Source organism: Microbulbifer maximicatervae (SeqCode) (assembly GCF_052467815.1).
On sequence record NZ_CP174326.1, the window covers coordinates 1,476,714 to 1,534,384 of the forward strand.

Consider the following 57,671-nt stretch of genomic DNA (forward strand, 5'->3'; position numbering starts at 1 on the left):
GACGAACTCGGCGAGCACGGAAGGAACTTCATCCGGTTGCTGGCGGAAAACAACCGCCTGCAGCTGCTGCCGGAAATTTCCGAACTGTTCGAAGAGCTGAAAGCGCAAGCGGAAGCCACCCTCGAGGTGGAAGTTGTTTCCGCGCACGCCTTGAGCGATGCACAGGCGCAAGCACTGGGCCAAAAGCTCAGCGCGAAGTTTGAACGCGAAATACATCTGCACAGCTCGGTGGACGAGAGCCTGCTGGGCGGCGCGATCATCCGCGCCGGTGATACAGTCATCGACGGTACCGTACGCGGCCGTCTGGCCAAGCTCGCCGAGGCGATGAACTCCTAAATTACTCTCCCCGTTGGCGTTAGCCGGCGGGGACTTGAGGAACAGAGCATGCAGCAACTGAATCCCTCTGAGATCAGTGAAATCATCAAGAGCCGCATCGAAAATCTCGATGTGAGCACTGAAGCCCAAAATGAGGGCACCATTGTTTCCGTATCCGACGGCATCATCCGCATCCACGGCCTGGCCGATGTGATGTACGGCGAGATGATCGAGTTCGAAGGCGGCGTTTACGGTATGGCGCTGAACCTGGAGCGCGACTCCGTTGGTGCTGTAATCCTGGGCGACTACAAGGCGCTGGCTGAAGGCCAGAAGTGCCGTTGTACCGGCCGCATCCTGGAAACCCCCGTTGGCCCGGAATTGCTCGGCCGCGTTGTAGACGCGCTGGGTAACCCGATCGACGGCAAAGGCCCGCTGAACAACAAGCTGACCGATGCGGTAGAAAAAGTAGCGCCTGGCGTTATTGCCCGTCAGTCCGTTGACCAGCCTGTACAAACCGGTTTGAAAGCGGTTGATACCATGATCCCGATTGGCCGTGGCCAGCGTGAGCTGATCATCGGTGACCGTCAGATCGGTAAGACTGCTGTGGCGATCGACGCCATCATCAACCAGAAAGGTACCGGCGTTAAGTGTGTCTACGTTGCCGTGGGCCAGAAGCAGTCCTCTATTGCCAACGTAGTGCGCAAGCTCGAAGAGCACGGCGCTATGGATCACACCATCGTAGTAGCCGCTGGCGCCGCCGATCCGGCAGCGATGCAGTTCCTGGCTCCCTACGTCGGTTGTACCATGGGTGAGTACTTCCGCGACCGCGGTGAAGACGCCCTGATCGTATACGATGACCTGACCAAGCAGGCTTGGGCCTACCGTCAGATCTCCCTGTTGCTGAAGCGTCCGCCTGGACGTGAAGCCTACCCCGGTGACGTTTTCTACTTGCACTCCCGTCTGCTGGAGCGCGCAGCGCGTGTAAACGCCGACTACGTAGAGAAGTTCACCAACGGTGAAGTGAAAGGCAAGACCGGCTCTCTGACCGCCCTGCCGATCATCGAAACCCAGGCCGGTGACGTATCTGCGTTCGTACCGACCAACGTGATTTCCATTACCGACGGCCAGATCTTCCTCGAGACCGATCTGTTCAACTCCGGTATCCGCCCAGCGATCAACCCGGGTATCTCTGTATCCCGTGTAGGTGGTGCAGCGCAGACCAAGGTGATCAAGAAGCTGTCCGGTGGTATCCGTACCGCTCTGGCTCAGTACCGCGAACTGGCGGCATTCTCCCAGTTTGCCTCTGACCTGGACGAAGCTACCAAAGCTCAGCTGGATCACGGTGAGCGCGTAACCGAGCTGATGAAGCAGAAACAGTACTCTCCGCTGTCTATCGCGGACATGGCTGTTTCCGTTTACGCCGCCGACAAGGGTTACCTGAAAGAAGTAGAAGTTGCCAAGGTTCTCGATTTCGAAGCCGCCCTGCTCGCTTATATGAACAGCGAACACGCAGAGCTGATGGAGAAAGTGAACAGCACTGGTAACTACAACGACGAAATCGACGCAGCTTTCAAAGCCGCTATCGAGAAGTTCGTCGCTACTAGCAGCTGGTAAGAACTCCCTGGAGAGCGCGAAAGAGCGGCGTGTCCGCTCTTTCGGAATCTAACTTCCAGCGAACAAGGTAAATCACTATGGCAGGCGGAAAAGAAGTACGCACAAAAATTGCCAGCATCAAGAGCACGCAGAAAATTACTGCCGCAATGGAAATGGTTGCAGCCAGTAAGATGCGTAGGGCTCAGGATCGCATGGCACTGGGGCGTCCCTACGCCCAGCGCATACGCGCAGTGATCGGCCACGTCGCCAACGCTTCGGCCGAGTACCAGCATATTTACCTGCAAGAGCGCGAGGCCAAGCGGGTCGGTTTTATCCTGGTATCCACTGACCGCGGACTCTGTGGTGGCTTGAACGTCAATATGTTCAAAGCCGCTATTCGCGAGATGCAGGCGTGGTCCGAGCAGGGTGTCGACGTCGAAGTCTGCGCGGTAGGTAACAAGGCGGCCAGTTTCTTTAATGCCATCGGCAGCAAGGTTGTCGCAGCGGTACGCGATCTGGGCGATGCGCCCCAGGCCAACCAGCTGATTGGCTCAGTTAAGGTAATGCTGGACCGTTACGCAGAAGGCGATATCGATCGCCTGTTCCTGGTATCCAATGAGTTTATCAACACCATGTCCCAGAAGCCGCAGGTTGAGCAATTGCTGCCGCTGCCGAAGGACGAAGATGAAAAACTCATGCACGAGTGGGACTACCTCTACGAGCCGGATCCGGTTGAATTGCTGGATGGATTGCTGGCTCGCTACATCGAGTCCCAGGTATACCAGGCAGTAGTTGAAAACAAAGCCTGTGAACAGGCAGCGCGTATGATCGCGATGAAGAGCGCCACCGATAACGCCGGTGAGCTGATCGATCAGTTGCAGCTTGTCTACAACAAGGCGCGCCAGGCGGCCATTACCCAGGAACTGTCCGAAATTGTCGGCGGTGCGGCGGCGGTTTAATCCGCTGCCAGTAATGGTCAGCCTAGAAAGAATTTAAAGCTGAGGATCCGGAAATGAGTAACGGGCAAATTGTGCAAGTGATCGGAGCGGTCATCGACGTGGAATTCCCACGCGATTCTGTTCCGAATGTATACGACGCACTGGTGGTTGAGGACAAGAACCTCACCATGGAAGTGCAGCAGCAGTTGGGTGACGGCGTGGTACGCGCTATTGCCATGGGTTCATCCGAAGGTGTCAGCCGCGGTCTGTCCGTGCGCAATACCGGCGCTCCGGTTTCTGTACCGGTTGGCCTGGAAACCCTCGGTCGCATCATGGACGTACTCGGCAACCCGATTGACGAGTGTGGCCCTATCGGTGAGAAAGAGCGCTCCTCTATCCACCGCGCTGCGCCGACCTACGAAGAGCAGTCCAGCTCTACCGAACTGCTGGAAACCGGCATTAAGGTAATCGACCTAGTTTGCCCGTTCGCCAAGGGTGGTAAGGTTGGTCTGTTCGGTGGTGCCGGTGTAGGTAAAACCGTAAACATGATGGAACTGATCAACAACATCGCAACCGAGCACTCCGGTCTGTCCGTGTTCGCAGGTGTTGGTGAGCGTACCCGTGAAGGTAACGACTTCTACTACGAGATGGCTGAATCCAAAGTTGTAGACTTGGAAAACAAAGCCAACTCCAAAGTGGCGATGGTTTACGGTCAGATGAATGAGCCGCCCGGCAACCGTCTGCGTGTAGCCCTGACCGGCCTGACCATGGCGGAGAAATTCCGTGATGAAGGCAAAGACGTACTGCTGTTCGTCGACAACATCTACCGCTACACCCTGGCCGGTACCGAAGTATCCGCACTGTTGGGCCGTATGCCTTCTGCGGTAGGTTACCAGCCGACCCTGGCGGAAGAGATGGGCGTTCTGCAGGAGCGTATTACCTCCACCAAGACTGGTTCTATCACCTCTATCCAGGCGGTATACGTACCGGCGGATGACTTGACTGACCCGTCTCCGGCGACCACTTTCGCGCACTTGGACTCCACTGTAGTACTGAGCCGTGATATCGCCGCTAAAGGTATCTACCCGGCTGTTGACCCGCTGGACTCCACCTCTCGTCAGCTGGACCCACAGGTAATTGGTCAGGAGCACTACGAAGTGGCTCGCGGTGTACAGTCTGTACTGCAGCGCTACAAAGAGCTGAAGGACATCATCGCGATCCTGGGTATGGACGAGCTGTCTGAAGAAGACAAGCAGACCGTAGCCCGCGCCCGTAAGATCGAGCGTTTCCTGTCCCAGCCTTTCCACGTTGCGGAAATCTTCACCGGTGCACCAGGTAAATACGTTTCCCTGAAAGAAACCATCCGTGGCTTCCAGGGCATCCTGAACGGTGAATATGACCACATGCCGGAACAGGCCTTCTACATGGTGGGAACCATCGACGAAGCTGTGGAAAAAGCCAACAAAGCCAAGGGCTAATCGAGAGAGGCATATACTATGGCCATGACAGTACATTGTGACATTGTCAGCGCCGAGCAGTCTCTCTTCTCCGGACTGGTAGAGATGGTGATTGTGAGTGGTATCGAGGGTGAGCTGGGTCTCTCCTACGGTCACGCTCAGTTGCTCACCGCTCTGAAAGCCGGTCCGGTGCGCATCATCAAGCCCGGTGGTGAAGAGGAAGTACTGTTCGTCAGCGGTGGCTACGCCGAGGTACAACCTAATATGGTGACTATCCTCGCTGATGTAGCCGAACGTGAGATTGATGAAGACGCCGCGCAGAAGGCCCGCGAAGAAGCGGAACACGCCCTGCACAAGGCGCCGTCTGAGGTCGACTACGCGCGCATCTCAGCCCAGCTGGCCGAAGCCGAAGCGCGTCTGCGTACCCTGCAGGCAATTCGCAAGGCGGCCGGTAAGTAAACAGTTCTTACCTTCTCGTAAGGCCTGTTTCCAGGCGACAAAAAAGCAGCTTCGGCTGCTTTTTTTTATTCTTCTGGAAACTCCAATAGCCACTCGCCACTCGCCACTCGCCACTCGCCACTCGCCACTCGCCACTCGCCACTCGCCACTCGCCACTCGCCACCCTGCGCACACTTTCTAACGACTATAGTTACAAGTGATGGTTGTATATTTATGGATTAAAGAAGCTATCAGTTATGAAATGGATGTTAACTGTCGCATATTTGCTTTTTACGTTTGCCCTTCTGATAGCTAGCTCTAACACAGTAGCTACGGCCTCTATTAAAGCTAGTAACAAACCTACTACAGCTGAAAATCTAAAGTCCCCTAGAGCGTTACTAATTCACGGAAGTATCACCTCCCCTATATATGTAGATCCTGAAAATAATGTGCCTGAACACTTGGTGGAGTTTGGTTTCTTTCATTCCGGATGGACTGTCGATGAAATTGCTGAGGTATCGCAATTTACAACGTTTGTTGACGTCTATTACAATGAAATAGATATTATGAAGGCCGCAAGAAGTCATGGACTAAAGATATGGGTACAAATAGCTCCGATATTCTTTGATGGTTATCCGACCTATAGGAAGCGAGCGGATTATTTGGAACGGTGGGAACTAGCAAGGAAACGATTAGAGCCATTTAGTGATATTATTATAGCGTTTGATCCATTAGATGAACCTTTCCATCGCTCAAAATTAAATAACCAAACACTAAAGCTATATCTAGAAGAAATTGCTCAATTAGTGAAAGAAAGCTTTCCTAAAGCAAAAAGAGCAATTACATTTATGAATGAAACAGTTAGGAAGTCAAATTTCAAAAAAATAATTCCTAAAAAATATAATTTATTTGCTGTAAATTACTATGTAGGAGAGAGTTTTCAACAACAACTAGTAGAAAAGCTAATGGTTAAAACATCACATTTAGATGTTAAATATTATTTAATTCCAAGAGCATTTAAAACCTCGAATAGAGGTTTCGGTAGTATTTCTGAATCACAATTAATCAGCCAGGCAAAGCAAGCTTATGATTTTGCAATAGCAAACCCCAAGGTTATCGCCATTTATCCCTTTGTTTGGGAGAGCATTTTTGGCAAAGACGACTACTACCTTGGGGTTGACAATCTCGAGCGAGTACAAGAAGAGTATCGAAAAATAGGTCACGCGATATCAAACACCAGATAAACTATTTTTTATCACCCATTATGTAAGTGCTGTATATAGCTCTATCATCACCAAGAACCTGCAGGGCAAATAGTTTTTCTTCAAGTGTCTTTACAGACTTCATTCTAAAATCCATTAAATCAGTTGATTTTAAATCAATGACAATAAAATCTGCTTCTTTTCCTTTTTCAAAGTTTCCAACTTTGTCATCGATATCTAATGCTTTTGCAGATCCTAAGGTTGCAAGATAGAAAGCTTTTAGCGGAGAGAGTGTCTTTATATTGTTGTTATTTCCAATCGACTTTTGCAGCTGAACTACCTTATAGGCCTCATCCATAGTCTCTAACATAGAGAAACTGGTGCCGGCTCCCACATCGGTTCCCAGGCCCACGCTAACATTGATTTCTTCACCTCTATTAAGCGGGAATAATCCGCTCCCTAGAAACAGATTAGACGTTGGGCAAAAAGCAATAGCGCTGCCGACAGAAGCCATACTTTCCATCTCTTTGTCATCCAGGTAAATACCATGAGCAAACACTGAGTGGTCCCGATTTAATCCATATATGTTATAAACATCAAGATAACTATTTGCTTCTGGGAACAATGATTTTACCCAATTAATTTCATCCTTATTTTCGGAAACATGGGTATGCATATACACATCGGGATATTCATCTAGTAACTTAGCTGCCTGCTTAAGCTGCTCAGGAGTACTTGTCGGGGCAAATCTTGGAGTAATGGCATAGCTCAATCGATCCTTATTATGCCAACGTTCGATCAGTTTCTTGCTATCGGAATAGGCACTTTGCGGTGTATCTTGCAGGTATTCTGGCGCATTGCGATCCATCAGCACCTTACCTGCAATTAGTCGCATGTTCTCTCGTTGAGCAACTTCAAAGAGAGCATCTACAGACTCTGGGTGAACGGTACCAAATACAAGTGCTGATGTTGTGCCATTCTTTAGTAACTGACTAATAAAGAACTCTGCAACCTCCTTTGCATGTTCTTTATCGAAAAATTTCCTTTCAGTTGGAAAGGTGTATTCTTTAAGCCACTCTAATAATTGCTCACCATGAGCCGCAATCATTCCCGTCTGTGGATAGTGAATATGAGAATCGATAAAGCCGGGAAGTATTAACTTGCCGCGATAATCTACAATCTCTGCGCCTCTTTTTTTTACCGAAATTTCTTCTTCAGAAATTATCCCGGCAATTATTCCATCTTTGACAATTAATCCGCCATCCTCAATATACTCATAAGCTTTACTAGTCTTCGCCGGGTCGGAAGTAAAATGAAGTATGTCACCTTGAAATATAGTTGTCTCTGCATAAACAAAGTTGCTAGAGGCTGAGAGTAATAGAAATAATTTAGCTACATTGGACTTTATATTGCTGCTTAAGGATAAATATTCGACCACCAATTCACTCCGTTAAAATAATAAGCAAACCTACATATTTAGCATTTGAAAGATAATGTGACAAATTTATTTCGATTGTCTCTAGAAGAGCTGGAATACAAAACAACAAATTAACTTATATATTGAGTAATAACCTACTTAAAAATACAGAAATTTGATTTGTATATCTTGTATTTGTAAAAAACTTAATAAATTCCATCTAAACTTGTACTTAAATCTAGATTGAAGGCTCTCAATCCATGTTTAAACATCCAGATCACGTAACAGTAGTTGTTACGAAATTAGAGGAAAGTGTCAGCTTTTTTGAATTGCTGGGTTTTGAGCTTCTACTCAAAAACTTTCTAACTGGCGAGAAAGCGTCACGGTATCTCCAGGTGGATAATGTAGAAGCAGATCACTTTACGATGGTACTAAAGCAGTCATCTCCGAAATTTGAGATACAGCTACTTCACTACCGAAATCCAGTGGTTAAAACTAATCCATCACTAATTGACTTGGCAAGGCCCGGTTATAACCATCTGTGTTTAAAGGTAGATAATTTGAATGAAGCTTTAGAGTATTTATCGAAGCAAGGAATTAGTACAAGAAGCGGAATATTGGAGTATCAAGATAAAAAATTAGCTTTTCTCTTGGGACCAGAGAATATAACCGTTGAATTAGCCGAGTGAATTGTCCAAGCAAATAGGTAGTACTTCTACTCAAACTTGACATGTAAATCTCTCGAAGAAATGATACTAGCCTAGCTAAAATTTATGTCTCCATATAAATTCGAGATATTGACATGGCAAATGAAATCATCTTTTATACGAATCCTCAGTCGAGAGGCTGTATTGTTCGATGGATGTTAGAGGAGATATCAGTACCCTATCAAACCAAAGTACTTGAATATGGCGAAGACATGAAATCGCTAGAGTATCTTGCTTTGAATCCCATGGGGAAAGTTCCAACACTAGTGCACGACAACAAAATAATAACTGAAGCAGCAGCAATATGTGTCTACTTGGCTGATGTGTTTTCCGATTCAGGTTTGTCTCCGATAAATAACGAAGAGCGTGCCAATTATTACCGGTGGATGTTTTATTCGGCTGGACCTCTAGAGTCCGCCATTGTGAATAAATATATCTTTGATGAAGATGTGGCTAAAGATAAACAGCAAATGTTGGGTTACGGTAATTATAAACTTGCACTAGATACGCTATCTGGTGCAATAAAATCAAACCCGTATATTGTTGGAGAACGTTTTACAGCAGCAGATGTATATATTGGTGCACAGCTGGGGTGGGGGTTACAGTTTGGAACTATAGATGGACGTGAAGAGTATCAGGAGTATGTAAATCGTTTATCTCAACGTAAAGCATTTCAACGAGCTCAAGAACTTGATGCAGCTTTGGAAAAAGACATGAATATAAGCCCAGCTTAAATTTAAATATATTTTGTTTGAACTAAAAGGTCAGAAACTATATTCCTGACCTTTTTGATTTATCCCAAATACTAGTTTTCAACTAAAAATTCCGCTTTTTATTTGCCGGACAGCTCTGTTGAATCGAAAACGATCATTTCTGTCTATAGAAGTATTTTCATCCATCATATGCTCATAATCACTTTCAACTACTTTGAGATAATCTAGTGCTTCATCTTTATCCCCTTTCATTGCAATAAGGTATGAGCGAGACAAGCACATTCTTAATTTATGAGCATCTGTTAGATGTTCTTTAGGATGATTATCGTGGAGCTTCAAGCATTCCTCTAGGCTAGCTTCGGTGAATGGGTCGTATTCAGCTACTTCCTTAGGAATTGGTTTTTTACACTTATAGATTGAGCTTGAAAATACTTGCCCATACCAGTCGAAATAATCTTCAAGATATCCCATGGTTACTTTAATCCATGGTAAACGATCAAAGAAAAAATCCTGATTAATGAAAAATGATTCGCGCTCAATAAGCTTTGGCATAAACTCTGCTGAAACATGTTTATTTAGGTTCTGAGTTTTACATACATCAATGAAACAAATTTCAATTGGATTATCAGGCCAGGAAAACTCATTAAAATCACCGATATTCAGTTCAATCAATGATTGAAATGGAGAAATACTATTTTCTAGTATAGGAACAAAAGATTCACCAAACTTATAGGTTAGTGAATCACATTCCCAAACACGATCCGAACCATTTACAGGTTTAGGTAGAAAACCCAATTCATAACTACTAATAGGTTTACTATCCAATATATTTGAGTTTCTGTTGTTCGAAAAATCTGAGTTACTCATCAACCCATGTGCGAGAGAAACCACAGACGCTCCCATAAAGCTTCCGGCATCAACAATATACCCTTTTTGTTGGAAATTTTTTGACGCTAGTGAATATAGTAATTTACGCTCCGCAATCGAAACCATTCCTGGTGTTTCAAATACGCTCTGGGGAACTTCGGTTTTAGAAAATGAAATTTCTGGGTGTACATAACAACCCCTTGCAATTTCCGCATCATCAATTTCGTACATTATTTTGCTCCGGAAATAAAATTAATTACTTAGCGTAAGCTACACAAAAAACAACATTTGTCTTCATTTCATCCAGTGTAATATCAGGAATTTCCTCTCTTACTCTGGTCTCTATTTCCGGAGTTAAACGTTCTAAAACATTACTATGGGAAGGCTGTAGTTCCCAGGTTTCGATATTAAAAAACTTACGTGTTAATGCGCGCAATTCATCGACTCGAATGCGATTTAGATGTGTGTGTAAATAGTGATCATGTGGCAAATGGCGAACAATATTAATATGGTTCCAATCACAAAACTTAAGATGATCTGGATTCCCTTCATCTAAAACTGATGGATTATGAGGAGGCATATGGTGCCCACTCCAGCCATAAAAGTTGTGATGCAGAAATATAATTTTTCCTCCTTTCGATAACAACCCCGCAATATCCTCGAATACACCCTCAATTTCCAATAGGTGCTCAGTGACATTGTGTAGGCAAACCGTATCAAAGGTCTTTATACCAACGAGATCGCGGGTAGAGCACTGGCGTAAATCAATATCCGGGATCAAATCCATGATGTCCTGGCCGGACATTGGCGCGTTAACCCACTTTCTTATCCTTTTATTGCGAACTCTCCTGGAGTCTAAAGACATTGCAGGGTCTACACCGGTATAACTGTTTGCCCCAGCACAGAGGTAGCCCATGGCATAGCCGCCAAAACCACAACCGACATCTAAAACATTGCACCCTTGTACATATTTATGTAGTTTTCTTGGCCATGAACAGTAGCCGAGTTCAACGGCACTAGTGATGAGGTCAGAATCAAAATTCTTCAGTGCGTGGCGTATATTAGTGCAGTTGTGGAAAAATGCGATTTTAGCCTGTAATTCATGATTGTCCCAATCTTCTAAAGGCTCGATTTTCTTCAATTGTTTTGCTGCTTTTGAGCGGGAAAGTTTTGAAAATGCAGGGTGAGAACGGGAGGTGTCTAAAATTTCAATCGCTTCCCTGGCGTTATTTTCGATTCGTATCAGTTTGACTTGGTCAAAGACTTTTAGCGCTCGTTTATGTTCTGGACTGCACTTGATTGCTATTTTTATATCTTTTTCAGCTTGATCTATATCTCCTTTAGCTATATTTAGCATAGCGGAGATTATTCTCATACCTACATGGTGTGGATGTCTTGATATGAAGGTCAGCGCATATTTATCACAATTTAGAATCGAACCATTTTTTGATTCGGCATAGCAAAGAAAATAAGTAGCCGGATGAAAAGGGTTGAGATCGGCAATTGGACGCAATAACTCTCTTGCCAGGTCTATTTCTCCAGCTAATGCAGCTTGCTTCCCTTGTTCAAAATTATCCAGCTGATTGATTTCTAAAGTAGACATTTAATTTTCCAAGTAATGGTAACCAGGTTTTTTGGCGTGGATATTGACTTGCATGCTGCAAATAGGTGCAGTTGCGCTCGATTTAAATCAAATATAATAAGATTGCTTATTATTGAGTACATGCTCGCAGCTAGCATTGATTTTCTTAAATTATGAAAATATTCATAAATGTGAAAGTTGGAGCTGTCAAATAATAAATTTATTTTCTCTGGGAAAACTATTCAAGGTGCAATCTGTAAAAGTTGGCGCGGATGCTAACTCGTATAATCGGTAAAGCTGTAAAGCCTGTGTTATAAATTGGATTTTGTAAGATTCACGTTATCCAATTAAGCAGCAGACGATAACACCTCAACCCTGAATAAATTGATCTGCCAACGGCCTGGTTGGCAAAACTTGTGGAGGTGGCTCTTTGAAACTGATAATAGTCGGTGGCGATGGCTTTTGTGGATGGCCAACCTCATTACATCTGAGTAATTTAGGTCATGAAGTTATTATTATTGACAATTTTTCTAGAAGAAAAATTGATAGTGAACTCAATGTAAAGTCATTAACACCGATTCGAGAACTGAAAGAACGTATTGATACCTGGTTTGAGTTAACGGGAAAGGTTATTCGCTTTGTCGAGTTGGATGTTTCCCAGAAATTTAACGATCTTGTAAATCTAATAGAGGAGGAAAAACCAGATAGTATAGTTCATTTTGGTGAGCAGCGTGCTGCCCCCTATTCGATGAAAAGTAGCGCTACTAAAAATTATACTATCGCTAATAACATTTGTGGTACCCATAATATTCTCAATGCGATTGTAGCGACACAGCTTGATATCCACTTGGTTCACCTCGGTACAATGGGTGTATATGGTTACGGCCATGAGGAGCCCATACCAATACCTGAAGGTTACTTGGATGTAAAAATAGAGACAATTGATAATCGTCAAATTTCAGACTCTATCGTTTATCCGCCTAATCCAGGCTCCATTTACCATATGACCAAGACGATGGATTCGCAGATGTTTCAGTATTATGCGAAAAATGACAGGCTTCGTATTACCGATCTTCACCAGGGGATTGTTTGGGGAACACAGACTGAACTCTCTAGTCTGGATGAGCGCCTGATAAATCGTTTTGATTATGACGGGGACTACGGCACAGTCCTAAATAGATTTCTAATGCAAGCGACTGTCGGTTTTCCACTGACTGTTCATGGCACAGGTGGTCAAACTCGTGCATTTATCCATATCTCTGATACTTGTAAATGTATTGAGCAGGCACTTTTACATCCACCGGAGCTCGGTGAACGGCCACTGATTCTCAATCAGATGGCGGAAACACAAACGCTTTCCGATCTTGCACAATTAGTTCAATCACTGACAGACTGTGAAATAAGTTATCTGCCAAATCCGAGGAAGGAGGCAGAGAGAAATGATCTCAATGTAAAAAATGATTTACTTCGTTCATTTGGATGGCAGCCGATTCTTATTAAAGATAGCCTTCTGCAGGAAATTACAGATATAACAATGCAATATCAAGATCGGGCTGATCATTCAAAAATACCTTGCGTTTCCTATTGGACACAAGGTAATAAACTTGCCGATATTTCCTATCGGGAAAAAACTAGTGAAGTTACTGAAACCATTTCCTAGTGGGTAGCTTTAGCTATGTCTACGCGAATCCTTATTACTGGTGGATGTGGATTTATAGGGTCAAATTTAGTCAAATACCTCAATACATTGAGTTTATATGACGAAATTTTAGTTTTAGATAATGAGGTCACTGGCACTACCGCAGCATTAGCCGGCATACCTCATAAATTTATTAGAGGAGATGTTAGAAATCAGCGGGATGTGGATGAGGCAGTAAAACATGCTGATGCTGTTATACACTTAGCTGCAGATACACGTGTTATTAATTCAATAAATAATCCTGTCTATAACTTCGAAGTAAATGTACAAGGGACAGTCAATCTTCTGGAAGCAATGCGAAGATATGAGGTTAGACATCTAATTAATGCTTCTACAGGTGGGGCGATCATTGGGGAAGCTGATCCACCTGTACATGAACTAATGCCGGTGAACCCCGCATCGGCTTATGGTGCGTCTAAGGCTGCAGCAGAAGCTTACTGTTCTGCATATTCTCAGAGCTATGGACTATCAATAACTTGTTTACGATTTTCTAATGTTTATGGTCCGCTTTCCCTTCACAAGGGAAGTGTGATAGCAGCCTTTATAAAAAATATTCTGAAAGGACAGGTCTGTGATGTCTACGGAGATGGCTATCAGACTAGAGACTTTATTTTTGTAGGCGATCTCTGCCAGGGAATAATGAAGGCTCTGGAAAAGAGAGAAAATGGAGTATTTCAGCTAGGCAGCGGCCAGCCAACGTCAATTAACGAAGTAATTAGTTTACTAAGGGATGTCTCGGGCTGCCATGAAGACCTTGAAATAGTTAACCACCCTTTCAGAGCAGGTGAAGTACGTCATAACTATACCGATATTACTAAAGCAAAACAGTACTTGGGCTTTAGACCGGAAGTATCATTAAGGGACGGTATTCAAATTACATGGGATTACTTTGTCAATAAGGAGGATGCTCTGAAGCCCAGCCTCTCGCAGAGGGCCCTACAGAATGCAGATTGACAAATTTTCAGTAGATTCATTCCCTGATTTAAATACTTATGCAGGTTTTGAGTCGGACCAGAAGCTCAGAGTTTGTATAGCCACAGAAGAAATCCTAGGTCCGGTGAGAAATGGAGGGATTGCTTCAACCTACTATCACCTAGCGAAAGGACTGGCAGCACATGGGCACGAAGTACATGTGCTCTACTTAAAGGGTGAAACGGTTGAGAATGAAACACCTGAGTATTGGGTTGAGGAATTTTCCAATTTTGGTGTTTCACTGCACTACTTGGTGCACTCGGATGAAACAATTATCGGCCCCTCACAGAGTTGGCAGCGACGATATAGTGCGGCATACCGATGGTTAATTGAACAGAGACGTTTTGATGTTATCCACACTTCCGAATGGCGAGGTGGATTAATTTATGCGTTGATGGTTAAGAAATTGGGTTTGGCGTTTAAAGATACTTTATTTATTGTAAAGACATCGTCCCCGCACCTCTGGAATCGTCATTATCAAATGCAGCCATTGGTAAAAAGGGAGCTGTTACCAGCGAGTTTTGCTGAGCAGAAATGTGTTGAATTTGCCGATATGGTAATTGGTGGTAGCGCACACCTACTTTGCTTTATGCGCTATGTCGGCTATAAGCTGCCAACATCAACTTATGTTCAGCCAAATATTCTCGATTTTTCTGAAGTTCCTGTTGATGATAAACGCATTAATCGAAAGCCTGGTGATATAGTTCGCACTAACGAATTGACCTTCTTTGGTCGTTTGGAAATGCGGAAGGGATTGGAGCTCTTTTGTACGGCTCTGGATTTACTTGAGCGGACGGGGAATTGTCCTACCAGAGTTAATTTCCTAGGTAAATATGGTGAAGCCTTACCTAATCAAAACAATGAGAAGGTTGCGGACTATATTGAGCGAAAAGCATCTAGTTGGAGTTTTGAAGTCAATTGCATCACAGATTATAACCAGCCGGAAGCTCTCTCGTTTTTATGTTCGAGGGATATGATAGCGGTAATGCCCTCCCTGATTGAAAACTCCACCATGGCAGTATATGAAACACTGGAGAATAATATTCCTTTTATTGCAACGCGAGTAGGGGGAACTCCAGAGCTTATCGCAAAAGAAGACCATGAAAGTTGTCTTATCGCACCCTACGCATTTGAGCTTGCGAAAAGGCTAGAAGAGGTACTGAAGAGTGGGCATAGGATTGCGCATTCCAGTTTTGATAACAATTATAACCTTCAAGTTTGGTATGGTTTTCATGCCTACTTAGCAGATCTTTTTAAGCAGTATGGTGGCGCTGAAGCGATCACTAAGATTACAGGCTTTCCCACCTTAACAGTTTCTAATGAGATGGAGCTACCGACCCTAGAAGTAGTTGTTCTATTGCGGGATACTGAGAGTGTTATGGAATTTTCTGAGGCACTTTTAGTTGATAGACCCGACTCCATCAAATTTTTATTAATTGATCCCTATCTTGAAAATATTGCTGAGAGAGCTTCTAACTTTCTATTGGAAGCCGGTCTCAATTGTAGTTTGGTGGATTTCATTGGATTTCCAGCAGGGATTGCACTGGCAAAAAGTCTTTCTGAAAGTACTCTAGATGCTTGCATTCTCTGTGATGGTACATCCTCTCGATTAGGTGGAAAATTTTGTGGTGAGTTACGCAAAGCTCTTCAAATAAATCATGAATTCATAATCACTAGCTTTTTATCTCTACCTGAAAACAAGGTGGTAATGCCGATAGGTGGAGATATCGTGTCTGAGATCAGTTTTGGAAATGCAATAGGCACAAATATTATTTGTATCCCAAAACTGGTATCAAGCAAGGTGGGGTCAATACTCCCTTATGATATTCGCTACGGTTTGGTACAAGAATATATTTTAAGGGCGAACAAAGAATTTGGGTTTGAATTGATGGTTATTCCTGAGTGCCATCTTCGGAGTGATTACTATTTAGAGGAATTGGAAGAATCTCGAAATAACGCTAACTCAGTCTACCTTCGCTCAATGTCGTTGATTGAAAATGATAATATTGCCTATCGTAAACTAGCCCTTCTTCCTTCAGCTCAGCCTATTGGAGCTAAATTAAGACCAGCACTTTATCGGGATAAGAATCGTTTGGATGAGGAACCTGTGTGGCTTTTACATGCCGACCGGCCTCGTAAAATGAAAAACCGTAATCCGAGGGTGGTTGTTGGTTTGGACGAGAGAAATTCCCATTTGCTCTGTGTAGCCAAAGGTCCGGGAAATAGGCAATTAATAGTTAATGGCGAGCCCCAGTCAATTTCTTTGGAGCTACAAGATAATGAACTTACTTTACATAGATTCCCAATTCCAGATAAATGGGAAGAAGGAGAAAAATTTAATATTAAGTTTCTTTTAGAAGATCAAGAAATGACTTACACCCGTTTTATACGGGTTATAAAACTTTCTAAAAATGTATTTGCAGCTATCTCTGGAAGCCCAATACTTAATGAGGTAGCTGTTGAGGAGATATTTAACCAAAAATATACCTGGAGTTTCTTCTCTAAATCAGAAAATAACACACCTGAAAACATTCAAGGGGTAGATACTGAAGATACCACTTTATATGGGCAAGATCACGCAGAGGTAGGAGAATTTGTAGACAAGGATTATACAGTAGAAGGTAAGGATGAGCCTGAACATGATATTGCAAAAATTATCCATGAGCAGGGAAAAATCAATGAAACTGAATTTAAACCCAAGTTTAGTTTTCAGGCTGTGATTCAAAAATCTGGCACTACCTTGCAGCGCATATTCAAGGGATATACCGGCTCACCTATTAAAGGTTCAATTCCACCACGAGAACTATTTGCACTCGATCCACGGGTTCTTGAGGGATGGGCATGGGATAGAAGCAATATAGCTAAAAATTTAGTGATTGTCTTAGAGGTGAACGGAAATATTGTAGCTGAAACCACGGCGAATCGTTATGTGGAACGTTTCGGTACTCGAAACCCGAAACTAGCTTGGTATGGATTCCGGTTCTCTTTAACCCCAGAAATAAAGCAGGAAAACTCAGAAATTACCGTACGTGTTAAGGAAAATGGACTTGTCTTACGAAATGGCCGATTGCGTTATCTTAAACAAATGTTAGTCGCGATCTAAGGTGGCTTGAATAATGAAAGAGCTTCACGAGGATATACGCCTTGAAGCTGTTCAGAAATCTAAACGTATTTGTATCCTAACGGAGGATATGTTTGGTCCAATAAAAAATGGTGGTATTGGAACGGCTTACTTTCATTTGGCTATTTTTCTGCAGAGATCTGGTCACAAAGTCACCATCTGTTTCGTTAATGGTTTAGCAAAAAATCCTGTAAAAATGAAAATCACAAAAAAATTTTTTGCAAAACTCAATGTTGAATTTCATGGTGTTGCACCGCAAGCGCTAGCCAAAACGACAATGGCTCGTACTATGGCAATGCCCTATGCAGCCTATGAATGGCTCAAGCGAAATGATCGCTTTGATATTGTCCATGTTTCAGAATGGCGTGGAATGGGTTATATAGCGTTACTTGCCAAGAGTCTTGGTATTGCATTCCAAGATATACATTTTGCTGTTAAAGGTTCTTCCCCAACACTCTGGTCTGCTGAAGGTAATCAACAATTCCTTAAAGAGGAACGGCAATTGGGGTGGGTATTTATGGAGCGCAGAAGTGCCGAGATGGCAGATACTCTGATCTGTGGAAGTCAGCATTTAGTCTGCTGGATGGAAAATAATAAATACCGCCTGCCTGAGCGCAGCTACTATTGGCCAAATGTATTTTTGGATGATCTATTACCTGATAATGAAGCCATAAAAAATAGTAATTTAGAGACAAAAGAATGGGTGTTTTTTGGGCGGCTTGAGCCTCGCAAGGGGGTCATTCTTTTTGTGAATGCATTAAACACTCTTGCTAAAAGAGGGGTTAGATTACCATCGATTACTTTTTTGGGAGGACACTCTTATCGATTTGATGCGCGAAAATTCATAGAGGAAAACCAGAAGCATTGGAGTACAGAAGTCTCATTTATAAGTGATTGTAATGCTATACAGGCTGTAGAGTATTTGAGTGGAGAAGGACGTTTGGCTGTGATCCCAGCTTTGTTAGAAAATTCCCCGATTTCTGTCTACGAATGCCTTGCAACTAAAGTACCATTTATTGCTGCTGATACTGGTGGTACTCGAGAGTTACTTGATGACGAAAATGGAAAAAAAATCCTCTTCAAGCCAAATCATATTGCTTTAGCGAGAAAGTTAGAATTACATGCAAAGAAACTGCCTGCGCCGGGTATAAAACACCAGAGGCTTAAGAAGTCGTTAGATGTATGGAATAAATGGCATGGCCAAGAGCATTCAATTATTAAAAACGCCCGATCTTCCAATAGACATGATCCCTTAGTTTCTATATGCGTAACTCATTTTGAGCGTCCAGACTTTCTCTATCAAGCGTTAAAAAGCATTGAAGATCAGACTTATAAGAACATAGAAGTTATTGTGGTTGATGATGGTAGCCATTCACAAGAAGCGCTACACGCGCTGGAAATTATAGAAAGTCACTATCAGAAGAAGGGCTGGCAGTTTGTATACCAGGAAAACCGATATGTAGGGGCTGCTAGAAATACTGCAGCACAAAATGCAAGCGGAGATTATCTACTTTTTTTTGACGATGACAATGTCATGATGCCGGAAATGGTAGATAAGTTGGTTTGCGCGGCAACTTTTGCAGATATTGATTGCCTGACCTGTAGCTCTATCCGATTCAGCGGCAAGGGGGCACCTAATACTCCAGAAGGTAAGCTCGGAACTCAAATTCGTTTTATGGGGCCAGCTAGAGCTTGGGCAACGAAAGTAAATATAGTCGGTGATGCGACGTGTCTGATAAAAGCTACTAAGTTTAGAGATCACGGAGGTTATACAGAGAGATATAGAACAGGTAAGGATGATATTGAATTCTATAGCAAGCTAATTTTAGCAAAGGAAAGTGTATCCTATTATCCTGATCCTTTATATTACTATCGCACCGGTGACAATTCTATGAAATCCAGAAATCACCTTCAAGAAGAAGGAGATTTCAGGCAAATAAGTCCTTACCTTGAAGGGCTCGACTCGGAAGAGAAAAGTCTCCTACTACTAAGAAAACAGCAAAAAGAAGCGAAAAAAAATAAAGGGGGAAAATATAAGCCAGGGCTTTTAAAGCGAACGATTCGAAGGCTGCGTAAATTCGCTAGGGTGAAAGTTTGAAAGTAGTTAAGTACATTGAAATTGCTAGTGAAACACGCTTCCCCCTTATTTGTATCTTCCGTGATGAATTGGATATTCTCCCGGCTTTTCTCGACCACTACCGGTCTTTAGGTGTGACATGTTTCCACCTGGTGGATACGGGAAGTAGCGATAACTCGGTAAGCTATCTACTGAAGCAGAATGATGTCCAGCTATACGAAGTTGATTGTGGCTACCCCCAGGCTAACGCAGGTGTAGATTGGGTTAACCGAATTGCCCGGGACTACTGTCAGGGAAAATGGACTCTTGTGGTAGATGCTGATGAATTTCTCTGGTTACCTGAAATTTCAGGTAAAGCTTCACTGAAGGTTACGACTCAACTTATGCAGAGTGAATTAGCTTTTGCTCTATATACTCCACTAATAGATTTCTTTAGTGACAACCTTCAAGGGAATACATATGACATAAGAAATCTTTCTGAGTTAATCGAATCAACGCCTAACTATGTATCTTATAAAAGCTTTAAGAAAAAAAGCATATTAGCTTTTCCTTTTTTTGAAATTCGCTCCAAAGCCAGAGCGCAAATATCTGGTATTTCTGATTACTTTGTTAAATCCTATAAAATTCCGCTGGTTTATTGGCGGACGGGTTTTCAATATTTACGTTCAACCCACTCATGTACGCCGGTTCCTCTCAGTAAAAATTGCGCTCATCTTCTCCATTTCAAATTTCGGTCAGGCTTTCAGCAAAGGCTTAGTCGGGAACTGCAGAACCCTGACCGGATGAATGCTGATGTATATCGTATTTCCAAGGCCATCATTAAAAATCAGATAACTATCCCTCAATACACATCGGATCTGCGCAAGATAGATGGATTCGGGGAAAGCGATTGGCTAACAAAGATGGATTTTGATACTGATTGGCAGAATGAAAATAAGTCCAAAAGCCACTATTTCGAACTACTCACACAGCAAAAGATAGCCTCTGAGAGCTTTCTCGCCGATAACTTAAACCGTATAACCAAGTCTTTTAGTTGGCGACTGAGCCGGCCTTTACGCAGATTTCTGTTTCATCGAGGCATATTACGACACGATCACTATCCAGAAAGGCTCGACCAGGATCATCCATTAGTGGATCAGACGATTGCCATCTATGAGTCATTTTGGTGGTTGGTTACGGGAATCTTTAGACTGCCAGTCGCAATCTATCGCGCCATTCTCTGGCATAAGCTGGGAGGACGTCGCCGGACCAGGTAGGGCTTTATACAAAAAAGGCCGGGGAGGTTTGTCCCCGGCCTTTTGTTTGCATCTCAGTTTGTGCCTGAGGTTAGTGTACCCAGTGGTGGCGTTCCATCTTCTCCTGTACCGCTTCTGCCGTAGGAGCGGGCATAGCGCTGATAGGCAGGCGTTCGTGGAAGAATGCCAAGCGTTCGCTAGCCCCTACTTCGTTCATGGTTTCCGCCTCAAACACACGGCCATTAATTACCGTGTAGGTAATGTTCTCCGACAGGCGCAGGTTATCCAAGGGGTTGCCGTCAACCACGATCAGGTCAGCCAGCTTACCAGCCTCAATGCTGCCGATATCACCGTCCATACCCAGGTAGCGGGCACCATCGATGGTACCGGCGCGGAAGGCTTCCCAGGGAGTAAAGCCGCCCTGCTCCATCATCCACATTTCCCAGTGGGCTCCAAGCCCTTCGCGCTGGCCGTGGGCGCCGATATGTACGGTGACACCTTCGTCGCGCAGCTGCTTGGCCTGACGGGCCACATTAAAGTGGTTGTAGTGGGCATCCGGCGCAGTGGGGCGACGGATAGAGCGGGGGTTAACGATAAAATCGGGGGTAAAGCGGGTCAGGCGCTCGTTCTTCCATACCTCCGTGCGGTCATACCAGTACTCCTCACCCCAGAGACCGCCGTAGGCCACGACGAAGGTCGGTGTATAACCCACTTGGGTTTGGCTCCACAGCTGCTCCACATCGCCGTAGACATTGGCGATCGGCAGTGAGTGCTCGATACCGGTGTGCCCGTCCACAATCATGTTCATATTGTGCTGGTACTTACCGCCGCCCTCGGGCACTACCATAATGCCGGCTTCGCGGGCTGCCTGCAGCACTTGCTGGCGCTGGTCGCGGCGGGGCTGGTTGTAGCTCTTCACCGAGATGGCGCCCATTTCCTTGAGGCGGTTCACGTGGAACTGAGCGTCCTCCAGGGAGTTGATCTTGGCTTTGTAGCCTGGACCTTTGGCGCCATAGAGGATGGTGCCGGTGGAGAAAATACGCGGCCCAGTAATCAGGCCGGCCTTTTGCATTTCAGCGGCGGAGAAGATCTCGCTGCTGTCATTGGAGGGGTCGTGAATAGTAGTCACTCCAAATGCCAGGCTGGAGAACAGGTTCCAGTTCTGCTGCGGGATAATTTCTTCGCGACCCTGAGCACCGTGGGCATGTGCGTCAATCAGCCCCGGTAAAACGGTTTTGCCGGTGATATCGATACGCTTCGCTTCGGTGGGAATCTCCACTTCCGCTGCGGGTCCCACGGCGATAATGCGGTTGCCCCGGAACAGAACCACACCATTGTCGATAATTTCACGGGTGTTTTCCGCATCGCGCATAGTGACAACCTTGCCGCCGGTGAGGGCAACGAGACCTGCGCGATTGTCGAAGGACTGTTCAAAGCTCAGGTCGATGCCTTCAGAAACTGGCTCTGGCAGTTCCTCCGGAGCGCCGGCGACAAATTCGAAGGCGTCCTTCAGTTCACGCTCGAACAGTTTGGGGCCGTGTGCCCAGCCCAAAGTATCGCTATCGGCAGACCAATGCAGGTTTTCACCGGCGCGCTTGGATACCTGGGTGACTTTGACTGCTTTGCTATTGGGGCCGATAACCTCGGATTTGCCGGTATGCATAAAGGGCGCGACAAAGGCTTTGAAGTCCTGGGTGAAGGCAACCCACTTGCCGTCCGGAGACAGGCGGAAGGAAGTAATCTCAGCGCCGTGCAGGTGCTCGCGCTCATCCTTGCCTTCCAGGTTGGTGCTCTTCAGCACGCGCTTGCCGCCGTCAGCGTTTTGGTACTCGGAGAAGTAGATACGATCTTCGCTGGCGCCGAAATGAGGCTCATAGCCGGACTTTACGACCCGGCGCTGCCAGTCGCCATCGGCGTCTGCCAGGTAAATGCCCGGCTCCAGGGAGTACTCAGGGCTGAGCAGATAGCCACCGGTAAAGCGACGGTAGGCCACTGCGTCACCACTTGGAGAAAAGCTTGGTTCAACGTACAGGCCCGGCTGCTTGGTGATGTTTTTACCGCGACCGTTGCGAGCGGAAACTACCCTCACATGGCCCAGGTTTTGGTCGTCCCAAGAGACATAGGTGATCTCGCGACCATCGCGGGACCAGCTGGGATAGAACTCAAAGTGGTCGTCCTGGCGGGTCAGACGACGACGCTCACCACTGGCGACATCCTGAATATAAATCTTGCCCAATGCCTGGAAAGCGACCTGCTTGCCGTTGGGGGATTTCTGCGCCCAGCGAATCATCTTCACATCGAAGGTTTCCGGCGCTACGTCTACCGGGAAGCGCACCGCATCCGCTACCTGTTTCTCAACTTTCACATGGGCCGCAATCGGTGCGACGCTGTCGCCGTTGATGGAGATGCGCAGGAATTTACCGCCAGTCCAAACGACCAATGACTCACCATCGGGCATCCAGTCGTATTGAACGTAGTTGCCATGGGGCCCAAAGATTTCCTGCAGGTCGCGTTCGAGGCCGGAGTAAACCGGTGTTTCCAGTCCTGTGTCCAAATCTTTCAGGAACAGGGAGGTTTGGTTGTCCTGGCGGCGAATAAAGGCCAGTTTACTGCCATCCGGGGATGGTACAGGTGCCACTGCGCCACCGGGACCGGAGACAAAGGTTTCCTCTTCACCATCCTGGAGGTCATAGCGGTTGATGGCAAAAATTTCCTGGGTGGAGTTTTTGTTGTACTTCCACACGGTGCCGGGGGTGGTATCGATGGAGTAATAGACATAGCGTCCATCTGGAGAGAAAGCTGGATCGGCAATATTTTTCTGGGCGATATCGCCACCGATGCGCTCTTTCAGTTGGCGACCTTCACCCCCACCGTAGTGGTACATCCAGATTTCACCGGCGGGGATACTGCGGCCAGACATAAAGCCTTTACGCGCTACCAGGTACTGGCCATCGGGGCTCCAGTTAGGTGAGTGCAGCAAGTTTTCCTTTTCTGTCGTGAGCTGGCGAAGGTTGTCGCCATTGCGATCCATCAACCAGATGTTGTCGGCGCCGTCACGGTCGCTGATAAACACGATGGTCTTGCCATCCGGGCTGAAGCGCGGCTGCATATTCCAGGCGATTTCATTGGTCAGGGCTACCGCCTCGCCGCCTGCTACCGGCACTGTGTAGATATCGCCGAGCATATCGAACAGGATGGTTTTGCCATCTGGGCTGATATCCAGGTTGCTCCAGGTGGTCTCGCGGGTGTCCAACTGGATCGGTTTGAATTCGTAGGGTGGCTTGTTGATATCCCAGGATTGGGCTTCCGCCTTTTCTACTTCCTTTTCTTTGGTAGCTTCGAGAGCGCTTTCGGCTTCTGCCACAGCACCCATCGGCAGGGTCAGTGCCAGGACAGCCAGAGCCAACAAATGGCGGCGCGGCTTGTTCTGCTTGGTGGTGTTCATTGAAATATCCCTCCGCCCGATTCTGTGTTTGGCGGCTATATTTGTTTTGTTGGGTTGAGTAACCGGTTGATTTCACAGGAGGTAAATTACCGGGATCAAAGCGGCGCAGCAATCTTAATGCGTTGAATACCAGGGCCCCGGGGCGAACTGTTGTTCGCTTGAGTAAACCGGGTCTAGTGGCCACAATGCACTCAAATTTTGTAGACGATTGGAATATCGACCCGTTATGACTATCGATGTTGTGATTTTGGCCGCCGGAAAAGGCACCCGCATGCACTCTGACCTGCCTAAAGTGCTGCATCCTATTGGCGGTATTCCCATGCTTGAGCGGGTAATTGATACCGCCATGTTGTTGGGAGAGGTGCAGATTACTGTAGTAATCGGGCATGGTGCAGACCTGATACGTGACCGCTTCGCTGATCGTGGTGTCAGGTTTGTGGAGCAGGAACAGCAATTGGGTACCGGACATGCCGTGGCCCAGGCCGTGCCCCATTTCCGCGAGGGAGCTACCGTTTTGGTGCTCTATGGCGATGTGCCTCTGGTCAGGGCCGGCAGTTTGCAATCACTGCTATCGGCAGCGGATCACGGACCTGCCCTGCTGTCAGTTGAAATGGCAAATCCCGCCGGTTACGGGCGCATCGTGAGGGATAACAGCGGCTGTGTGCAGTCGATCGTTGAGGAAAAGGATGCCGATGCGGATACCCTGGCTATCCGTGAGGTTAATACCGGCATTTTGGCGACTCCTGGAGCACTGTTGGCTCGCTGGTTGCCGGAGTTGTCCTGTGACAATGCTCAAGGTGAGTACTACCTGACCGATATTATCGGTCGTTCGGTCAGTGAGGGTATTCCTGTAACGGGCGTAATTGCCAGTGATCCGCTGGAAGTGGCGGGAGTAAATAGCCGTGCGCAGCAGGCACAGATGGAGCGCGCTTTGCAGCATAACCATGCGACCAGTCTTATGAATGCGGGGGTGAGTTTATTGGACCCCATGCGTATAGATGTTCGCGGCAGCCTGGAGTGCGATACCGATGTTTCTATCGATATTAACTGCATTTTCGAAGGGACAGTTTCACTGGGTAAGGGGGTACAAATTGGACCTAATTGCCTGCTAAAAAACTGTCGCCTGGCAGATGGCACCAAGGTAGAGGCCAATTCCATCATCGAAGGCGCTGAGATTGGTGAGGCTTGCACTATCGGCCCCTTTGCACGTTTGCGTCCGGGCACAGAGCTGGCCACCGGTGCCAAGGTGGGTAACTTTGTCGAAACCAAAAAAGCCAAAATTGGTGAGGGCAGTAAGGTTAATCATCTCTCTTATGTCGGTGATGCCCTGGTGGGCGAAGCGGTCAATATCGGTGCTGGTACCATTACCTGTAATTACGACGGTGTTAACAAGTCCCTGACCGAGATCGGCGATAAAGCTTTCATTGGCTCTAACACGGCTCTGGTAGCCCCGGTAACTGTGGGCGCCGGAGCCACAGTGGGTGCTGGCTCCACCATTACCCAGGCTGTGGGGAGCGAAGAGTTGGCGGTAGCGCGCAGCAAGCAGCGCAATATTACCGGCTGGCAGCGTCCGACCAAGAAAAGCTAAATAACCCTTACCGTAATTGGGTTGCCCCTCGGAAACTATAATTCCGGCGGGCCTTCCCTCCCCACGCCTGTTGATAGCCACCCTATCCATTAAACTTGCGCTTCGGGAACAAAAGGAATGGCCCGATGCACAAGCCGAGATTACAGCTGCTTGCCAGTTTTGATATTGCTTCGCTGCAATATTTGGATGAACAGGGACAGACGACCCAAGCCCTACCGGAATTTGCCACCCCGGATACCCTGATTGCTTACTACCGCCAGATGACGTTGGCTCGTATGGTGGATGATCGCGCGGTAAAAATGCAGCGTACCGGTCAACTTGGTACCTATCCCTCCAGCCTCGGCCAGGAAGCTATTGGTGTTGGTCTCGCAGCCGCCATGGCCAAAGAGGATATCTATTGCCCCAATTACCGGGAGACAGGCGCTCTTTTGGAGCGGGGCGTTACTATCGAGGAGATCTATGCAATCTGGGGGGGCGATGAGCGGGGGCAGAACTTTCGCCATAGCCGCGAAGATTTGCCCTTGAGTGTGCCTATAGCCACCCAGATGTTGCACGGTGCCGGTGTAGCCTTTGCCCTGAAATATAAACATGAGCATTTCGGTGAACCCATGCGCGTCGCTGTTTCGACCGGCGGCGATGGATCTACTTCGCGGGGAGACTTTTACGAGGCGATAAACCTGGCTGGGGATTGGCACCTGCCTTTGGTGATCGTTATCAACAACAATCAATGGGCTATTTCCCTACCGCGAGATGAGCAAACTGCCTGTAAGACCTTGGCACAGAAGGCTATTGCCGCCGGAATACCCGGCTTGCAGGTAGACGGCAACGATGTGATTGCCGTTCGTGAGGCGGTGGGTGATGCCGTGGAGCGGGCGCGCAGTGGCGCTGGCCCAGCTCTGATCGAAGCGATCAGCTATCGCCTGTGTGACCATACCACTGCCGATGATGCCAGTCGCTACCAACCCAAAAAAGATGTCAGTGAAGCCTGGTCCCGGGAGCCTTTGCGGCGCCTGCGATCCTACCTGGAGAGCTGCGGTGCCTGGGATGATGCGCAGGAAGAAGAGATGCAACGGGAGCTGACACAGAAGCTGGAGAGAGCGGTCCATATCTACCGGGAAACCCCCAGAGATGTCGCCACAGCAATATTCGACCACCTCTATGCAAAGTTGCCGGAGCCTTTTCTGGAGCAGTATCAACAGTTGCAGGGAGATAGCTAATGGCTGAGATAACTTTGGTCGAGGCTGTCACCCAGGCTCTGGCTTACGAGATGCAAGCAGACCCGATGGTGGTTCTATTTGGTGAAGATGTTGGTCTGAACGGTGGCGTATTTCGCTCTACCGAGGGGTTGCAGGCCAGGTTTGGCCGGGACCGGGTGATGGATACCCCCTTAGCCGAGACCATGATTGCCGGAATGGCTGTCGGTATGGCGGTGCAGGGCCTGCGACCGGTGGCCGAATTCCAGTTTATGGGTTTTATCTATCCCGGTCTCGATCAGATCCTCAGCCACGCCTCGCGCTATCGCAATCGCACTCGCGGCCGCCTCTCCTGTCCGATTGTCTACCGGGCCCCCTATGGAGGTGGAATCCATGCACCGGAGCATCACTCTGAGAGCACCGAGGCCCTATTCGCCCATATTCCAGGTCTGCGCCTTGTGGTGCCCTCCTCTCCTGCACGGGCCTACGGTTTACTATTGGCGGCGATTAGAGACCCGGACCCGGTAATTTTTCTGGAACCCAAACGTATTTACCGAGCCGTTCGCCAGGAAGTGCCCGACACTGGCGAGGCTCTGCCACTGGATCGCGCCTTTGTGTTGCGGGAAGGCCGCGATATTACGCTTATCGCCTGGGGCGCTTCCCTCAAAGAGACCCTGCAAGCCGCAGAGCAGCTCGCAGAGGAAGGGGTAGAGGCTGAGGTTATCGACCCGGCCACCCTAAAACCCCTGGATATTCACACGGTAATAGACTCCCTGGAGAAAACCGGGTGCTGTGTCGTTGTGCACGAGGCGGCCAGGTTTTGTGGCCTGGGTGCCGAGGTGATCGCACAGATAAATGAGTATGCCTTCGATCTTTTAAAGGCACCGGTACAGAGGGTGACCGGTTTCGATACGGTGATGCCCTACTATCAACTGGAGGATGAGTATCTACCCGGAGTGCCGCGTATTTTGTCGGCCGTAGAGGAAGTGCTGGACTACGCCAACGGAGGGCCACAATGAAGACTTTTACCCTTCCGGATCTCGGTGAAGGTCTGCCCGATGCGGTAGTGCGGGAGTGGCATGTCAAAGAGGGAGATACCATAGCCGCCCATGAAACTCTGGTGACAGTGGAAACCGCTAAGGCCTTGGTGGAAGTGCCGGCTCCTTGGGGCGGCACTATTGAGAAGCTATTCGCGGCAGTGGATGAAACTGTGAATGTTGGCGATCCCCTGGTGGGATTTATGGCCGAGGGAGAAGTCGCAGATGAAAGCCCACCCACTAAAGCTGAAGAATCGGAACAAGAGACTAGCCCTCGGGCCGACAGCGGCACGGTGGTGGGAAAAATAGAGCAAGGGCAAGGTGTGTTGGGGGCTGAGCGGGGGCCGGAGGTGGGCTTAAAGCGCCTGGCCACCCCAAGAGTACGGGCCCTGGCCAGGCGTTTGGGGGTAGATTTACAGTCAATATCACCAGCGGGTGCACTGGTAACGGAAGCTCAGGTACTTACTGCGGTGGGGCCGGGAACAAAGGCCAAAACTGTGGCGAAGGGGCAGCATCCATCACCTGCCCGCGCTTCTGCCGTACAAACTACAGCCGTTGCACCCCAATTCGATTCTGAGTCCGAAGTCATGACGCCTGCACGTCGCGCAATGGGTTTGTCCATGAGCCGAGCGCGGGATGAGGTAAAGCAGATAACGCTGTGTGACGATGCGGATATTTCCAACTGGTGGGGTAGTGCTCCGGCGCTGCTGCGATTGATTCGTGCAGTACAGGAAGCTTGTGAGGCGGAACCTACCCTCAATGCCCTGTATCAGGATGAGAAGCTGGCGCCGCAGGGCAGTATCAATATTGGCTTGGCAGTGGACTCTCCGCGAGGGCTCTATGTGCCGGTACTCAGGGATGTTGCCCAGCGTACTGATGAAGACCTGCTCCAGCAGGTGGCGGACTTTAAACACCAGGCCCGCGAGACCGGGATCGCCCAGCGAGACCTCCAGGGGGCAAGCATACTTCTCTCCAACTTCGGCTCCATAGCCGGTCGTTATGCCACTCCGGTAGTCATGCCGCCCACTGTTGCCATTGTCGGTGCCGGGCGGGTGTGCCAGGGAGTTGTGGTGGTAAATCGATGGCCGGCACTTCGCCCCCTACTCCCTCTCTCTATCAGTGCCGATCACCGGGCCGTTACCGGTGGAGAGTTGGCGCGCTTTCTTCAGACAATGTTGGAAACTTTGTCTCTCTAGCAGACAGTCTGAGTGGGTCCTATACCGGTATCTAATCAGTTGAGTAGTGGTTATTGATAAAAGTTGTGGGAACTTTAGTTTCGTTTTGCTATCTTTTAGTTTCGAAACGAAACTTGTATACCTATGTCCAAACGCAACACTCAACAGCGCCGCCACGGCATTCTCCACTTGCTAAATGAAGTAGGAGAGACCAGTGTCGAGCAATTGGCGCGGCAGTTCGGAACTTCGGAAGTTACGATTCGAAAGGATCTGACGGCAATGGAAAATCACGGCTTGTTGCTGCGTCGCCACGGTGGTGCTATCCCAGTGCCGAGGGAGTTGGTCAATGAAGAAGGGCCCTCAGGGAGCAAGCGGGCCATTGGTCGAGCCGCTGCTGAACTGATACCGGATCACCATCGAATTGTGATCGATTACGGTCGCACCACGGCGGCAATGATTCCTGAGCTTGAAAACAAGCGCGGCCTAGTGGTGATGACCAACTCGCTGCATGTGGCCAATGCACTGCGCGAACTTGAAAACGAACCGACGCTGTTGATGACCGGAGGCACCTGGGACCCACACTTTGAGGCCTTCCAGGGGCAGGTTGCAGAACAGGTACTGAGAGGATATGACTTCGATCGCGCTTTTATTGGTGCCGATGGAATCGATTTGCAACGCGGTACCTGTACTTTTAATGAACAAATTGGCCTCTCCCGCGTAATGGCGGAAGTTGCGCGGGAAGTGGTTGTACTGGCGGAGTCCAGTAAAGTGGGGAAGCGGATTCCCAATCTGGAATTGTCCTGGGAGCAGGTCGATATCCTGGTAACTGATGATGGCCTGGCGGATGCCGTGGGCCAAAAACTGGAGCAGCTGGGGATCCAGCTCATTTGTGCCGCTGAAGACAGGAGCAGAGGCGCTCAGCCTGAAATGTTAATGGGCGGCGAGACTCCCAGGTTAATGAGGAAATAATTATGTGCGGAATCGTAGGTGCGCTGGCACAGCGCAATGTGACGGGGATTCTTCTGGAAGGGCTGCGCCGCTTGGAGTATCGCGGTTACGACTCAGCCGGAGTCTGCTTAAGCAGTGGAGATGGCCAGCTGCAATTGCGCAAAAGCCTGGGCAAGGTCGCAGATTTGGAAGCCAAATTAAGTGAGGAGAGCGCCGAGGGCCATATTGGCATTGCCCATACCCGTTGGGCTACCCACGGTGTTCCCTCCGATGAGAATGCCCATCCCCATCTGTCAGGCCATATCGCTCTGGTTCACAACGGCATTATCGAAAACCATCAGGAATTGCGTTCAGAGCTTCAGGGAAAAGGTTATGAGTTTGAGTCTGAAACCGATACTGAAGTTGTGGTTCACCTTATTCACTCATTAAGTTCTGAGGGCCGCAGCCTGGTCGACTCTGTGACTGAAGCCACGCATATTCTGGAAGGTGCTTACGCCCTCGCGGTTGTTAGTCATGAAGAACCAGAAGTTTTGGCCTGTGCCCGCTCTGGTAGTCCCCTGGTCTTGGGGGTGGGTATTGAAGAGAACTTTATTGCCTCTGACCCTATGGCCCTGCGGCAGGTGACTGATCGCTTTATTTTCCTCGAAGAGGGCGATGTGGCGGAAGTGCGTCGCGGTGGCATCGCAGTTCGAGACAAGTTGGGAGAGGAAGTCAGTCGCCCGGTGCACAAACTGACCGGAGGTCATGAAGCCACCGAGAAAGGGCGCTACCGCCACTTTATGCAGAAAGAGATTTTCGAGCAGCCCCAGGTGGTCGCATCTACTCTGGCGGGCCGTATCGGTGAGCGTTCAGTGTTGGCCCAGGCCCTCGGTGCCCGCGCCCAGGAGATTTTGCCCAAGGTGCAGCAGGTACAGATAGTGGCCTGTGGCACCAGTTACCATGCGGGAATGGTAGCCCGCTATTGGCTGGAGGACTGGGCCGGTATTCCCTGCTCGGTGGAAGTGGCCAGTGAACTGCGCTACCGCAAGAAAGTGGTGCGTCCGGGAACCCTGTTTGTAAGTATTTCCCAATCCGGGGAAACGGCCGATACTCTCGCCGCCCTGCGCCAGGGCAAGGACCTGGGCTACCTGGCCTCCATGACCATCTGCAATGTGCCCAACAGTTCATTGGTGCGAGAGTCTGAGCTATCGCTAATGACTGAGGCGGGCCCTGAGATTGGTGTGGCCTCGACCAAAGCCTTTACGACCCAATTGGTAGCCTTACAACTGTTCTGTATCGCCCTCGCCAAGGTCAATGGACTGTCGGCGGAGCGTGAAGCCGAACTGGTCAGCGCCTTGCACCAGTTACCTGAGCTAATGGAGAGTTTTACCGGTCTGGATAAGGTGGTTAAAAACACCAGCAAGGCCTTTGCAGAGAAGAACCACGCGCTTTTCTTGGGGCGTGGTGTCGAATTCCCCATTGCTCTGGAGGGCGCGCTAAAACTGAAGGAAATTTCCTATATCCACGCGGAGGCCTATCCCGCCGGCGAATTGAAGCACGGCCCCCTGGCACTGGTGGACGGCGATATGCCCGTGGTGGTGGTTGCCCCCAATGATGAGCTGCTGGAAAAACTCAAATCCAATTTGCAGGAAGTGCGCGCGCGGGGTGGGCAACTGTTTGTTTTCGCCAGCCCCAAGGCCGGATTTACCAGTGAAGAAGGTGTTACCGTAGTGGAAGTTCCTGATTCCCCAGAGAGTCTGGCGCCGATTCTCTACACTGTGCCGCTGCAGCTACTGAGCTACCATGTAGCCCTATTGAAGGGTACGGATGTGGACCAACCCAGAAACCTGGCTAAATCAGTCACGGTTGAATAACCGTTCACCTGCCGCAAAAGGTTTATGCACAAGCGAGTAAAGCTGTGTGAATTTACTACCTCTGATAGCGTCACCCTGCGCTATCTAGAGGCCGGCAACGGGCCCATATTATTGATGCTACACGGCTGGTCCCAGGGGGCGGTGTTGTATAAACACCAGCTCGCTGGGCTCAGCGATCAGTTTCGTGTGATCGCGCTGGATATGCGTGGTCACGGTCAGTCTGACAAGCCCAATCATGGCTATCGAATTTCCCGCCTCGCCAAGGACTTGCAAGAGCTGATCTCAAGTCTGCAACAGGAACCCCTTTATTTACTCGGCCACTCCGCCGGCTGCTCGGTGATATGGAGCTACCTGGAAATGTTTGGTGGGGATAGGGTCAGTGCACTAGTGCTAATCGATGAACCCCCCTGTCTACTGTCAGATCCCGCCTGGAGTGAAGCGGAGCGATTGTCTGCTGGAGGCATACTGACCCCGGAGAGCCTCTTCCAGTTTGTGGATAACCTGGTTGGAAAAAAAGGTGTTGAGGCCACTCGCCAAATTCTTATGTCTATGGTTACGCCTTTGATGGGGAAAACCCAACGGGATGAACTGGTTGCGGTTAATCTGCAGTGTCCCCGGCGCTGGGCTGCAAAGCTTTTTGTGGATAACGTAACAAAGGATTGGCGGGATTTTATCCCCAGGATTGATAAGCCGACGCTAGTGGCTTTCGGTCGTGCCAGTCCACACCCAATAGAGTGCCAGCAGTGGATTCACCAGCAAATTGTGGGTTCCAGGCTTGAGATCTTTGATGTGGCGGAAGGAGGAAGCCATTTCCCGTTTCTGGAAGCGCCACACAGATTTAATGCCCTGGTGAGTAAATTCCTTCTCAAGTTTTCCACAGATAGCCATTTCCCCTCGCCCTAGTTCAGCTTTGTGGATAACTGTGGATAGAGTTATCCATAGTTACTGGAATTTAAAAAAATAATTGAAACAGCTTCTGCGAGAAGGCAGTTTCTCCTGTGGATATTCCTTTTTAAGATACCTTCACACCCGTTACCCCATTGGAAAAGGATAAAACTGATGATGAAGGCCGTCGGTTATCAACAGTCTCTGCCAAGCAGTGATAAAGAAGCGCTACAGGATATAACCCTCCCCATACCGCAAGTCTCCGGCCGGGATCTGCTGGTAGAAGTACAGGCCGTTTCAGTTAACCCGGTAGATACTAAAGTGAGGCAGCGGGCCAGCCCGGATAGCGGTCAGTGGAAAGTACTTGGCTGGGATGCTGTGGGCATAGTGAAAGCGGTAGGCCCGGAAGCGGGACTCTTTAAGGTTGGCGATCGGGTCTGGTATGCAGGCGACATCTCCCGCTCGGGCAGCAATGCCCAGTACCAGCTGGTGGATGAGAGAATCGTTGGTACTGCCCCCAAGACGGTTGGCTGTGCCGAGGCGGCGGCGCTGCCTCTCACTGCGATTACCGCTTGGGAAATGCTATTTGACCGCCTGCAGGTTGCGGTGGGTAAAGGGGCAAACAACAAGTCATTGCTGATCATTGGTGCCGCTGGTGGCGTGGGTTCGATTATGGTCCAGTTGGCCCGTCGTCTGACCAATTTGACTGTGATAGGCACTGCCTCCCGCCCCGAAACCAAAAGCTGGCTTGAAGAGCTTGGAAGCCACCATGTGATCAATCATCGTGAGTCTCTTAGCGAGCAGTTAAGCCGCGAGGGCATCGATGGCGTCGACTATGTTGTTAGCCTCACTAATACCGAAGAGCACTTGGCGGAAATTATCAAAAGTATCAGACCTCAAGGGAAGTTTGGTTTGATTGACGACCCCGCCTCCTTGGATGTTATGGCACTGAAGCAGAAGAGTGTGTCTCTTCACTGGGAGTTTATGTTTACTCGCGCGCTGTTTACTACCGAGGATATGGCTGCCCAGCATATTCTGTTGAATGAACTTGCGGAATTAATTGACCAGGGATTAATTAAAACCACTATGGGGCAGAATTTTGGGAAAATAAGCGCAAGTAATCTTTTAAAAGCGCATCAGCTTATCGAATCCCAGGCTGCAAAAGGAAAGATAGTCCTGGAAGGTTTTTGATAGAGTAAACTCTCTCCTACTCAGAGTCATATCTATGACATCTGGGTGGGAATTTACTTTGAGTAAGCGGTCCTAATTATTCGATAAAAGAAACTAAGTGCAAGATACTTATTTTTCATTATTTGGCAGTAAATTTTTGCTTATATTTCTACAGGGCGAAAATAAACTGATAGAAAAGACATCAAAGTCACTTTTATATTTTTCCGCATTATGCAGTCACCATTTTATTAAGTTATTAATCCTCGCATAGAAAATAAAAGTCATGCTATAACCATGCCTCGGCATTTTTCAAAGATGAGAGGGCCGCTAGGTGGCTACGACAGAAAAAAATAAAACAAAAACCGGTATTGATGCTGCTGTTATGAATGGCGACATCAATATGTTGCTTGGCGAGCCAACCCAGCCGCCAGAACAAGTTCGTGAAGAGCGCAAGAGGAAGCTGACGGCGGCTTTTCGGCTGTTTGGAAAATTTGGATTTGATGAAGGCGTAGCCGGTCATATCACTGTCCGTGACCCGGAATATGACGATCATTTTTGGGTCAACCCCATGGGGGTTTCCTTTAAACAGATGACGATGTCACAACTGTTGCTGGTCAATCATCAAGGAGAGGTGGTTGAGGGGGATGGTTACCTTAATGGCGCTGCCTTTACTATTCATTCTCACATTCATAAAACCCGCCCGGATGTGGTAGCCGCTGCGCACGCCCATTCCCTTTATGGGAAAAGTTGGTCTACTCTCGGGCGTCTTCTGGATCCCATTACCCAGGATGCTTGTGCCTTTTATCGGGATCACGGTTTGTTGGATACTTTTTCCGGCGTGGTATTGGAAATGGGAGAAGGCGCAGCCCTTGCTAAAGCCTTGGGTAACCACAAAGCACTGATATTGCAGAATCACGGATTACTAACGGTGGGTAAATCCGTCGATGAAGCTGCCTGGTGGTATATCACTATGGAAAAAAGCTGCCAGGCTCAATTACTGGCGGAAGCAGCTGGGCAGCCTATTTTGATCGATCCAGAGGTGGCAATACGAACCCGGGCGGTTGTGGGAACTGAACTGGCGGGATTATTTAGCTTTCAGCCTCTTTACAATGTAATTGCAAAAGAACAGCCGGATATGTTTGAGTAAAGAAACCCCAAAAACACTGCCAAATTTGCAGAGTAATTTTTTGGAGCGCTGCAAAGCACTGGCACTTTTTCTCAGAATTTATTCCCTGTTTTCTATTCTCGCATAAACTTCCTGATATTGAGTGAACAGCACTAGGGAGCCTCTGAATAACTCCATGATACCTCTGGCATGCAGAGCGGTTCACAATCAAGGCGCGGCTTCGCAGGAATGTCTAGACCTTTCAAGAAGTCGCAACGCGGAGTGTGAATCGCTCAGCAAGCCCCGAAGGGCGGGCCTTGAAGGCCACATCTGCTGCGTTGCAGCTCTTGCAAAGGGCTACGGCCATTCGCGGCGAACTGCGCCTAACATCTGCAGCCTTCAAGACCCGCAGAGGCATTACGGAGTTATTCAGAGGCTCCCTAGTTACTCGATAGAGATCTATTTCAATAAGGCGTCACAGGGAACTTTAGCGAGTAATGCACTATCTGGTTATTGCGCTGGTGCTGTTGTTAGTTGTGGCCATTACCCTGGTTATTGCGCGCCTGTTGCCTTTACCTATTCCACTGCCTTTATTGCAAATTGCTGCGGGAGCAATACTGGGTAGCTTTTTGGGAATAGAAATACCCCTCGAGCCAGAAATTTTTTTCCTGCTGTTTGTTCCGCCCTTATTGTTTATTGCCGGTTGGCGAATACCGAAAGGCGCTCTGTTTCGAGATATCGGTGCCATTGTTACCTTGGCTATTGGATTGGTGCTTTTTACCGTTGTGGGTATGGGATATTTTATTTCCTGGCTGGTGCCGGTCATGCCAATGGCGGTGGCTTTTGCAGTAGCGGCAATTTTGGCACCGACCGACCCCGTGGCGGTATCGGTGGTACACGGTGGAACTTCTATGCCACCACGGCTGGAGCATATCCTCGCCGGAGAGTCCCTGTTTAATGATGCCTCGGGATTGGATATTTTCCGTTTTGCAGTGATTGCCGCCCTCACCGGGACCTTTTCATTTCCCCATGCACTGGCTGGTTTTTTCTGGGTCGCTATCGGCGGTGTGGTTATAGGCGCTGGAGCAGCATTTGCCTGTGGATATATTTTGCGCCTGCTGGTCAGAGTTGGCGGTGAGGACACTACTGTACAAGTTCTAGTGAGCTTATTAGTGCCCTTTGCGGCTTATATCGCCGCCCATACTTTACAGGTATCGGGTATTTTGGCAGCTGCCAGTGCTGGAATTGCGACTCACTATACCACCTTACACGGCGCGGAAATGTCGACTACACGGATGGACCGCCGTGCAGTATGGAAAACAGTACAAGCAGTTCTTGACGGTATTATTTTTGTTTTGTTGGGAGAGCAATTGGTTCGAATTACTGGAGCGGATTTCTCCGGCGCGCGCCACACTGGTGACTTAACAATTATTTTTTATGTCCTGGCAATATTTGTTGTACTACTTCTCCTGAGATTTGTGTGGGTATGGGTCTCCCTATATCTCTCACGTTTTGGGCAGAAAGTAGAATCTTTTGGTACCCATTTTTTATTGGTTAGCGTGTTGACCATCGCCGGGGTAAGAGGGGCGATTACATTGGCGGGAGCCTTTTCCCTTCCCCTCGCTATGACAGATGGAAAGCCGTTGCCCGGCCGTGATTTAGCCCTGATTATTGCAATGGGCGTTATCTTGCTTTCCTTATTGCTGGCAAGTTTTTTATTGCCTGTTCTACTGCGCCGTTTACCCGAAGCCCCCAATTTTGCCGCTATCGGTGATGAAAAAGGTGCGCGAATATCTGCTGCCACAGCGGCAGTGAATCAGCTGATGAATATGCGTCATGATATTGATCGAGGTGAAAAAGATCGCGATCTCGCTTTTGAGGCGGTGGATCACCTTTTGGCTATTTATCGGCGGCGCATAAGCCTAGGAGAAGATGAAAGCGAGGATATTATCTGGATGCGTTCCAGGGTTGAGCGTCATTACCACCTTGCTGCACTTTCCGCTGAGCGCGAACAACTGCTGGAATTGCGTGTCTCCAGGAAGATTGATGATGAACTCCACCGCAAATTGGTTTTGGAGGTCGATCTGGTAGAGGCGAGCTTAATTAACAAAGAATAAATTTTCTCTTTTAATAGACACGCTTAAATTGGTGAAAACTTGATATGGAGTTTGTAGAGCTGTGTTCAGTTAATGGGGTTTCCCTTTTTCAGAAAAGAAAAATAGACAGTCCCCAGCGCGAGCCCCTGGGTAATTACTCAATCCCCTATCCCGCCAAGCAGGTGCAGTTCCGGGAGTTTAGTGAGGGACAGCGTTTTGATTGGCACTGTGCCCCGCAGGCGCAGTTTATTCTTTATCTTGAAGGCAGGGTGAAGCTCACAACCAGCTCCGGTGAACAATATATCTTTGCTCCCGGAGATATCTTATTAGCCAATGATTTACACGGAAAGGGGCATATCAGCGAGAGTCTGAGCCCGGGCAGGGCTGCCATTGTCGTGCTTAATGACAACCCTTAGGGCCAATAACCGGCTTACTGTTTTTCCATCTCGGGCTTGGCTTCTTCCCAGTAGTGATCCAGGTGCAGGTCCTTGTCGCGGCGGTCTTGTTGTAACGCCTGTAAAAGCTGCTCGCGATAGATTCGGCTTTGTGCAATATGCTGGGACTCATCGCGCCAGTAGGGGAAAAGTGCCTCAAGCATACGCTGGTCGTGCTGCTTGAATTTTAAGGCGGCGCGGCGCGCCTGTATGGGACTGAGTCCCAATAGTTCCAGCGCCTTTTCGCCGATGGTCAGGGCCGAGTCCACGGTCTCGCGGAAGATATAGCGGACCCCGGCTTCCATCAAAGCATATTGGTGCATACGGTTGCGGGCCCGGGCGAGGATGGTCACATTGGGGAAGTGTTTTTGCAGCTGGGCCACAATTTCCAAACAGGCGGCCTGGTCGCTCAGGGTCAGGATAACCAGCTTTGCATTTTGGGCTCCGGCGGCGCGCAGCAGATCCTCTCGCGAGGCATCCCCGTAGTAAGCCTTGATACCATAGCGGCGCACCAGATCCAGCTGTTCTGCATTGCGTTCGAGCAAAGTGGTATTGAAACCGCAGGCATTTAGAAGTCGCCCGGCGATCTGCCCAAAGCGCCCGTAGCCAATAATGATTACCGGTGAGCCGGAATCCACAGGCGGTGATGTATCTATGTTGGCGGGAACCTCTGGGCCGGTGACAAACCGCGGCTGGATAAACTGTTCGTAGATCAGCAGCAGCACTGGTGTCAGGGCCATGGTCAGAGCAATTTGGGCTACTAACAGATTGCCGATGTCTGCATTCAGGACCTGAAGCTGGGTAGAGAACGCTACCAGTACAAAACCGAATTCACCGGCTTGCGCCAATGACAGAGCGAACAACCAATCCTCGCCCTTTGACATTCGCAAGGTGCGCGCCAGGGCAAACAGCACGGTAAATTTTACCAGTACCAACGCCAATGCTAATCCGATTAGCACCAACGGGTTGTCCGCGATCAGGGAGAAATTCAGGCTGGCACCCACGGCGATAAAGAAGAGACCCAACAGCAGGCCCTTAAAAGGCTGTATATCTGCTTCCAGCTCGTGGCGGAACTCGCTCTCGGCCAGCAGTACCCCGGCGAGGAAAGTACCCAGTGCCGGCGACAGGTCCAGCCAGGTCATTACCGCAGCTGCGGCAAATACGATAAGTAGCGCGCTCACGGTAAACAGTTCGCGAACTTGGCTGCCCGCCATTAGACGCAGCAAGGGACCGAGCAGGTAACGTCCGGCGAAAATAAAAGCCAGCATGGTGCCGATAACTGCCGATGCGTAATACCAGCCACTCAAGCCACTTTCATGGGGGCTGGCAGCGGTGCCTGCCAGTAGCGGCAATAGTGCGAGGATGGGAATAACCGCGATATCCTGGAACAGAAGTACCGCAAATGCAGCGCGCCCGCCCTGGCTTTTCAGGAGGCCCTTTTCACTGAGGGATTGCAATACGATCGCAGTTGAGGACAGTGCCAGGATCAGCCCGATAGCCACCGAAGAGCGCCAATCCATCTCGGAAAAGGCGAGAACCAATCCAGCGATGGCCGCAGCGGAAAACAGTAGTTGGGCACTACCGGTGCCGAGGATAGCACCGCGCATTTTCCACAACTTCTTCGGCTGCAGTTCCAAGCCGATCAGGAACAGCATGAGTGCAACACCAAACTCGGCAACGTGCATCTCATCGCTGGCATCGCCGACCAGGCCTAGGGCACTTGGGCCTATGGCCACACCGGCGAGTAAGTAACCGAGGACTGAGCCCAGGCCCAGGCGGGTGGCAATGGGTACCGCAATCACTGCGGCAGCCATGAAAATTACTGCCTCAATAAGGAAGCCGGAGTGTTCCATTTAATCGTTATCGCTATTTGGCTGTCGGTTGCTGGGGCTCGTCGCGTTCGGGCTCAGAAAACTCCCGGCTGCGACGAATCAATGGCGCTATGGTAGAGCCCTGTACGACGATAGAAAAGAGCACCACGCCATAGGTCATGACCACCCACAGGTAGCGAAGGTCCTGCCCCTGGACGAAGGCACTGCCGGCGGGAATAGACATCGCCAGCGCTAATGCCAGACCACCTTTCAGCCCTCCCCATATCAAAATCCGGTTGGTATAGGGGTGGTACTTGCGGCGACTTTTTAAATACAGGAAGGGTATGCCGACAGCGAAAACCCGGGCGGTAAGAACAATGACAATGCCCACTGCCATCAGCAGGTAGTCGGAGGGGCGCAGGTCGATAGTAATCAGGAACAGGCCCACCAACAGGAAGAGCAAACCGTTGAGGAAGTCCTCGGTGATACTCCAGAAATTATCCAACTCGTGTTGGCTCACCCGGGAAAAGCCGCGCTCGCGGGTAAAGTTGCCAATAATAATGCCACTCACCACCATTGCCAGGGCGCCGGAGACTCCGAGTACATTGGCCAGGGAAAAACCGGCGGTGGGAATAACCATGGTCAGCATCAATTCCAGGCTGTGATCATTGGTACAACAAATGGCCCAGTGGAAAACTCCACCAATAATCAGTCCCAGTAATATGCCCCCCAGTGCCTCGATGGCGAATAGCTCTGCCACTGCCGGTACCGTAGGTTGGCCGCCTTCAAAAGCGAGTGCGTAAATCACCGCGAAGATCACGATACCGAAGCCATCGTTGAACAGGGACTCACCTTCCACCTGAATGGAAACCTGCTCCGGGGCCTTCAGGTTTTTCATAATTGCCAGTACGGCGATAGGGTCGGTGGGAGAGATCAATGCACCAAATAACAGGCAGTAAACAAAAGCCACCGGCATATTGATCAGCATCAGGAACCAGTAAAGAAGGGCCCCGACCACAAAGGTGGAAATGAGGGTACCGACAATGGCGAGAAGACCGATCTCCAGTTTTTGGTTGCGCAGTTCCAACAGATCGATATGCAAACTGCCGGCAAAAAGCAGAAACCCGAGCATTCCCTTGAGCAGAATATCCTCAAGGTTGAGCAGCGGCAGAAGCTGATCTGCCCAGGTGCGCAGCTCCACCACCCCCAACTTGCCCAGGGCGGTGACCAATAGTGATAGGGCCAGGGCACCGGCGGTAATAGCGATTGTGGTTTGGGCGCGCAATACGTATTGGTTCAAGAAGCCCAGAAAAACTGATACGGCGGCAAGAAAACAAAAGGTGTAATAAACTTCCATGCCGTGTGTGGACTCCAGCGCTGAAATATTCTCGGATGGTTTAATGCCATTTTGGGGAGCGCCCCGGCGGCAATTTATATGATGGTGAGTGTGCCGTTATTGTAGTCGTGCAGAGGCTGCTCGATTTCCCTTGGAGTGGATCTAGGGCAACAGGATTACACCGGGGCGGGCCGCGCAGGCACAAGCGGCCAACTCCCTTTTATATGGGCGCGCAATTGTAGCGGCTCTAGGGCGCCACACAACTGCATTTTTCAGTTTTGCGCTCAAACGGATCGACTTCCCCTACCCACTAAAATTCATTAATGCCTTAGCTTTTTAAACATTACTTCATTACTTTCTAACTGCCAATTAGCAAATTCCTACTGACTATTGAAAATAAAAAGGATGATTATCACGCCAATCTAGTGGTTTTCATCCCTCCTGAGTAAAGGCTGCTACCGAGTATCTCATGAATTTTCACGACAGTGTCTACACTGGTTGATAGTCCATACCCATAAATGCGCAATTGAGGAAGTAGTAGTGAAGCATTCGATGTTGTGCGACACCTCAAAGCTGATCGGTCGGGTACTGATGTCGCTGATCTTTATATTTGCCGGCTGGAATAAAATTGGCGGCTACGAAATGACAGAGGCCTTTATGGTTTCCATGGGGATACCCGGCTTCATTTTGCCCCTGGTCATCGTTATAGAGTTGGTGGGAGGACTCGCGGTGTTACTGGGGATATTCACCCGGATTTCTGCTTTTGTCCTTTTCCTGTTCTGTCTCGCTTCGGCCTTCCTGGTACACCTGTCCCCTGGTGATGCAACAGAAATGACCAGCTTTATGAAAAATATCACGATTGCCGGTGGTTTCCTGATTCTGACCTGTGCCGGTGCCGGCCGCTTTAGCCTGGACCATTGGATACGCGGTAAGTAGATTTCAGCAACAGTTGTATAGAGGAATTCAAGCCAGTTGCAATCGTGCTTCATTGGGGAGAAATAAGCCGGGCCTATACTGCTGGGATATAGGTAATGACTCTACAGGATTACCATGAAGCTTTTTTATGCACCGGGTGTTTGCTCTCTATCGCCTCATATTGTCGCTTGTGAAGCAGGGATCAATCTGGGCCTGCAAAAGGTCAATCTAAAAACCCACGAGCTGGAAAACGGCGATGATTTTACAAGGATTAACCCAAAGGGGTATGTGCCGGCGCTGCAACTTGAAGGTGGGGAAGTGCTGACAGAAGGCCCGGCAATCGTCCAGTTTTTGGCGGAGCAAAAGCCCGACGCGCAACTGGCGCCACCAGTGGGCACCCTGGCCCATTACCGGCTTCTCGAATGGCTCAACTTCCTCAGTGCTGAAGTCCACAAGCTATTCAAACCACTGTTTTGGCATGGTACAGAAGAAGAACAGGAGGATTCCCGCGTTAGGCTTATCCGCTGGTTTGACTATATCGAAGGACAGCTTGATAAAGACTACTTAATGGGAGACGGTTTCACGGTTGCCGATGCCTACCTGTATGTTCTCTCTCGCTGGCTGAAACATCAGCAGTTTGATATGCCCCGGTGGCCCCGGCTTCAAGCATTCCAAAAGAGAATGGAAGAAAGGCCCGCAGTGCAGCGGGCGCTTCAGGAGGAAAGTTTAGAGCCGGTGTAAAGAGCTGTCGTTAACGCGGGGTAAAGCGCCGGGTCGCAGGGATATCGGACTCGATCGGTTGGCGAACCTTCGCGACAAATAGTGCAGAGAGTAGTGCCACAAAAGCACAGCCCGCCATAGATCCTGCAATAGGTGTCAGGGTTCCGGTGTGCAGGCTGCTCGCCAGTCCACCCAGTATCCCCCCGGTAATAAACAGAGCGGCGCCGTATAGCGCGTTGGCACTACCGCTGATTTTGGGGAAGAACTCCAAATAACAGGCGGCGGCATTGGGGCCGGTAATACCGATACAGCTCATCACCAGTACCAGGGGAATCATCCACAGGGTCAGTTCTTTGACACCTGTCATAGTTCCCAGCAGCAGCAGGCCGCAACCCAATAGCTGCAACACAATACCCGCCAGCAGGATATTGCGCGGCTCAAAAAAGTTCAGCAGGCGGATATTCACCTGAACCATGCAAATTAGCCCGAGTACGCAGATACCAAAAAACAGTGGGAACTGATTCGCACTAACACCGAAGTAATCCATAAACACAAAGGGCGCGGTGGTGATGTAGATAAACATCGAACCGCTGACACAGGCCTGTGCAATCAGGAACCCAATAGCGCGGGGATTGCGCAAAACCTGGCCGTAGCTGCCCACAAGAGACTTTAGCGGCATCATCTGGCGGCGTGCGCGGGTAAAGCGGGAGACGGTCTCTGGTAGCAGCAACTGTACTAGTACGAGCATTGCAAGAGCGTACAGTAACAAAAAGACGAAAATACTTTGCCAGCCGCCAATGGCTAGTAGTGCAGAGCCGATCACCGGGGCGATCAGCGGTGCAATCAGCATGATGGTGCTAATCAGGGAAATAATTTTTGCCGCCTCACGGCCACTGTGTAGGTCGCGCACAATTGCAGCACAGATTACTGTGGCAAAGCCGCCGCCAACTGCCTGGCAGAAGCGCAGGATAATCAGTTGGTCTACATGATCGGTAAACAGGACTAACAGGGAGCTGGCTATATAGATACTGAGGCCGATAGTTCCTACAAGGCGCCGTCCCCAGCGATCTGATAATGGTCCGCCAAACAGTTGTCCGAGGGCAAAGCCCAGCAGAAAACTGGACACTGAGTACTGCATCCGCTCGACTTCTGTATCCAGGGCCGCCGCCATCGCCGGAATGGCCGGCAGGTAGCTGTCGATGGAAAAAGGTGTCAGAGAAACGAGTGCGGCCAGCCACACCACTAGCCAGCGCGGGGCTTTCTCGTCCGGGTTAGAAGCGATGGATGTCATTATGTTGCTCAGGTACAGCCTGGAAGGATCTTCCCGGCAAAGCCCAATTGGCGGGAAATGGCTTTGGTAGAAACGGGCGGGCCCATTGTCCCTTGCCCGCTTTGGATATCAGGGAGTTTAGTGCTTGTCTTCCCGCAATGTGTACAGTCCCTGTTTCAGTTTCAACAGGTGCTCCTGTAGCTGAGGACCTTTGCGCTGGGCTACGCCGATAGCGAGAACATCGATTACCACCAGGTGGGCGATGCGCGAGGACAGCGGCGTATAGATCTCAATATCCTCTTCCACATCCACTTCCAGTGGGATGCTGGCTTGCTGTGCTACCGGCGAACCGCTGGGTGCCAAACCAACCACCAGAGCGCCCTGCTCTTTTGCCATGCTCATGGAGCGAAGTAACGCCTTGGTGCGACCGCTCTGGGAGATAGCTACTACTACATCCCCCGCTTGCATGGACATGGCCGACATATTCTGGATGTGGTGGTCTGAGTGAGCAGCGGTGGCCAATTGCAGGCGGAAGAACTTGTGCTGGGCATCGGCGGCGACGGCACCGGAGGCGCCAAAACCGAAGAATTCCACCCGCTTGGAAGCGGCCATCGCAGTGACAGCGGCCTCGAGGGCACGGTCGTCAATTCTATCGCGGACTTTCAGCAGGGTATCCACCGTGGAGTCGAAAACCTTGCGCTTGTACTCGGCAATGGTATCCGTTTCCGTAACCGCAATCTGGCCGAAGCTGGGGCTGGAAGCCAGCTGCTGCGCCAGGTTCAGCTTGAACTCCTGGAATCCGGAGCAGCCCACGGCGCGACAAAAGCGCACCACGGTAGGTTCACTCACCTGGGCTTCAGTAGCCAGGTCGACGATGCGCATATGAATGATTTCATCGGGGTTGGCGAGAATATACTCCGCCACCTTGCGCTCTGATTTGCGCATGGATGACAGTTGTTCACTGATTCGTTGCGTTACTTCCGCCGGTTTCACAGGACTTCCTTCTCTATGCCAGATGGCGCAGTTTAGCCGCTGTGCCCTCCGCTGGCGAGCGACATTACATTGTCAGGCAGGGCAAAATCCTGTTTATTTACACAGGTCTTGTGCATCAGCTCTGGTACAATCTTCGCCCATGGACGTATCTCAGATTTTAGACCCCCTCAACGACGCCCAGCGCGAAGCAGTAGCTGCCGCGCCCGGCAATCAATTGGTTCTGGCCGGTGCCGGCTCGGGCAAGACCCGGGTGCTGGTACACCGCATCGCCTGGCTGATGCAGGTGGAGGGCGCCTCGCCCTACTCCATTATGGCGGTAACCTTTACCAACAAGGCGGCCCGCGAGATGCGCGCCCGTATCGAAGAGCTGCTGGGGGTGAATACCTTTGGCATGTGGGTGGGCACCTTCCACGGCCTGGCTCACCGCCTGCTCAAGGCCCACTGGCAAGAAGCCAAGTTGCCGCAGAACTTCCAGATCCTGGATTCCGACGACCAGCTACGCCTGATCAAGCGGGTACAGGCAGATCTGGGGCTGGATGATAAAAAGTGGTCACCGCGTGAAACCCAGTGGTGGATTGGCGCGCAGAAAGATGAAGGTCTGCGTCCGCAATATATCAATGCCGGCGCCGATCCCTGGTTGCAGACCATGGTGCGAATCTATTTCGCCTATGAAGAGGCCTGTCAGCGCGGTGGATTGGTGGATTTCGGCGAGCTGCTGCTGCGCGCCCACGAGCTTTGGCTGAATAACGACGCTATTCTGGCCCACTATCGCCGGCGTTTCCCCCATATCCTGGTGGATGAGTTCCAGGATACCAACACGATTCAATATGCCTGGTTGCGCTTACTCGCCGGTGAGCAGTGCCATATCACCGCCGTGGGTGACGATGACCAGTCTATCTACGGTTGGCGCGGTGCCAAGATCGAGAATATCCAGCACTTTTCCACAGACTTACGAGAAGTGCAGACGGTGCGACTGGAGCAGAACTACAGATCCACCTCCACCATTCTGAACGCGGCTAATGCGGTGATCGCTAATAACAGTGGTCGCTTGGGCAAAGAGTTGTGGACCAAGGGGGAAGAGGGTGAGCCCATCGCCGTCTATGCGGCCTACAACGAACAGGATGAATCGCGCTTTATTGTCGAACGTATCAATGACTGGGTGCGCGACGGTAATCGCCGCGACAGCATCGCCATCCTCTACCGCTCCAATGCCCAATCCCGGGTACTTGAAGAGGGGCTTTTGCGCGAGCAGGTTCCCTACCGTATCTATGGCGGCCAGCGCTTCTACGAACGCCTGGAAATCAAGAATGCCCTGTCTTATTTACGCCTGATTACCAACCGCGATGATGATACTGCGTTTGAGCGGGTGGTGAATACGCCCACCCGTGGCATCGGCGCGCGCACTGTAGAGATGGTTCGCTCTTATGCCCGGGAGCAGGGCTGCTCCCTGTGGCAGGCGGCCAAGCTGATGTTGCAGCAGCGGGTATTGGCTGCTCGCGCCGGCAATGCCCTGCAGAGCTTCCTGGACCTGATTAACCAGCTGGCAGCGAATGCAGAAGATAAAGAGTTGGATGCTATTGCTGAGGATGTGATCGAAAACAGCGGTTTGCTGGAGTTTCACGGCAAAGAGAAAGGCGAGAAAGGCCAAACACGAGTGGAAAACTTGCAGGAACTGGTCACTGCCTGTCGCGGCTTTACCGGTGCGGGCCTGCCCGAGGGAGAGGAAGATGAGGAGGAAATTCCCCTTCTTAACCAGTTCCTCGACAGCGCTGCCCTGGATGCCGGTGAAGGCCAGGCGGATGAGTTTGAGGATGCCGTCCAGCTGATGACCCTGCACTCCGCCAAAGGCTTGGAGTTTCCCCTGGTATTTATGGCGGGTGTGGAGGAAAACCTGTTCCCCCACAAGATGTCGGCGCAGGAGCCCGGCCGCATGGAGGAGGAGAGACGCCTCTGCTACGTGGGTATCACCCGCGCCATGCGCAAGCTATACATTACCTACGCGGAAAACCGGCGTCTGTTTGGCAGCGAAACCTATAACAGCCCTTCCCGCTTTATCGGCGAAATTCCACCTAATTTGGTGCAAGAAGTGCGCCTGAAGACCGAAATTTCCCGTCCCCTCTACCAGGCGGACTACGGCAAGGTAGGCCAGTTTTCCGACCCGGCGCCAGACTTCGATGATTTGCCCCCGCTGGTTCTGGGAGGGCGAGTGGACCACGCCAAGTTTGGTGAAGGAACTGTCATTGAGTTTGAGGGAACGGGTCCTCGAATGCGGGTGCTGGTTAATTTTGATGATGTTGGCGACAAGAGGCTGATACTTTCAATGGCCAAGTTGCAGCCGCTTTAAGTGATGGCTTGAGCTGGCACTAAGCATTAAATACTGAGTGCCGGAGCATGTCGGTACTGAGAGGCATGCAGAATTGAAAGTTAGATAGTGGTGGATGGATTCCAGCGATAGCGGGAATCCATCCAAAATACCAGGGTCAGATCACAGAGGACTTCCCCTGAAGACCTAAGTTGGCGACCAAAGCGTCTGCCGATAATTTGTACAATACAAAAATAACGATAAATTAGTAGCAATGAAAAAACTCAATTGGTACCCGGCCATCATTCTCGGGCTCTTAGCCCTGCTCGCCATTACCTTCGCCGCCCTGGTAGCTTCCCGTGCAGCGATGGGCCCTGCCCAGCACTTTTCCGCAGAGGGCAATAAAGAGCTGTTCGAATGGAAATTAGTTACTACCTGGCCCAAGAATTTCCCTGGCCTCGGCAGTGCGCCGGAGCGTTTTGCCAAGAAAGTCGAGGCGATGTCAGCCGGGCGTCTCAGGATCAAAGTGTACGGTGCCGGTGAGTTGGTACCTGCCCTGGGCGTATTTGGTGCTGTATCGGAAGGCGCCGCGCAGATGGGACACGGTGCTGCCTATTACTGGAAAGGCAAGGTGCCCGCTGCCCAGTTTTTTACTGCGGTGCCTTTTGGCTTGAATGCCCAGGAAATGAATGGTTGGTTACACCACGGTGGTGGTCTCGAACTCTGGGAGGAGATCTACGAGCCCTTTAACCTGATTCCACTTGCGGGGGGCTCCACCGGTGTACAGATGGCGGGCTGGTTTAACAAACCGATTGAGTCGGTGAAGGATTTAAAGGGCCTAAAGATGCGTATTCCCGGCCTGGGTGGTGAGGTTTTAAACCGCGCAGGCGGCACTGCGGTGACCATTCCCGGTGGAGAACTCTACACCGCCCTCCAGACTGGAGTGATCGATGCTACCGAATGGGTGGGGCCCTACAACGATCTCGCTTTTGGTTTCCACCAGGTCGCTGAGTATTACTACTACCCCGGGTGGCATGAGCCGGGCTCTATCCTGGAATTTATCGTTAATAAAAAGGCGTTCGAAAAACTGCCTGCTGATTTGCAGGAAATAGTGCGAGTCGCCGCCCGTGAAGCTAACCAGGATATGCTGGACGAATACACGGCACGCAATAACCGGGCCCTCAAGGAGCTGGTAGAAGAGCACGGGGTAAAAGTGGAGCGCTTGCCGGAGGATGTTCTGTCTCACCTGAAGAAGATCAACAACGAAATTATGCAGGAGACGGCGCAGCGGGACCCGGAGTTTGCCCGTGTTTACAAAGCCTTTAAGGAATTTGAACGGGATGTGAAGCCCTACCACGAGATCAGTGAAGAGGCTTACTACCAGGCGAGAGAGTTAAAGGAAGATTAGCGCCCAACTACTGGGCCGATGATATTGCCGGCTGTGTTGCTCTACAGCCGGCGAACTCGAAATCTACAATCAGGGCAGCGGCCTGGTGCGGCCGGCATCGTCGATCGCGACAAATACAAACTCACCCTCGGTAACCTTGACCTGCTCACCGGAATCCACCCGGGTCAGCCAAACCTCAACCATGGTACGAATTGAGGAGCGCCCTTCTTCAATGGCTTCCGCATAGCAGCTGACTGTTGAGCCAACCGGAACCGGGCGCAGGAAAACCATGCTGCCCACCGCAACAGTTGTGACACGGCCGCGCGCCATGGTTTGCGCGAGAATGGCGCCAGCGAGGTCCATCTGCGACATCAGCCAACCGGCAAAAACATCCCCCTGCGGATTGGTATCGCGGGGCATAGCCAGGGTTTGCAGGGTTAGCGTGCCTGTGGGTTGTGGATCTTCATCGAGAGCTGACAGTGCGGACATCGGGTACTCACAGATTGTTAGAGTTATTGGTTTCCACTACTGGAATGGTGGCGCATTCTAGCACAATTTGGCCAGTAATTGACCAGAATAAATTTCGGCCTTTAGTCGACCGCAGGCGCGTTTTTGGCCGTTGGTGCCGCCTCTCAGCCCTGGACGGCTCTCTACATGACGCAGATCACTATTGCTGAACCACCCCCGGCAACCAAGTGGCCAGGGCCGGCCATATCGCCAGCAGGCAGAGCAGTAAAAGTTGAATGGCAATAAAAGGTGCTACCCCGCGATAGATGGCCGATGTCGCGACAGAACTGGGGGCCACCCCGCGCAGGTAAAAGAGGGCAAACCCAAATGGAGGCGTTAGGAAAGAGGTTTGCAAATTGATGGCAATCATAATGCCGAGCCACACCGGATCGACGCCCATTGCCAGCAGTACCGGGCCCACAATTGGTACCACTACAAAGGTGATCTCGATAAAGTCGAGGATAAAGCCCAGCAGGAAGATTACCAGCATCACCAACAGGGTCGCGCCGATTACCCCTCCGGGCAAGCTGTGGAAAAATCCTGTCACCAATTCTTCACCGTTGTAACCGCGAAATACCAGAGAAAATAATGAAGCGCCAATCAATATGGCGAAAACCATTGCCGAGACCTGAAGTGTACTGCGGCCGATTTCCCCGGCGCGCTTAAAGCTTAGTGCTCCGCGACTGGATGCCAGTAACGCCGCCCCCAGTGCGCCGACGGCGGCCGCTTCTGTAGGGGTGGCAGCGCCAACGATGATTGATCCGAGCACAATCAGCATTAAGGCAATCGGGGGCAAAAGACTGCGAAGCAGCTGGGCCTTATCCACTTCTGGAGGCTCGCTGCTCTCTGTGGGTTTGGGGCGACGGGCAATAAATAATAGATAAATGATATAGGCGGCCACCAGCAGTAAGCCGGGAATAATTGCCCCTACAAACAGATCCCCTACGCTGACTGGCTTGGGATTGAAAATGCCTGCAGATAGTTGTGCCTGTTGATAGGCATTGGAGAGGGTGTCACCCAACAGAACCAAGGCAATAGAGGGAGGGATAATTTGCCCGAGGGTACCAGTGGCGCAGATAGTGCCGGTAGCCAGTTTGGGGGAGTAGCCACTTTTTAACATGGTGGGCAGTGACATCAGCCCCATGGTGACTACAGTTGCACCGACGATGCCAGTACTGGCGGCGAGCAGCGCGCCCACTACCACTACGGAAATGGCGAGTCCCGAGGGAGCCCCCATAAAGGCTTTGCTCAGATTAACCAACAAATCCTCGGCAATCTTGGCTCGCTCCAGTATTACCCCCATCAGCACAAATAGCGGAACGGCAACCAGAGTGCCGTTTTGCATAATGCCGTAGAGGCGATCGGGGAAAGCGCGCAGCAACTCAGCATCAAATACGCCATACACAATACCCAGGCCCGCTGATAGCAGGGCGGTACCCGCGAGGGTAAAAGCTACTGGGTAGCCGAACATAAGCAGAGCGCAGACGGCTGCAAACATCAGAAAGGGGATTAGCTCAATCACACTTCGGCCCCTTCTACCTGCTTCAGTACTGCTTTTGACGACGACATTGGAATGGACTGTTGTTGGGGCAGCATCAATTGCACCAGCGCGCGAATAAACTGGGCCAGCCCCGCCAGAGCCAGGGTGACGGCGGACAGAGGAATCAGGCTCTTCAGTAAAAATACCCCAGGCAGGCCGCCGGCGTTCGCACTGTCTTCAAAAACTGACCAGCTATTCAGTACAAAGTGCCAGCTGCTTATAAATAGAAAGACGCAAAGTGGTAAGAGGAATATCAGATAGCCAATTGCATTGACCCAGGCTTTGGCCCTGGCGCTCATCCTGCGGTAGAAGACATCCACCCGCACATGGGCATCGGTCTGCAACGCATAGGCCAGCCCCAGCATAAAGGCGGCACCGTGCAGGTAAATCACGGATTCCTGTAGGGCGATAGAACCGGTATTGAAGCCGTGGCGCATCACCACAACACAGCTTTGTAACAGGACCATGGCCCATGTGAACCAGGACAGCAGTTGCCCGGTATGACTGGTCAGGCGCTCGAGTGCCTGCGCGCTGCACAGCAGAAAACGCATGGGGGCTTCTCTCTTTACATCTTATTGTTATTTATGTTGCTCGAAGGTTAACCCTTTGCCCGCTCTCATGCCAGCAGGGTAAAAATACAGCTGTAACCTTTTTGTAATCTTTTATTCATAGAATCGTCACCCGTTGTTCCTAGCATCGCCGCGTGAAATAAAAACACTCATCGGAGTTACACAATGAACAAGCAAATTCTGGCGACTTCTCTGGCAGCCCTGACCCTGGCAACTTCACAGGTTGCTATGGCGGCGCGCGATTACATTAGTGTTGTAGGTTCCTCTACTGTTTACCCGTTTACTACGACTGTGGCGGAGCGTTTTAGCCGCGCAACCCAGTTTAAAACTCCAGTCGTTGAGTCCACTGGTACGGGTGGTGGCATGAAGTTGTTCTGCCAGGGTGTTGGAGAAAGCACTGCGGATATCACCGGTGCCTCCCGTCGCATTAAGCAATCCGAATTGGAAATGTGCAACAGCAACGGTGTTGATGTTGTTGAAGTACAGATCGGTTACGACGGCATTGTTCTTGCGAATGCTAAGAAAGCGGCTCCCTTTAAGCTGACTCGCAAGGACATCTTTCTGGCCCTGGCTAAGGAAGTACCTAACCCAGACGGTTCTGAAACTCTGGTAGCCAACCCCTACAAGACCTGGAAGGACGTAAATCCAGCCCTGCCCAACACCAAAATCGAAGTTTTGGGTCCGCCCCCCACTTCCGGTACCCGCGATGCTTTTGCCGAGCTGGCAATGGAAGGTGGCTGTAAGAAGTTTGGCTGGATCAAAGCCATGAAGAAAACAGACAAGAGCGCTTACAAAGCGATCTGTCACAACGTTCGCGAAGACGGTGCTTATGTTGAAGCCGGTGAGAACGACAACCTGATCGTGAACAAGCTGGTTGCCAACCCGAACGCCCTGGGTATCTTCGGCTTTAGTTTCCTCGACCAGAATGCTGACAAGGTACAGGGCTCTCTAATCGAAGATCAGGCCCCTACTTTCGACTCCATCGCTGACCAGAGCTACCCGGTTTCCCGTCCGCTGTTTATCTACGTTAAGAAGCAACACGCTGATGTGGTTCCCGGTGTTAAGCAGTTCTTGGCTGAATTCACCAATGAGCGCGCTTGGGGTGAAGACGGCTACCTGGCTGACAAAGGTATGATTCCTCTGCCCACCGAGAAGCGTCAAAAGATTGCTACTGATGTGCGCAAGCTGAACGCACTGAGTAATCTCGCAGCCAAGTAAAAAAATTCTGGAGTTGTACTGTCAAAGGGAATTGACGGCCAAGCTCGAAAGGGCTTGGCCGTTCTTTATAAGAAGACTCACAAATTGTCGCCCCCCTGTGATGGAACGCGGGGATAAAGTCTGGATAATGCCAGCGACGATATTTTTAGTACGGTAATTCAATGCAAACCCCCACACTGTTCGCACTTTTGCTGCTCTTGATATTAGTGGCCTACGGCACTGGCTTTCGCCGTGCAGTGAACGCTGCTCGCAGTCTTGGCGGCGTTCGCAATCTGGCCGCCCTACCCAGTTACTACGGATTACTCACCGCCCTTTGGTGTGGTTTGCCAGCACTGATATTACTCTGTGCCTGGTTGGTGTTTGACGATTCGATCATCCGTGCGATGGTCATGAATAGTATTGCCGATAAGCCGGAGAGCATCTCCGGGCAGAACCTTCTCTACGCGCAGATCCAGAATCTCGCGGCGGGCCACCTGATAGGTGAAAAGTCCCCACAATTGCAGAGTGCTGCAGACTACCTCGGTCAGTTGCGTTCCAGCTCCAATAATTTACAGGCCTTCCTGAGTTTAGTGTTGGCCAGCGGCCTTGCCGCTTTTGCACTGCTGCGTTTTTCTCCCAAGCTGCGCGCTCGCGAAAAAGTTGAAAAAGTGCTGCGCACGGTGCTGATTGCCTGTGCCAGCGCCGCGATTCTAACCACTGTCGGTATTTTGTTATCGGTATTGTTTGAATCCCTGCGCTTCTTCCAGTCCGTGCCAGTGAGTGAATTCCTGTTTGGTTTGCATTGGAGCCCACAGATGGCACTGCGCGCAGACCAGGTGGGATCGAGCGGTGCTTTTGGTGCTGTCCCCCTGTTTACCGGAACTCTTATGGTGTCCGCGATCGCCATGTTTGTGGCGGTACCTGTGGGATTGATGGCAGCTATTTATCTGGCCGAGTACGCCAGTAAGCGCGTGCGTTCCCTGGCCAAGCCAGTACTCGAAATTCTCGCCGGTGTACCCACCGTGGTATACGGCTTTTTTGCTGCCTTAACCGTTGCTCCATTTATTCGCGAGTTGGCCACCTCTATGGGCCTACAGGCCTCCAGTGAAAGCGCACTGGCCGCTGGCCTGGTGATGGGCATCATGATTATTCCCTTCGTCTCCTCTCTATCCGATGACGTAATCAACGCAGTGCCCCAGTCCCTGCGCGATGGCGCCCTGGGTTTGGGTTCCACCCAGTCCGAGACGGTGCGCAAAGTTGTGATTCCTGCGGCACTACCCGGCATCGTCGGCGGTGTATTGCTGGCCGTTTCCCGCGCAATTGGTGAAACCATGATTGTGGTTATGGCCGCCGGGCTCGCGGCGAACCTCACCGCAAACCCGCTCGAATCGGTCACGACTGTGACGGTGCAGATTGTGACTCTGTTGGTTGGCGACCAGGAATTTGACAGTCCCAAGACCCTCGCCGCTTTTGCTTTGGGCCTGATGTTGTTTATCTCCACTTTGGTGCTGAACTTTATTGCCTTGCACGTAGTGAAAAAATACCGGGAGCAGTATGACTGATCTTACTCAGGCGCAGGTTCGCGAGCGCATAGAAAAAAGCCTCGCCAGCCGTCACCGCAAAGAAAAGCTGTTTCGTGGGTTGGGTATCGGCAGTATTGCCTTTGGTGTACTCGCTGTACTGATTTTGTTCACTGACATTATCAGCAAAGGCAGTGGTGCCTTTGTGCAGACAGCTATCCAACTGGAGGTGCACTACGACGAACAGGTTCTGGGCATCGATAAGGTCGATGATGAAAGTCTGACCTGGGCAAACTTCACCGGTGTTATTCGTCAGTCCCTGCGCGAACGCTTTCCCACTGTGACTGGTCGCAGTGACAAGCGCGAGCTCTACAGCCTGGTTTCCTCGGGAGCACCTTTTACCTTGCGCGATCGTTTGGCGGCGAATCCGGAACTGTTGGGTAAATCCGAGAAAGTCTGGCTGTCAGTCGATGACGATGTGGATACTTTCGTCAAAAGCCTGAAGGATTCCAAAGAGGGTTTCCGTGGTCGTACCTCGGACCAGAAGGCTGGTTGGATTGAGCAGCTGTTGGACAGCGGTGAACTGAAGAAGCGGTTCAATACCATCTTCTTTACTAATGGCGACTCCCGTGAACCAGAGCAGGCGGGCATCCGCGCAGCCTTGATGGGGTCCCTGTTTACCCTGTTGGTAACTCTGGCACTGTCATTTCCTATCGGTGTGGCGGCGGCGATTTACCTGGAAGAGTATGCGCCCAAAAACCGTTGGACTGATTTGATTGAGGTGAATATCAACAACCTCGCGGCAGTGCCTTCTATTGTTTTCGGTCTTCTGGGCCTGGCGATATTTATTAATTTCTTTGAGTTGCCGCGTTCGGCGCCTCTGGTAGGGGGCTTGGTACTGACACTGATGACCTTGCCCACGATTATTATTTCCAGCCGCGCGGCTTTGAAGGCAGTACCGCCCTCAATTCGCGAGGCGGCAATGGGTATGGGAGCTTCGCGCATGCAGGTGGTTTTCCACCATGTGCTGCCCCTGGCGATGCCGGGAATGTTGACCGGCGCGATTATCGGTATGGCCCAGGCCCTCGGTGAGACGGCACCCCTATTGATGATTGGTATGGTCGCTTTTATTGTCGACGTACCTGCCGGGGTAACCGACCCGGCCACCGTGCTGCCTGTGCAGATTTTCCTGTGGGCAGATAGCCCGGAGCGCGCCTTTGTCGAGCGCACCTCCGCAGCCATTATGGTGTTGCTGAGTGTGCTGATTGTGATGAATACCAGCGCGGTATTGCTGCGCAAGAAACTTGAGCGCCGCTGGTAACAGAGCGCGGATTATCAGAAAGCGGGATATTATATGAGTACCATGACCCTGGATGCCGCCAGCCAAACTGATGCGGCGCAATCCGATGTTGCGGGTAGGCAAATGATGAATGATCGGGCTGATGTTAGAGAAACAGTTGGCCAACCCTTCTGTGACACCGCCAAGTTGCGTATGCGCAATGTGAATGTTTTCTATGGTGAAACCCAGGCGATCCACTCGGTCGGTCTCGATATTGGAAAAAATGAAGTGGTTGCCATGATCGGTCCCTCCGGCTGTGGTAAGTCGACGTTTTTACGTTGCCTCAACCGCATGAATGACACCATTGAAGGTTGTCGCGTCGAGGGCGAGTTAAGTCTGGATGGTGACCCCATCTATGGCCCCAAAGTGGATGTGGTACCCCTGCGCGCCCGCGTCGGTATGGTATTCCAGAAACCAAACCCTTTTCCCAAGTCCATTTACGAGAATGTGGCCTACGGCCCAAAAATCCACGGCATTGCCAGCCGCCGCGCCGATCTGGATGAGATCGTAGAAAATAGCCTGCGCCGCGCCGGTCTGTGGAATGAGGTTAAAGATCGTTTGGACAAGCCGGGTACGGGTCTGTCCGGTGGCCAGCAGCAGCGCCTGTGTATCGCCCGTGCTATTGCGGTGAGCCCGGAAGTAATCCTGATGGATGAGCCCTGCTCTGCCCTGGACCCGATTGCAACAGCGCGAATCGAAGAGCTGATCGATGAGCTGCGCCAGAACTACACTATCGCAATCGTTACTCACTCGATGCAGCAGGCTGCGCGGGTGAGTCAGCGTACGGCTTACTTCCATTTGGGGCATTTGGTGGAAGTTAACGATACTGAAACGGTGTTCACCAACCCCGAGCACGAACTCACTGAAGCCTATATCACCGGCCGCTTCGGCTAAGGTTCCTGCTCGGAGGGAAAACTATGGAAATGCATTTCGATCAACATATCTCACGCCAATTTAATGAAGACCTGGAAAGCTTAAAGACAGAGATGTTGGAAATGGGCGGTATGGTCGCCCGCCAGGTTGCCGATGCGGTTGATGCCCTGGCCAATGCTGACAGTGAGTTGGCCGAAGAAGTTCTGCGTATTGAAGAAGTCATCGATAAAAGTGAGATGGCCCTGGATGAGCACGCCACGCTAATTATTGCCAAGCGCCAACCGGCCGCATCCGACCTCCGCATGGTGCTGTCTGTCATTCGTATTGCCCGCGACCTGGAGCGCATTGGGGATGAGGCGAGCAAGATTGCCAAGATGGCCATAGCTCTGACAGATGAAGGTACGTCGCCGCGCGGGTATACCGAAATCCGTCATATTGCCAATGCTGTGCGCAAAATGCTCAATGACGCCCTGGATGCCTATACTCGTTTCGATGTGCAGTCGGCTCTGCAAACTCTTGCTGAGGACCAGCAGGTTGACATGGATTACCGTACGGCCGTACGTGAGCTGGTAACTTACATGATGGAGGACCCGCGCAGTATTTCCCGGGTCATTAATGTGTTGTGGACCCTGCGCTCACTGGAGCGGATCGGTGACCATGCGAAGAATATTTGTGAGCAGGTTGTTTACCTGGTGGAGGGTGCTGATATCCGGCATGGGCACCAGGAAAATCTGCGCAAGTCCTAAAGGGCTTTGCTAATTTAAAAAGGTCGCCTAGTGCGGCCTTTTTTTTTACGGAAAACTATTTGTTAGTCGTTAGGTAATACAGAGCATGAAATTTATCTTCGAAGTTCATCTACAAAATGGGTTTAAAGCTGAGGATTATGCCGATGCCTGGATGCGCGCTTCTGAGATTATCCAGCGCTCCCCGGGAGCGATGGGCACAGAGCTTCATCGAAAAATTGATGACCCCAATGTGTTGATAGCCATTGCTAGCTGGCGATGTAAAAAAGATCGGGATGCTATGCAAGCCGAGCACAGTAAAAAAATTGACGAAATCATTGCCAGTGTGGCCCCTTTTGTAAAAATTAATCTAATAGGGGAGTTTTATGACCCGCAATGGGTTGTAAATATTAATAGCGATTGATGTTAATCAATTCAACCTGAACACAGCCTGAATAAATATATGTTCGAATATTAAAATAAAACTTTTTATTTTATTCTTTTTAGCTGGAATTTATTTGTTTGGTGCATTACAGCCAATTACAGCGTTTGTTTTTTCTGGTTGATACATTTTTTTATCGAAAAAAAATATTCGCTTTACCGCAAATTTGGCTCTAATTGCTTATCGTGTAATTTGCTGTTGTTGCGCACCAAAAAACTTTTGTTACAATCCGCAGCCCAATTTGGATCGCTACGTTAACGAAGGATTTATCAAATGAGATTCAAGCTTGCTGCTCTGCCCCTGATGCTTGTCGCCACAACTGCAGGCGCTGAAGAATATAATTCTTTTACTAATGCTACATACGCCAATACTGATTATACATACTCTATTTCTGGTAGTTCTGGTTCTACTAGGAATAGAGGTTATGATGCAGATGATTTTAACCTTGGAACTACTTACTTTTTTGGTAGTAAGGAAACTCTTGGTCCATTAAAAGAGTTTGAATATATTAACAAAGTTAGTAATGTTTCTGGTGAATTCTATCATCATAATCACGATAGTGATGATATAGACTCTTTCTCTGTAGGTGGTGAGTATTTTGCTTCCAATGGAATTGTTGTTAGTGCTGGTATATATGATGTTTGGGAAACTAATTTAGATTATCAGTCTATCGGATACCTCTTTTCCCCAGATTTGCTGGTTAAGCTAAATCATGTTGATGACGATAGTGATAATGAGTTTTCCTTGGAGGCTCGTTATAACTACCAGTTGAATTCAACTGATTACGTTGGTTTTAATCTTTTTGTTGATGAAGAATTCGAAAATCGTGCTTTGTCCTCCAAGTACTTTACTCATCTGGCTGGAGAGCAATATCTGACTGTAGAAGTAGCTTACAATAGCATCGAGAAAGCCGATGATTACTGGGCGCTTGGCACTGAATTCTTCTTCAATCAGCGCACCTCTGTT

46 protein-coding genes (2 of these 46 cut by a window edge) are annotated in these 57,671 nt (G+C 49.9%); 35 read left to right on the forward strand and 11 right to left on the reverse strand.

Annotated features, from left to right (window positions below; all coding sequences use genetic code 11):
* From ACJJIW_RS06380 to ACJJIW_RS06405, 6 genes are all read left to right on the forward strand, one after another.
* Positions 1–336, forward strand: the 3' portion of a protein-coding gene (locus ACJJIW_RS06380; RefSeq protein WP_108735091.1) for a F0F1 ATP synthase subunit delta. Its footprint begins 201 nt before the window's first position; only the last 336 of its 537 coding nucleotides appear in the window; its start codon lies off the left edge, out of view; the stop codon is at positions 334–336.
* Between the two features lie 48 nt (positions 337–384).
* On the forward strand, positions 385–1,929 hold the full coding sequence (atpA, locus tag ACJJIW_RS06385) for a F0F1 ATP synthase subunit alpha (RefSeq protein ID WP_108735090.1): 1,545 nt from the start codon (positions 385–387) through the stop codon (positions 1,927–1,929).
* Positions 1,930–2,006: 77 nt separating this feature from the next.
* Positions 2,007–2,867, forward strand: coding sequence for a F0F1 ATP synthase subunit gamma (gene atpG / locus ACJJIW_RS06390; RefSeq protein WP_444895613.1), 861 nt, complete (start codon positions 2,007–2,009; stop codon positions 2,865–2,867).
* Positions 2,868–2,920: 53 nt separating this feature from the next.
* The gene (gene atpD, locus ACJJIW_RS06395) at positions 2,921–4,324 is read left to right on the forward strand and encodes a F0F1 ATP synthase subunit beta (RefSeq protein WP_444936936.1); all 1,404 of its coding nucleotides are present in this window, start codon (positions 2,921–2,923) and stop codon (positions 4,322–4,324) included.
* Between the two features lie 18 nt (positions 4,325–4,342).
* Complete coding sequence (locus ACJJIW_RS06400) at positions 4,343–4,762, forward strand: F0F1 ATP synthase subunit epsilon (protein ID WP_108735087.1); 420 nt, start codon at positions 4,343–4,345, stop codon at positions 4,760–4,762.
* A 236-nt stretch (positions 4,763–4,998) separates the two neighbouring features.
* Entirely contained in the window at positions 4,999–5,985 is a 987-nt protein-coding gene (locus ACJJIW_RS06405; protein ID WP_444936937.1) for a hypothetical protein, read from the forward strand.
* A 1-nt stretch (position 5,986) separates the two neighbouring features.
* Here the strand turns inward: ACJJIW_RS06405 and guaD are convergent, their stop codons facing one another.
* Positions 5,987–7,381 (reverse strand): guanine deaminase, encoded by a 1,395-nt coding sequence (gene guaD / locus ACJJIW_RS06410; protein WP_444936938.1) that lies wholly within the window; start codon positions 7,379–7,381, stop codon positions 5,987–5,989.
* A gap of 239 nt (positions 7,382–7,620) precedes the next feature.
* Between guaD and ACJJIW_RS06415 the strand changes: the two genes are divergently transcribed.
* Complete coding sequence (locus ACJJIW_RS06415) at positions 7,621–8,049, forward strand: VOC family protein (protein ID WP_282930577.1); 429 nt, start codon at positions 7,621–7,623, stop codon at positions 8,047–8,049.
* 113 nt (positions 8,050–8,162) lie between these two features.
* The gene (locus ACJJIW_RS06420; protein ID WP_444936939.1) at positions 8,163–8,801 is read left to right on the forward strand and encodes a glutathione S-transferase family protein; all 639 of its coding nucleotides are present in this window, start codon (positions 8,163–8,165) and stop codon (positions 8,799–8,801) included.
* A gap of 78 nt (positions 8,802–8,879) precedes the next feature.
* On the opposite strand, the gene ACJJIW_RS06425 is transcribed toward ACJJIW_RS06420, so the two are convergent.
* Both ACJJIW_RS06425 and ACJJIW_RS06430 read right to left on the reverse strand, forming a co-directional pair.
* The gene (locus tag ACJJIW_RS06425) at positions 8,880–9,878 is read right to left on the reverse strand and encodes a hypothetical protein (RefSeq protein ID WP_444936940.1); all 999 of its coding nucleotides are present in this window, start codon (positions 9,876–9,878) and stop codon (positions 8,880–8,882) included.
* A gap of 25 nt (positions 9,879–9,903) precedes the next feature.
* Positions 9,904–11,250: a methyltransferase gene (locus ACJJIW_RS06430; RefSeq protein WP_444892416.1), complete on the reverse strand. Its 1,347-nt coding sequence runs from the start codon at positions 11,248–11,250 to the stop codon at positions 9,904–9,906.
* 409 nt (positions 11,251–11,659) lie between these two features.
* Between ACJJIW_RS06430 and ACJJIW_RS06435 the strand changes: the two genes are divergently transcribed.
* Genes ACJJIW_RS06435 through ACJJIW_RS06455 form a run of 5 tightly spaced genes read left to right on the forward strand, consistent with a single transcriptional unit; the run spans position 11,660 to position 20,354 of the window.
* Entirely contained in the window at positions 11,660–12,889 is a 1,230-nt protein-coding gene (locus ACJJIW_RS06435; RefSeq protein WP_444892415.1) for an NAD-dependent epimerase/dehydratase family protein, read from the forward strand.
* 15 nt (positions 12,890–12,904) lie between these two features.
* Positions 12,905–13,882 carry an NAD-dependent epimerase/dehydratase family protein gene (locus ACJJIW_RS06440; RefSeq protein WP_444936941.1) on the forward strand — a complete coding sequence of 326 codons (978 nt, stop codon included), beginning with the start codon at positions 12,905–12,907 and terminating at the stop codon, positions 13,880–13,882.
* Positions 13,872–17,003, forward strand: coding sequence for a glycosyltransferase family 4 protein (locus ACJJIW_RS06445; protein WP_444936942.1), 3,132 nt, complete (start codon positions 13,872–13,874; stop codon positions 17,001–17,003). The genes ACJJIW_RS06440 and ACJJIW_RS06445 overlap by 11 nt, the downstream gene beginning before the upstream one ends.
* A gap of 13 nt (positions 17,004–17,016) precedes the next feature.
* Positions 17,017–19,119 (forward strand): glycosyltransferase, encoded by a 2,103-nt coding sequence (locus ACJJIW_RS06450; protein WP_444936943.1) that lies wholly within the window; start codon positions 17,017–17,019, stop codon positions 19,117–19,119.
* Positions 19,116–20,354, forward strand: coding sequence for a glycosyltransferase family 2 protein (locus ACJJIW_RS06455; RefSeq protein WP_444936944.1), 1,239 nt, complete (start codon positions 19,116–19,118; stop codon positions 20,352–20,354). Before ACJJIW_RS06450 ends, ACJJIW_RS06455 begins: the two co-directional genes overlap by 4 nt.
* 70 nt (positions 20,355–20,424) lie before the next feature.
* On the opposite strand, the gene ACJJIW_RS06460 is transcribed toward ACJJIW_RS06455, so the two are convergent.
* Positions 20,425–23,778 carry an amidohydrolase family protein gene (locus ACJJIW_RS06460; protein ID WP_444936945.1) on the reverse strand — a complete coding sequence of 1,118 codons (3,354 nt, stop codon included), beginning with the start codon at positions 23,776–23,778 and terminating at the stop codon, positions 20,425–20,427.
* Positions 23,779–24,004: 226 nt separating this feature from the next.
* On the opposite strand from ACJJIW_RS06460, the gene glmU reads away from it, so the two are divergent.
* The 11 genes from glmU to ACJJIW_RS06515 all read left to right on the forward strand — a co-directional run bounded on the left by glmU (position 24,005) and on the right by ACJJIW_RS06515 (position 37,244).
* Entirely contained in the window at positions 24,005–25,366 is a 1,362-nt protein-coding gene (glmU, locus tag ACJJIW_RS06465; protein ID WP_444936946.1) for a bifunctional UDP-N-acetylglucosamine diphosphorylase/glucosamine-1-phosphate N-acetyltransferase GlmU, read from the forward strand.
* A gap of 125 nt (positions 25,367–25,491) precedes the next feature.
* Positions 25,492–26,583 (forward strand): pyruvate dehydrogenase (acetyl-transferring) E1 component subunit alpha, encoded by a 1,092-nt coding sequence (gene pdhA, locus ACJJIW_RS06470; RefSeq protein ID WP_444926303.1) that lies wholly within the window; start codon positions 25,492–25,494, stop codon positions 26,581–26,583.
* Positions 26,583–27,578 (forward strand): alpha-ketoacid dehydrogenase subunit beta, encoded by a 996-nt coding sequence (locus ACJJIW_RS06475; protein WP_444936947.1) that lies wholly within the window; start codon positions 26,583–26,585, stop codon positions 27,576–27,578. Before pdhA ends, ACJJIW_RS06475 begins: the two co-directional genes overlap by 1 nt.
* The gene (locus ACJJIW_RS06480; protein WP_444936948.1) at positions 27,575–28,792 is read left to right on the forward strand and encodes a dihydrolipoamide acetyltransferase family protein; all 1,218 of its coding nucleotides are present in this window, start codon (positions 27,575–27,577) and stop codon (positions 28,790–28,792) included. Before ACJJIW_RS06475 ends, ACJJIW_RS06480 begins: the two co-directional genes overlap by 4 nt.
* Before the next feature lie 123 nt (positions 28,793–28,915).
* Complete coding sequence (locus tag ACJJIW_RS06485) at positions 28,916–29,740, forward strand: DeoR/GlpR family DNA-binding transcription regulator (RefSeq protein WP_444936949.1); 825 nt, start codon at positions 28,916–28,918, stop codon at positions 29,738–29,740.
* Positions 29,741–29,742: 2 nt separating this feature from the next.
* Entirely contained in the window at positions 29,743–31,572 is a 1,830-nt protein-coding gene (glmS, locus tag ACJJIW_RS06490) for a glutamine--fructose-6-phosphate transaminase (isomerizing) (RefSeq protein WP_444936950.1), read from the forward strand.
* Positions 31,573–31,596: 24 nt separating this feature from the next.
* Positions 31,597–32,475: an alpha/beta fold hydrolase gene (locus ACJJIW_RS06495; protein ID WP_444892404.1), complete on the forward strand. Its 879-nt coding sequence runs from the start codon at positions 31,597–31,599 to the stop codon at positions 32,473–32,475.
* A gap of 156 nt (positions 32,476–32,631) precedes the next feature.
* Positions 32,632–33,648 carry a zinc-binding alcohol dehydrogenase family protein gene (locus ACJJIW_RS06500; RefSeq protein WP_444936951.1) on the forward strand — a complete coding sequence of 339 codons (1,017 nt, stop codon included), beginning with the start codon at positions 32,632–32,634 and terminating at the stop codon, positions 33,646–33,648.
* 310 nt (positions 33,649–33,958) lie between these two features.
* Positions 33,959–34,774, forward strand: a complete 816-nt coding sequence (locus ACJJIW_RS06505) for a class II aldolase/adducin family protein (RefSeq protein ID WP_444936952.1) — start codon at positions 33,959–33,961, stop codon at positions 34,772–34,774.
* 455 nt (positions 34,775–35,229) lie between these two features.
* Positions 35,230–36,849 (forward strand): Na+/H+ antiporter, encoded by a 1,620-nt coding sequence (locus ACJJIW_RS06510; protein ID WP_444892401.1) that lies wholly within the window; start codon positions 35,230–35,232, stop codon positions 36,847–36,849.
* Between the two features lie 44 nt (positions 36,850–36,893).
* Entirely contained in the window at positions 36,894–37,244 is a 351-nt protein-coding gene (locus ACJJIW_RS06515) for an AraC family ligand binding domain-containing protein (RefSeq protein ID WP_444895636.1), read from the forward strand.
* 14 nt (positions 37,245–37,258) lie between these two features.
* Here the strand turns inward: ACJJIW_RS06515 and ACJJIW_RS06520 are convergent, their stop codons facing one another.
* Together ACJJIW_RS06520 and ACJJIW_RS06525 are read right to left on the reverse strand one after the other, a co-directional pair.
* The gene (locus ACJJIW_RS06520) at positions 37,259–39,076 is read right to left on the reverse strand and encodes a monovalent cation:proton antiporter-2 (CPA2) family protein (RefSeq protein WP_444936953.1); all 1,818 of its coding nucleotides are present in this window, start codon (positions 39,074–39,076) and stop codon (positions 37,259–37,261) included.
* 52 nt (positions 39,077–39,128) lie between these two features.
* On the reverse strand, positions 39,129–40,430 hold the full coding sequence (locus tag ACJJIW_RS06525; protein WP_282930598.1) for a cation:proton antiporter: 1,302 nt from the start codon (positions 40,428–40,430) through the stop codon (positions 39,129–39,131).
* A 519-nt stretch (positions 40,431–40,949) separates the two neighbouring features.
* On the opposite strand from ACJJIW_RS06525, the gene ACJJIW_RS06530 reads away from it, so the two are divergent.
* Complete coding sequence (locus ACJJIW_RS06530; RefSeq protein ID WP_413663848.1) at positions 40,950–41,345, forward strand: DoxX family protein; 396 nt, start codon at positions 40,950–40,952, stop codon at positions 41,343–41,345.
* Between the two features lie 114 nt (positions 41,346–41,459).
* The gene (gene gstA / locus ACJJIW_RS06535) at positions 41,460–42,065 is read left to right on the forward strand and encodes a glutathione transferase GstA (RefSeq protein WP_444936954.1); all 606 of its coding nucleotides are present in this window, start codon (positions 41,460–41,462) and stop codon (positions 42,063–42,065) included.
* A 10-nt stretch (positions 42,066–42,075) separates the two neighbouring features.
* Here the strand turns inward: gstA and ACJJIW_RS06540 are convergent, their stop codons facing one another.
* On the reverse strand, positions 42,076–43,335 hold the full coding sequence (locus ACJJIW_RS06540; RefSeq protein WP_444936955.1) for a multidrug effflux MFS transporter: 1,260 nt from the start codon (positions 43,333–43,335) through the stop codon (positions 42,076–42,078).
* A gap of 117 nt (positions 43,336–43,452) precedes the next feature.
* Positions 43,453–44,307 (reverse strand): transcriptional regulator HexR, encoded by an 855-nt coding sequence (hexR, locus tag ACJJIW_RS06545; RefSeq protein WP_282930602.1) that lies wholly within the window; start codon positions 44,305–44,307, stop codon positions 43,453–43,455.
* Between the two features lie 139 nt (positions 44,308–44,446).
* On the opposite strand from hexR, the gene uvrD reads away from it, so the two are divergent.
* The gene (gene uvrD / locus ACJJIW_RS06550; protein WP_282930603.1) at positions 44,447–46,651 is read left to right on the forward strand and encodes a DNA helicase II; all 2,205 of its coding nucleotides are present in this window, start codon (positions 44,447–44,449) and stop codon (positions 46,649–46,651) included.
* 232 nt (positions 46,652–46,883) lie between these two features.
* Positions 46,884–48,017, forward strand: a complete 1,134-nt coding sequence (locus ACJJIW_RS06555) for a TRAP transporter substrate-binding protein (protein ID WP_444934515.1) — start codon at positions 46,884–46,886, stop codon at positions 48,015–48,017.
* A gap of 69 nt (positions 48,018–48,086) precedes the next feature.
* Here ACJJIW_RS06555 and ACJJIW_RS06560 read toward each other — a convergent pair whose 3' ends face one another.
* The 3 genes from ACJJIW_RS06560 to ACJJIW_RS06570 all read right to left on the reverse strand — a co-directional run bounded on the left by ACJJIW_RS06560 (position 48,087) and on the right by ACJJIW_RS06570 (position 50,594).
* Complete coding sequence (locus ACJJIW_RS06560; protein ID WP_108735392.1) at positions 48,087–48,476, reverse strand: acyl-CoA thioesterase; 390 nt, start codon at positions 48,474–48,476, stop codon at positions 48,087–48,089.
* Positions 48,477–48,663: 187 nt separating this feature from the next.
* Positions 48,664–50,025, reverse strand: coding sequence for a TRAP transporter large permease (locus ACJJIW_RS06565; RefSeq protein ID WP_444892396.1), 1,362 nt, complete (start codon positions 50,023–50,025; stop codon positions 48,664–48,666).
* Entirely contained in the window at positions 50,022–50,594 is a 573-nt protein-coding gene (locus ACJJIW_RS06570; RefSeq protein ID WP_444936956.1) for a TRAP transporter small permease subunit, read from the reverse strand. The genes ACJJIW_RS06565 and ACJJIW_RS06570 overlap by 4 nt, the downstream gene beginning before the upstream one ends.
* 183 nt (positions 50,595–50,777) lie before the next feature.
* Between ACJJIW_RS06570 and ACJJIW_RS06575 the strand changes: the two genes are divergently transcribed.
* The 7 genes from ACJJIW_RS06575 to ACJJIW_RS06605 all read left to right on the forward strand — a co-directional run.
* Entirely contained in the window at positions 50,778–51,830 is a 1,053-nt protein-coding gene (locus ACJJIW_RS06575) for a PstS family phosphate ABC transporter substrate-binding protein (protein WP_282930607.1), read from the forward strand.
* A 161-nt stretch (positions 51,831–51,991) separates the two neighbouring features.
* A complete protein-coding gene (gene pstC, locus ACJJIW_RS06580; RefSeq protein WP_282930608.1) occupies positions 51,992–53,371 on the forward strand; it encodes a phosphate ABC transporter permease subunit PstC in 1,380 nt (459 codons plus the stop codon).
* Positions 53,364–54,650 carry a phosphate ABC transporter permease PstA gene (pstA, locus tag ACJJIW_RS06585; protein WP_282930609.1) on the forward strand — a complete coding sequence of 429 codons (1,287 nt, stop codon included), beginning with the start codon at positions 53,364–53,366 and terminating at the stop codon, positions 54,648–54,650. Before pstC ends, pstA begins: the two co-directional genes overlap by 8 nt.
* 102 nt (positions 54,651–54,752) lie before the next feature.
* Entirely contained in the window at positions 54,753–55,562 is an 810-nt protein-coding gene (pstB, locus tag ACJJIW_RS06590) for a phosphate ABC transporter ATP-binding protein PstB (RefSeq protein WP_282934617.1), read from the forward strand.
* Between the two features lie 23 nt (positions 55,563–55,585).
* Entirely contained in the window at positions 55,586–56,287 is a 702-nt protein-coding gene (gene phoU, locus ACJJIW_RS06595) for a phosphate signaling complex protein PhoU (RefSeq protein ID WP_282930610.1), read from the forward strand.
* Positions 56,288–56,372: 85 nt separating this feature from the next.
* The gene (locus ACJJIW_RS06600) at positions 56,373–56,687 is read left to right on the forward strand and encodes an antibiotic biosynthesis monooxygenase family protein (RefSeq protein WP_444936957.1); all 315 of its coding nucleotides are present in this window, start codon (positions 56,373–56,375) and stop codon (positions 56,685–56,687) included.
* A 291-nt stretch (positions 56,688–56,978) separates the two neighbouring features.
* On the forward strand, positions 56,979–57,671 hold the 5' portion of the coding sequence (locus ACJJIW_RS06605; RefSeq protein WP_444936958.1) for a putative porin. The gene runs 150 nt beyond the window's last position; only the first 693 of its 843 coding nucleotides appear in the window; the start codon lies at positions 56,979–56,981; its stop codon lies beyond the right edge, outside the window.

Excerpts from the sequence above, each read along its gene's own strand:
- atpA (WP_108735090.1), top strand. The coding sequence starts at position 385 with ATGCAGCAACTGAATCCCTCTGAGATCAGTGAAATCATCAAGAGCCGC.
- atpG (WP_444895613.1), top strand. The coding sequence starts at position 2,007 with ATGGCAGGCGGAAAAGAAGTACGCACAAAAATTGCCAGCATCAAGAGC.
- atpD (WP_444936936.1), top strand. The coding sequence starts at position 2,921 with ATGAGTAACGGGCAAATTGTGCAAGTGATCGGAGCGGTCATCGACGTG.
- ACJJIW_RS06400 (WP_108735087.1), top strand. The coding sequence starts at position 4,343 with ATGGCCATGACAGTACATTGTGACATTGTCAGCGCCGAGCAGTCTCTC.
- ACJJIW_RS06405 (WP_444936937.1), top strand. The coding sequence starts at position 4,999 with ATGAAATGGATGTTAACTGTCGCATATTTGCTTTTTACGTTTGCCCTT.
- ACJJIW_RS06415 (WP_282930577.1), top strand. The coding sequence starts at position 7,621 with ATGTTTAAACATCCAGATCACGTAACAGTAGTTGTTACGAAATTAGAG.
- ACJJIW_RS06420 (WP_444936939.1), top strand. The coding sequence starts at position 8,163 with ATGGCAAATGAAATCATCTTTTATACGAATCCTCAGTCGAGAGGCTGT.
- ACJJIW_RS06425 (WP_444936940.1), bottom strand. The coding sequence starts at position 9,878 with ATGTACGAAATTGATGATGCGGAAATTGCAAGGGGTTGTTATGTACAC.
- ACJJIW_RS06430 (WP_444892416.1), bottom strand. The coding sequence starts at position 11,250 with ATGTCTACTTTAGAAATCAATCAGCTGGATAATTTTGAACAAGGGAAG.
- ACJJIW_RS06440 (WP_444936941.1), top strand. The coding sequence starts at position 12,905 with ATGTCTACGCGAATCCTTATTACTGGTGGATGTGGATTTATAGGGTCA.
- ACJJIW_RS06445 (WP_444936942.1), top strand. The coding sequence starts at position 13,872 with ATGCAGATTGACAAATTTTCAGTAGATTCATTCCCTGATTTAAATACT.
- ACJJIW_RS06450 (WP_444936943.1), top strand. The coding sequence starts at position 17,017 with ATGAAAGAGCTTCACGAGGATATACGCCTTGAAGCTGTTCAGAAATCT.
- ACJJIW_RS06460 (WP_444936945.1), bottom strand. The coding sequence starts at position 23,778 with ATGAACACCACCAAGCAGAACAAGCCGCGCCGCCATTTGTTGGCTCTG.
- glmU (WP_444936946.1), top strand. The coding sequence starts at position 24,005 with ATGACTATCGATGTTGTGATTTTGGCCGCCGGAAAAGGCACCCGCATG.
- pdhA (WP_444926303.1), top strand. The coding sequence starts at position 25,492 with ATGCACAAGCCGAGATTACAGCTGCTTGCCAGTTTTGATATTGCTTCG.
- ACJJIW_RS06475 (WP_444936947.1), top strand. The coding sequence starts at position 26,583 with ATGGCTGAGATAACTTTGGTCGAGGCTGTCACCCAGGCTCTGGCTTAC.
- ACJJIW_RS06480 (WP_444936948.1), top strand. The coding sequence starts at position 27,575 with ATGAAGACTTTTACCCTTCCGGATCTCGGTGAAGGTCTGCCCGATGCG.
- ACJJIW_RS06485 (WP_444936949.1), top strand. The coding sequence starts at position 28,916 with ATGTCCAAACGCAACACTCAACAGCGCCGCCACGGCATTCTCCACTTG.
- glmS (WP_444936950.1), top strand. The coding sequence starts at position 29,743 with ATGTGCGGAATCGTAGGTGCGCTGGCACAGCGCAATGTGACGGGGATT.
- ACJJIW_RS06495 (WP_444892404.1), top strand. The coding sequence starts at position 31,597 with ATGCACAAGCGAGTAAAGCTGTGTGAATTTACTACCTCTGATAGCGTC.
- ACJJIW_RS06500 (WP_444936951.1), top strand. The coding sequence starts at position 32,632 with ATGATGAAGGCCGTCGGTTATCAACAGTCTCTGCCAAGCAGTGATAAA.
- ACJJIW_RS06510 (WP_444892401.1), top strand. The coding sequence starts at position 35,230 with ATGCACTATCTGGTTATTGCGCTGGTGCTGTTGTTAGTTGTGGCCATT.
- ACJJIW_RS06515 (WP_444895636.1), top strand. The coding sequence starts at position 36,894 with ATGGAGTTTGTAGAGCTGTGTTCAGTTAATGGGGTTTCCCTTTTTCAG.
- ACJJIW_RS06520 (WP_444936953.1), bottom strand. The coding sequence starts at position 39,076 with ATGGCTGCCGCAGTGATTGCGGTACCCATTGCCACCCGCCTGGGCCTG.
- ACJJIW_RS06525 (WP_282930598.1), bottom strand. The coding sequence starts at position 40,430 with ATGGAAGTTTATTACACCTTTTGTTTTCTTGCCGCCGTATCAGTTTTT.
- gstA (WP_444936954.1), top strand. The coding sequence starts at position 41,460 with ATGAAGCTTTTTTATGCACCGGGTGTTTGCTCTCTATCGCCTCATATT.
- ACJJIW_RS06540 (WP_444936955.1), bottom strand. The coding sequence starts at position 43,335 with ATGACATCCATCGCTTCTAACCCGGACGAGAAAGCCCCGCGCTGGCTA.
- uvrD (WP_282930603.1), top strand. The coding sequence starts at position 44,447 with ATGGACGTATCTCAGATTTTAGACCCCCTCAACGACGCCCAGCGCGAA.
- ACJJIW_RS06555 (WP_444934515.1), top strand. The coding sequence starts at position 46,884 with ATGAAAAAACTCAATTGGTACCCGGCCATCATTCTCGGGCTCTTAGCC.
- ACJJIW_RS06570 (WP_444936956.1), bottom strand. The coding sequence starts at position 50,594 with ATGCGTTTTCTGCTGTGCAGCGCGCAGGCACTCGAGCGCCTGACCAGT.
- ACJJIW_RS06575 (WP_282930607.1), top strand. The coding sequence starts at position 50,778 with ATGAACAAGCAAATTCTGGCGACTTCTCTGGCAGCCCTGACCCTGGCA.
- pstC (WP_282930608.1), top strand. The coding sequence starts at position 51,992 with ATGCAAACCCCCACACTGTTCGCACTTTTGCTGCTCTTGATATTAGTG.
- pstA (WP_282930609.1), top strand. The coding sequence starts at position 53,364 with ATGACTGATCTTACTCAGGCGCAGGTTCGCGAGCGCATAGAAAAAAGC.
- pstB (WP_282934617.1), top strand. The coding sequence starts at position 54,753 with ATGATGAATGATCGGGCTGATGTTAGAGAAACAGTTGGCCAACCCTTC.
- phoU (WP_282930610.1), top strand. The coding sequence starts at position 55,586 with ATGGAAATGCATTTCGATCAACATATCTCACGCCAATTTAATGAAGAC.
- ACJJIW_RS06600 (WP_444936957.1), top strand. The coding sequence starts at position 56,373 with ATGAAATTTATCTTCGAAGTTCATCTACAAAATGGGTTTAAAGCTGAG.